This window comes from Pelosinus sp. sgz500959, from assembly GCF_042610375.1.
In the GTDB taxonomy this organism is placed as follows: domain Bacteria; phylum Bacillota; class Negativicutes; order DSM-13327; family DSM-13327; genus CTSoil-075.
The window spans coordinates 1-57,671 of sequence record NZ_JBGJZL010000006.1 but is presented as its reverse complement, the minus strand read 5'-3'; the positions used below and the strand labels follow the sequence as shown (position 1 = coordinate 57,671).

General features: G+C 35.8%; 51 protein-coding genes (1 of these 51 running past the window's edge). 43 read left to right on the top strand and 8 right to left on the bottom strand.

Translation table 11 applies throughout. From position 1 onward, the window contains the following. The 4 genes from ACAN52_RS10865 to ACAN52_RS10850 all read left to right on the top strand — a co-directional run. Positions 1–309 carry the 3' portion of a sigma 54-interacting transcriptional regulator gene (locus tag ACAN52_RS10865; protein WP_378954784.1) on the top strand. The gene continues 1,452 nt to the left of window position 1, outside the view, so only the last 309 of its 1,761 coding nucleotides appear in the window; the start codon falls outside the window, past its left edge; its stop codon occupies positions 307–309. A 323-nt stretch (positions 310–632) separates the two neighbouring features. Next, positions 633–1,373: an MIP/aquaporin family protein gene (locus tag ACAN52_RS10860; RefSeq protein WP_378954783.1), complete on the top strand. Its 741-nt coding sequence runs from the start codon at positions 633–635 to the stop codon at positions 1,371–1,373. 266 nt (positions 1,374–1,639) lie between these two features. Then, positions 1,640–2,389, top strand: coding sequence for a sulfite exporter TauE/SafE family protein (locus ACAN52_RS10855; protein WP_378954782.1), 750 nt, complete (start codon positions 1,640–1,642; stop codon positions 2,387–2,389). Between the two features lie 183 nt (positions 2,390–2,572). Next, positions 2,573–3,718: an aldo/keto reductase gene (locus ACAN52_RS10850; protein ID WP_378955051.1), complete on the top strand. Its 1,146-nt coding sequence runs from the start codon at positions 2,573–2,575 to the stop codon at positions 3,716–3,718. A gap of 92 nt (positions 3,719–3,810) precedes the next feature. On the opposite strand, the gene ACAN52_RS10845 is transcribed toward ACAN52_RS10850, so the two are convergent. Then, positions 3,811–4,710: a LysR family transcriptional regulator gene (locus ACAN52_RS10845; RefSeq protein WP_378954781.1), complete on the bottom strand. Its 900-nt coding sequence runs from the start codon at positions 4,708–4,710 to the stop codon at positions 3,811–3,813. 165 nt (positions 4,711–4,875) lie between these two features. Between ACAN52_RS10845 and ACAN52_RS10840 the strand changes: the two genes are divergently transcribed. The 9 genes from ACAN52_RS10840 to ACAN52_RS10800 all read left to right on the top strand — a co-directional run bounded on the left by ACAN52_RS10840 (position 4,876) and on the right by ACAN52_RS10800 (position 17,926). Next, a complete protein-coding gene (locus ACAN52_RS10840; RefSeq protein WP_378954780.1) occupies positions 4,876–5,034 on the top strand; it encodes a hypothetical protein in 159 nt (52 codons plus the stop codon). Positions 5,035–5,368: 334 nt separating this feature from the next. Continuing rightward, positions 5,369–7,276 (top strand): putative bifunctional diguanylate cyclase/phosphodiesterase, encoded by a 1,908-nt coding sequence (locus ACAN52_RS10835; protein WP_378954779.1) that lies wholly within the window; start codon positions 5,369–5,371, stop codon positions 7,274–7,276. Positions 7,277–7,342: 66 nt separating this feature from the next. Then, the gene (locus tag ACAN52_RS10830) at positions 7,343–7,648 is read left to right on the top strand and encodes an STAS domain-containing protein (RefSeq protein ID WP_378954778.1); all 306 of its coding nucleotides are present in this window, start codon (positions 7,343–7,345) and stop codon (positions 7,646–7,648) included. Positions 7,649–7,712: 64 nt separating this feature from the next. After that, positions 7,713–10,607, top strand: coding sequence for a PAS domain S-box protein (locus ACAN52_RS10825; RefSeq protein WP_378954776.1), 2,895 nt, complete (start codon positions 7,713–7,715; stop codon positions 10,605–10,607). A gap of 341 nt (positions 10,608–10,948) precedes the next feature. Next, complete coding sequence (locus tag ACAN52_RS10820) at positions 10,949–12,076, top strand: efflux RND transporter periplasmic adaptor subunit (RefSeq protein WP_378954774.1); 1,128 nt, start codon at positions 10,949–10,951, stop codon at positions 12,074–12,076. Continuing rightward, positions 12,073–15,207 (top strand): efflux RND transporter permease subunit, encoded by a 3,135-nt coding sequence (locus ACAN52_RS10815; RefSeq protein ID WP_378954773.1) that lies wholly within the window; start codon positions 12,073–12,075, stop codon positions 15,205–15,207. The genes ACAN52_RS10820 and ACAN52_RS10815 overlap by 4 nt, the downstream gene beginning before the upstream one ends. A gap of 61 nt (positions 15,208–15,268) precedes the next feature. Then, positions 15,269–15,904, top strand: a complete 636-nt coding sequence (locus ACAN52_RS10810) for a hypothetical protein (protein ID WP_378954772.1) — start codon at positions 15,269–15,271, stop codon at positions 15,902–15,904. A 347-nt stretch (positions 15,905–16,251) separates the two neighbouring features. Beyond that, positions 16,252–17,169: a chemotaxis protein gene (locus ACAN52_RS10805; RefSeq protein ID WP_378954771.1), complete on the top strand. Its 918-nt coding sequence runs from the start codon at positions 16,252–16,254 to the stop codon at positions 17,167–17,169. Between the two features lie 355 nt (positions 17,170–17,524). Then, the gene (locus tag ACAN52_RS10800) at positions 17,525–17,926 is read left to right on the top strand and encodes a bacteriohemerythrin (protein ID WP_378954770.1); all 402 of its coding nucleotides are present in this window, start codon (positions 17,525–17,527) and stop codon (positions 17,924–17,926) included. Between the two features lie 193 nt (positions 17,927–18,119). Here ACAN52_RS10800 and ACAN52_RS10795 read toward each other — a convergent pair whose 3' ends face one another. Further along, positions 18,120–18,656, bottom strand: coding sequence for a manganese catalase family protein (locus ACAN52_RS10795; protein ID WP_378954769.1), 537 nt, complete (start codon positions 18,654–18,656; stop codon positions 18,120–18,122). A 159-nt stretch (positions 18,657–18,815) separates the two neighbouring features. Here ACAN52_RS10795 and ACAN52_RS10790 point away from each other — a divergent pair, with 159 nt between their 5' ends. The 3 genes from ACAN52_RS10790 to ACAN52_RS10780 all read left to right on the top strand — a co-directional run bounded on the left by ACAN52_RS10790 (position 18,816) and on the right by ACAN52_RS10780 (position 21,255). Then, on the top strand, positions 18,816–19,517 hold the full coding sequence (locus ACAN52_RS10790; RefSeq protein WP_378954768.1) for a helix-turn-helix domain-containing protein: 702 nt from the start codon (positions 18,816–18,818) through the stop codon (positions 19,515–19,517). A 177-nt stretch (positions 19,518–19,694) separates the two neighbouring features. Beyond that, positions 19,695–20,462 carry an epoxyqueuosine reductase gene (locus tag ACAN52_RS10785; RefSeq protein WP_378954767.1) on the top strand — a complete coding sequence of 256 codons (768 nt, stop codon included), beginning with the start codon at positions 19,695–19,697 and terminating at the stop codon, positions 20,460–20,462. Positions 20,463–20,622: 160 nt separating this feature from the next. Continuing rightward, positions 20,623–21,255 (top strand): hypothetical protein, encoded by a 633-nt coding sequence (locus ACAN52_RS10780; protein ID WP_378954766.1) that lies wholly within the window; start codon positions 20,623–20,625, stop codon positions 21,253–21,255. 127 nt (positions 21,256–21,382) lie between these two features. Here the strand turns inward: ACAN52_RS10780 and ACAN52_RS10775 are convergent, their stop codons facing one another. Continuing rightward, complete coding sequence (locus ACAN52_RS10775) at positions 21,383–22,951, bottom strand: L-lactate permease (RefSeq protein WP_378954765.1); 1,569 nt, start codon at positions 22,949–22,951, stop codon at positions 21,383–21,385. A 924-nt stretch (positions 22,952–23,875) separates the two neighbouring features. Here ACAN52_RS10775 and ACAN52_RS10770 point away from each other — a divergent pair. Continuing rightward, positions 23,876–26,422, top strand: coding sequence for a glycyl radical protein (locus ACAN52_RS10770; RefSeq protein ID WP_378954764.1), 2,547 nt, complete (start codon positions 23,876–23,878; stop codon positions 26,420–26,422). Between the two features lie 186 nt (positions 26,423–26,608). Next, complete coding sequence (locus ACAN52_RS10765; protein ID WP_378954763.1) at positions 26,609–27,529, top strand: glycyl-radical enzyme activating protein; 921 nt, start codon at positions 26,609–26,611, stop codon at positions 27,527–27,529. A 63-nt stretch (positions 27,530–27,592) separates the two neighbouring features. Here the strand turns inward: ACAN52_RS10765 and ACAN52_RS10760 are convergent, their stop codons facing one another. Next, positions 27,593–28,375, bottom strand: a complete 783-nt coding sequence (locus ACAN52_RS10760) for a response regulator (RefSeq protein WP_378954762.1) — start codon at positions 28,373–28,375, stop codon at positions 27,593–27,595. Beyond that, complete coding sequence (locus tag ACAN52_RS10755) at positions 28,363–29,613, bottom strand: PocR ligand-binding domain-containing protein (RefSeq protein WP_378954761.1); 1,251 nt, start codon at positions 29,611–29,613, stop codon at positions 28,363–28,365. The genes ACAN52_RS10760 and ACAN52_RS10755 overlap by 13 nt, the downstream gene beginning before the upstream one ends. A 270-nt stretch (positions 29,614–29,883) precedes the next feature. Here ACAN52_RS10755 and pduA point away from each other — a divergent pair, with 270 nt between their 5' ends. The 16 genes from pduA to ACAN52_RS10675 all read left to right on the top strand — a co-directional run bounded on the left by pduA (position 29,884) and on the right by ACAN52_RS10675 (position 46,642). Then, entirely contained in the window at positions 29,884–30,180 is a 297-nt protein-coding gene (pduA, locus tag ACAN52_RS10750) for a propanediol utilization microcompartment protein PduA (RefSeq protein ID WP_378954760.1), read from the top strand. Beyond that, positions 30,180–30,983 carry a propanediol utilization microcompartment protein PduB gene (gene pduB / locus ACAN52_RS10745; RefSeq protein WP_378955050.1) on the top strand — a complete coding sequence of 268 codons (804 nt, stop codon included), beginning with the start codon at positions 30,180–30,182 and terminating at the stop codon, positions 30,981–30,983. The genes pduA and pduB overlap by 1 nt, the downstream gene beginning before the upstream one ends. Before the next feature lie 132 nt (positions 30,984–31,115). Beyond that, positions 31,116–31,919 (top strand): BMC domain-containing protein, encoded by an 804-nt coding sequence (locus ACAN52_RS10740; protein WP_378954759.1) that lies wholly within the window; start codon positions 31,116–31,118, stop codon positions 31,917–31,919. Positions 31,920–31,945: 26 nt separating this feature from the next. Continuing rightward, complete coding sequence (locus tag ACAN52_RS10735; RefSeq protein WP_378954758.1) at positions 31,946–32,599, top strand: phosphate propanoyltransferase; 654 nt, start codon at positions 31,946–31,948, stop codon at positions 32,597–32,599. A gap of 23 nt (positions 32,600–32,622) precedes the next feature. Continuing rightward, positions 32,623–33,366, top strand: coding sequence for a flavoprotein (locus tag ACAN52_RS10730; RefSeq protein ID WP_378954757.1), 744 nt, complete (start codon positions 32,623–32,625; stop codon positions 33,364–33,366). A 29-nt stretch (positions 33,367–33,395) separates the two neighbouring features. Further along, complete coding sequence (locus ACAN52_RS10725) at positions 33,396–34,928, top strand: acetaldehyde dehydrogenase (acetylating) (RefSeq protein ID WP_378954756.1); 1,533 nt, start codon at positions 33,396–33,398, stop codon at positions 34,926–34,928. Positions 34,929–34,943: 15 nt separating this feature from the next. Then, positions 34,944–35,204 carry a EutN/CcmL family microcompartment protein gene (locus ACAN52_RS10720; protein WP_378954755.1) on the top strand — a complete coding sequence of 87 codons (261 nt, stop codon included), beginning with the start codon at positions 34,944–34,946 and terminating at the stop codon, positions 35,202–35,204. A gap of 34 nt (positions 35,205–35,238) precedes the next feature. Beyond that, the gene (locus ACAN52_RS10715) at positions 35,239–36,213 is read left to right on the top strand and encodes a hypothetical protein (protein WP_378954754.1); all 975 of its coding nucleotides are present in this window, start codon (positions 35,239–35,241) and stop codon (positions 36,211–36,213) included. Positions 36,214–36,281: 68 nt separating this feature from the next. Beyond that, positions 36,282–37,613: an SLBB domain-containing protein gene (locus tag ACAN52_RS10710; RefSeq protein WP_378954752.1), complete on the top strand. Its 1,332-nt coding sequence runs from the start codon at positions 36,282–36,284 to the stop codon at positions 37,611–37,613. A 19-nt stretch (positions 37,614–37,632) separates the two neighbouring features. Further along, entirely contained in the window at positions 37,633–38,184 is a 552-nt protein-coding gene (locus tag ACAN52_RS10705) for a BMC domain-containing protein (protein ID WP_378954751.1), read from the top strand. Between the two features lie 77 nt (positions 38,185–38,261). After that, the gene (locus tag ACAN52_RS10700) at positions 38,262–38,936 is read left to right on the top strand and encodes a superoxide dismutase (RefSeq protein WP_378954750.1); all 675 of its coding nucleotides are present in this window, start codon (positions 38,262–38,264) and stop codon (positions 38,934–38,936) included. A gap of 406 nt (positions 38,937–39,342) precedes the next feature. Continuing rightward, a complete protein-coding gene (locus ACAN52_RS10695; RefSeq protein WP_378954749.1) occupies positions 39,343–40,212 on the top strand; it encodes a LysR family transcriptional regulator in 870 nt (289 codons plus the stop codon). Positions 40,213–40,303: 91 nt separating this feature from the next. After that, a complete protein-coding gene (locus ACAN52_RS10690; protein WP_378954748.1) occupies positions 40,304–40,996 on the top strand; it encodes a 4Fe-4S double cluster binding domain-containing protein in 693 nt (230 codons plus the stop codon). 219 nt (positions 40,997–41,215) lie between these two features. Then, the gene (locus tag ACAN52_RS10685; RefSeq protein ID WP_378954747.1) at positions 41,216–43,948 is read left to right on the top strand and encodes a PAS domain S-box protein; all 2,733 of its coding nucleotides are present in this window, start codon (positions 41,216–41,218) and stop codon (positions 43,946–43,948) included. A gap of 210 nt (positions 43,949–44,158) precedes the next feature. Continuing rightward, positions 44,159–45,058 (top strand): VirK/YbjX family protein, encoded by a 900-nt coding sequence (locus tag ACAN52_RS10680; RefSeq protein WP_378954746.1) that lies wholly within the window; start codon positions 44,159–44,161, stop codon positions 45,056–45,058. 414 nt (positions 45,059–45,472) lie between these two features. Then, positions 45,473–46,642, top strand: coding sequence for a pentapeptide repeat-containing protein (locus ACAN52_RS10675; RefSeq protein ID WP_378954745.1), 1,170 nt, complete (start codon positions 45,473–45,475; stop codon positions 46,640–46,642). Between the two features lie 144 nt (positions 46,643–46,786). On the opposite strand, the gene ACAN52_RS10670 is transcribed toward ACAN52_RS10675, so the two are convergent. Then, on the bottom strand, positions 46,787–47,440 hold the full coding sequence (locus tag ACAN52_RS10670; protein ID WP_378954744.1) for a hypothetical protein: 654 nt from the start codon (positions 47,438–47,440) through the stop codon (positions 46,787–46,789). Positions 47,441–47,585: 145 nt separating this feature from the next. Here ACAN52_RS10670 and ACAN52_RS10665 point away from each other — a divergent pair, with 145 nt between their 5' ends. From ACAN52_RS10665 to ACAN52_RS10650, 4 genes are all read left to right on the top strand, one after another. After that, the gene (locus ACAN52_RS10665; RefSeq protein WP_378954743.1) at positions 47,586–47,945 is read left to right on the top strand and encodes a cupin domain-containing protein; all 360 of its coding nucleotides are present in this window, start codon (positions 47,586–47,588) and stop codon (positions 47,943–47,945) included. 111 nt (positions 47,946–48,056) lie between these two features. Beyond that, positions 48,057–48,968 (top strand): helix-turn-helix transcriptional regulator, encoded by a 912-nt coding sequence (locus ACAN52_RS10660; RefSeq protein WP_378954742.1) that lies wholly within the window; start codon positions 48,057–48,059, stop codon positions 48,966–48,968. A 107-nt stretch (positions 48,969–49,075) separates the two neighbouring features. Further along, positions 49,076–49,528 (top strand): N-acetyltransferase, encoded by a 453-nt coding sequence (locus tag ACAN52_RS10655; protein ID WP_378954741.1) that lies wholly within the window; start codon positions 49,076–49,078, stop codon positions 49,526–49,528. 337 nt (positions 49,529–49,865) lie between these two features. After that, complete coding sequence (locus ACAN52_RS10650) at positions 49,866–51,911, top strand: OPT family oligopeptide transporter (protein WP_378954740.1); 2,046 nt, start codon at positions 49,866–49,868, stop codon at positions 51,909–51,911. 217 nt (positions 51,912–52,128) lie between these two features. Here ACAN52_RS10650 and ACAN52_RS10645 read toward each other — a convergent pair whose 3' ends face one another. Then, positions 52,129–52,299, bottom strand: coding sequence for a hypothetical protein (locus tag ACAN52_RS10645; RefSeq protein WP_378954739.1), 171 nt, complete (start codon positions 52,297–52,299; stop codon positions 52,129–52,131). 358 nt (positions 52,300–52,657) lie between these two features. Between ACAN52_RS10645 and ACAN52_RS10640 the strand changes: the two genes are divergently transcribed. Both ACAN52_RS10640 and ACAN52_RS10635 read left to right on the top strand, forming a co-directional pair. Then, on the top strand, positions 52,658–53,470 hold the full coding sequence (locus ACAN52_RS10640) for an amidohydrolase family protein (RefSeq protein WP_378954738.1): 813 nt from the start codon (positions 52,658–52,660) through the stop codon (positions 53,468–53,470). 442 nt (positions 53,471–53,912) lie between these two features. Beyond that, positions 53,913–54,773: an epoxyqueuosine reductase gene (locus ACAN52_RS10635; RefSeq protein ID WP_378954737.1), complete on the top strand. Its 861-nt coding sequence runs from the start codon at positions 53,913–53,915 to the stop codon at positions 54,771–54,773. A 624-nt stretch (positions 54,774–55,397) separates the two neighbouring features. Here ACAN52_RS10635 and ACAN52_RS10630 read toward each other — a convergent pair. Beyond that, on the bottom strand, positions 55,398–55,946 hold the full coding sequence (locus ACAN52_RS10630) for a site-specific integrase (RefSeq protein ID WP_378955049.1): 549 nt from the start codon (positions 55,944–55,946) through the stop codon (positions 55,398–55,400). A 188-nt stretch (positions 55,947–56,134) separates the two neighbouring features. On the opposite strand from ACAN52_RS10630, the gene ACAN52_RS10625 reads away from it, so the two are divergent. The 3 genes from ACAN52_RS10625 (at position 56,135) to ACAN52_RS10615 (ending at position 57,412) form a co-directional block, all read left to right on the top strand. Continuing rightward, positions 56,135–56,737: an HD-GYP domain-containing protein gene (locus ACAN52_RS10625; protein ID WP_378954736.1), complete on the top strand. Its 603-nt coding sequence runs from the start codon at positions 56,135–56,137 to the stop codon at positions 56,735–56,737. 3 nt (positions 56,738–56,740) lie between these two features. Continuing rightward, positions 56,741–56,896 carry a hypothetical protein gene (locus ACAN52_RS10620; protein WP_378954735.1) on the top strand — a complete coding sequence of 52 codons (156 nt, stop codon included), beginning with the start codon at positions 56,741–56,743 and terminating at the stop codon, positions 56,894–56,896. A gap of 138 nt (positions 56,897–57,034) precedes the next feature. After that, positions 57,035–57,412, top strand: coding sequence for an ATP-binding protein (locus tag ACAN52_RS10615; RefSeq protein ID WP_378954734.1), 378 nt, complete (start codon positions 57,035–57,037; stop codon positions 57,410–57,412). The last annotated feature ends 259 nt before the right edge of the window (positions 57,413–57,671 follow it).

Sequence of the window (57,671 nt, the reverse complement as noted above, 5' to 3'; positions counted from 1 at the left end):
GAACTTAGAAATATTATTGAAAGATTTGTTGCTCTTGCAGATGGGAGCTATATCGAATTAAGTGATTTACCTTTGTCTATTCATCAAAATACAAGTGAAAATCCAGAGAATCATTTAGAAACTATTTCCACTTCAATTATTCAAGGCGAAGTTTTTCTTTTAGAAGAATATGAAAAGCAAATTATAAGGGCTGCTTTAGATAAATATGGAAGCTATACTGCAGCAGGTAAAGTTCTTGGAATAACCCATAAAACAGTGGCCGCTAAGGCACAAAAGTATGGAATTGATAAAAAAATTGGTAATGGATAATTAATATATAGGTTACATGAAGAAGAAGTTTTCATCAGTGGAGAATTATTCCCCGAAACAGGGAATAATTCTCCACAATTTTTTTATGGAAAATAAGGTTTGCCATGCTCAATGAGCAGTAAAGTGCGTGAAATCTTATATCATGAGAAATTCATTCTAAATTAAAATGTTGGCATAAAAATTGCATTATATAGTTAGTAATTATAAGTGATAAAATCTTGTATAAAATGAGAAGGAGGTGAACATGGTATAAGGGTGTGCAAGATATAGAAAAATGGAAATATTCAAAATCTATATAACACGAATATAAGGAGGGATTAGTAATGTCAATCGTAGTAGCTGAATTTGTGGGTACAACGGTTCTCATGACTTTTGGATGTGGGGTTTGTGCAAATGTTAATTTGAATAAATCAAGAGCAAATGTAAGTGTATTAGGTGGCGGCTGGATTACAATCACAGCAGGATGGGCATTTGCCGTCATGCTGGGCGCTTTTGTTAGTAATGCTCTCGGTGGTGCAGGAGAGTTAAATCCAGCTCTTGTTTTATTCAAAGTACTTGCAGGTGCCTATACGCTTCCAGTAGCGATTCCCATCATGGTTGCTGAACTCGCTGGTGCTATGCTTGGTGCAGCGATGACTTGGTTGGCTTATCTTCCTCACTGGGAAGTTACAGAAGATAAAGGCGCTATTTTAGGGACCTTCGCGACTGGTGCAATGATCAAAAATGACATGGCTGCTTTCATTTGTGAAATTATCTCCACGACATTCTTATTTATTTGTCTTACTGCTTTTGGTAGTAAATTAGTAACAGGTGCTGGTATGTCACCAGGTTTCGGCAATTATTTAGCGGCCATGTGTATCTGGGCAGTGGGTTTGAGCTTGGGTGGACCAAGTGGATACGCCTTAAATCCAGCTCGTGATCTCGGTCCTCGTATTATGCATGCAATCCTGCCGATTTCTACTAAAGGTAGTTCGAATTGGGAATATGTTTGGGTACCTATTCTTGGTCCGTTTGTTGCAGCATTTGTTGCCTATGGAATTTGTACAACAATTGGGCTTTTATAATCGAAATATAGAGCAGTATCAAACAAGGGATAGGAACTTCGTTTCTCAGGATGGATATTCTGTATGAAATGAAGTTCCTATTCTCATTTTTCCTAAAAAAGGTATTGATTAATGCTTAATTATTCCAAATATGTTACACTTTATGTACAACTGTGGTCTGACGAAAGGAAAAATAGCTGATTAGTTTATGATCATACTTGCCTCGTAAGAATGCTGAGGTAAGAAGTGTTGAAAAATAAGTAGTAAATGAGGTGCTGTTTTAAATTATGATTACCTTTGTTATTCTTTTTGTTGCAGCATTTTGCGCAGGTGTCCAAAATGCATTAGCTGGTGGAGGATCATTTCTTACTTTTCCAGCGTTAATGTTGACGGGATTAGATGCACGGGCAGCGAATATCACGTCAACGGTTGCACTTTTCCCTGGGCAGATTACAACAGGTCTTGCTGGGAGAAAAAATGTTTCAGATTTACCTCAATTATCGTTTAAAGCTCTGTTTGTCATTAGTCTAATTGGTGGGGTTTTGGGTGCTATTCTTTTATTAGTGACGCCTGTTTCTGTTTTTGAATTTTTGATACCGTGGTTGGTTTTATTTGCGACCTTTGTTTTTTTGTGGGGAAGTTTCTTCAGAAAAGTTAAGGAAAATTCTAAGCCTTTAGGGCCTATAGGAGCTAGTTTTGCCCAATTGGGTATTTCAATTTATGGGGGTTATTTTGGTGGCGGAATTGGCATCTTAATGTTAGCAGCATTGACGATTGCAGGTTTGGATGTACGTAAGGCAGGAGCGACTAAAAATGTATTAGCTGGCGTGATGAATGCTTCTGCCGTTTTGATCTTTCTTTTTTCGAAAGATGTTGCGTGGACGCAAGTGATGATCGCTTCGATTGCCTCTATCGCCGGTGGGCAGCTAGGAGCTTTTGCACTCAAGCGGGTGAATGAAAAAATATTACGTGTTTGCATCATTATCCTTGGTTTTGGATTAGCCATTGGACTTTTTATGAAAGCACACGGAGCATAAAAATATGAAATTCATGTGAGTATCTTGTCGATGAGAAGGAAAAGTACATGAATTTATTGTAAAATCGATCTTGACATGGAAAAGTAGAATGAGTTATTATTAATTCGAAAGTTATCGAAATATGAATAACAAGGGATATTCTAGAGTTTACGAAAGTATTTAAAAAAGGGTGGGATTATTTTGTTGTATAGAAAGTTTGGAAAGACAAATGAAATGGTTTCAGTTTTAGGATTTGGCTGTATGAGATTGCCTATTATCGGTAACGATCCTACCAATATTGATGAATATAAGGCCATAGAGATGATTCGGTGTGCCATTGATGCTGGGGTCAACTATGTGGATACTGCATATCCTTATCACGGTACTGGTTTTACTAGTGGCGGAGCAAGTGAGCCTTTTGTTGCTAAAGCCTTAAAAGATGGATACCGAGAACGAGTTAAGTTAGCGACGAAACTTCCTAGCTGGTTAATTAAAACACGAGAAGATATGGACAAGTACTTAAATGAACAATTAGAACGTCTTGAAACGGATACAATTGATTTCTATTTAGTACATTCACTGAATGCCAATGTTTGGCCTGTATTAAAAGAAGCTGGCATTTCTGAGTTTTTAGATCAAGCAATCAAAGATGGAAGAATTAAATATGCCGGATTTTCTTTCCATGATCAAGCTGGATTATTCAATGAAATCGTAGATTATTATGATTGGTCATTCTGCCAAATTCAATATAATTATTTGGATGAAGAATATCAAGCCGGCAAGCAAGGCTTAGAATATGCTGGGAAAAAGGGTCTGGGCATTGTCATTATGGAACCTCTTCGAGGTGGTAATATTGTTCGGCTTCCACAAGAAGCAAAAGATGTCATTGCTCAAGCTGATGTAAAAAGAACACCAGCAGAATGGGGTTTACGATGGGTATGGAATCACCCAGAAGTATCTGTTGTATTAAGTGGTATGACGACTATGGATCAGGTTACAGAAAATATCAAAGTGGCTCAAGAAGCACATGAGAATTCATTAACTATAAAAGAAATAGAATTAATTGATGACGTAAAGACGATTTTTACAGAAAGAATAAAAGTAAATTGTACAGCTTGTGGGTATTGTATGCCTTGTCCTGTCAGTATAAATATTCCTGGATGTTTTTCAGCCTACAATGACTATTGGGTTTTTGATTCAACTCCTGCAGCAAAACAGAGGTATGGGATTTGGTCAAAACTTGCGGCACCCGCATCTAAGTGCGTAGAATGTGGAAAATGTGAGAGTCATTGCCCTCAAGGGATTGAAATTCGTAAAGAATTGAAAAACGTCAAAGAGTTATTTGAGTGAATTTTAAGAAGTCGTTTACCATATCAATAAAAACCTTCTCCTTTTAAAAAATAAGGAGAAGGTTTTTAGTTAGTGTGAAGGTTTAATAAATTTCATCGCGTACTCTCATTAGCGGTAAAATAATTTTCGGCAAACTGTAGCCATAAGCGAGCGGCATGAGATAGAAAACGCCCCTTTTTCCATATAATAGACATATTGTGTATGATTTGCGGTTGGGTTAAGGGAACGGAGGCAATACGATTTGCATCTAATTCTTTGCATACTGCACTTGGTAAAAAAGCAATCCCCAAATTAGCGGCTACGATTTGGGTCATAAGCTCCCGTTGGGAGGTTTCAAAAATAACATTAGGAGAAAAACCTACATTTTTACACTGATTGATTATTTCATCGTGTAGGCTAAAATCTTCACTATATAAAACAAAAGATTCATTTGCTAATGATGCTAGATCAATTGAAGGTAGCTGACTTAGAGGATTTTGCGAGGAAACAATGACCCAAAGGGGGTCTTTAGAAAAAGAAAGGGAATCAAACTGTTGATTATCTGGTGCTACGCAAATAATGCCAGTATCTAGTGTTCCGTCTTGAATTGCAAGTGCTACTTTTTTTGATCCATATTCGGATAGGCTAATTTCGATTTGGGGATATTTCTTTTTAAATTCTCCTAATAGCTCAGCAAAGATGGTGGAGCTAGTGATCGGAGGTAATCCAATAAAAATTTTCCCTTTTTCCAGTTTAATTTTATTTTCAAATTCAGTGGTAAGATTATGAAACATGATTACGACCTGTTGTGCTTGATCTAAAAAAATAATACCTGCATCTGTCAATTGGACATACTTGGAAGTGCGATTAAATAAGGAAGTTCCGAGTTCTGTTTCTAAATCTTTTATCATTTTACTAATTGCTGATTGTGATACGTGAGTTATACTAGCAGCTTTACTAAAACTTTTTTGACGAGCTACTTCAACAAAATATTCTAAATGTCGAATCTCCATGATAAACACCTCCCTTATAGTTTACTATCTCTTTTTCTCATAGTAAAGATGACAATTATATATTTTACTTATGAAGCAATTCGATTTAGAATAAAGACAGAGAAACAGAGATGAGAGATATAACGATAGAAAATCATAGATACGAAATTAAAGGAGATGTTTAAAATGCTTAAACAACAAGTAAGTGCAAAAAATTACGTCGAAGGACTGGGTATGATGAGAGAAGATAAAACTCTTGTAGTAAAAGTTGATGTAAAGAAAGCTGTATATAAAGATCTTACGCAAACTAAAGAATTCTGGTCTAATTTAGCAGTACTCAGCTAATAAAAAACAACTTTTATTAGCTTGTGGTATAAGGTGTTTCCTAGTATATGAAAAAGTTCTACTTCTCGATCGGTGTGAGAAGTAGAACTTTTTCATATATTAGTTTAAAATACAAATGGTAAAAAATGTTAAATTTACATGAAAATAATATGAATCTTTAAAGGATTCTGTCATAGCATGTCGAATGAATTTCTATAAATACATTCACGTTTTAGCAATTAAAATAACAAATATTAACAGGAGGTTCATTCTGCTGTAAGGAGTCGGAGTACCTAGCTATTTTTAATATTTTGGTGTTATAACGAAAAGTCTGACCAATGGTGGTGTAAACAATATGAATAGTAATCAAGGCAATAAGGATCAATTGAGAAGGTCTGAACTTATTATTGATCTTAGTACAACAAGCCAAGATAGTATAAAAAACAATTCTAAAATCAGTCAGACGAATCAAGCTATCTTAGAAAGTATAGCTACAGGTATTAGTAGTTTAGTCTATATTATAGATACGGATACATATGAATTAATATACAGAAGCAAAGCAATCGATGAATTATGGGGGGAAAGAGCAGTTAGTCAAAAATGTTATGAACTTTTTGGGAAATTTGCTCCATGTCCTAATTGCCCTAGCAGAGAAGTTAGTCTTGAAAATGAATGCTTAACATGGGAACGATATGATAAAGTGCATGACCGTTACTATTTTGCTGAAGCTAAAGTGATTAGTTGGCCGGATGGACGCAAGATAAATGTTGCTTTCGTAACAGATATTTCTAGGGTAAAAAAAGCCGAGAATTTATGTGATCAGAATTTGGTGGAAACGGTAAATGAACTACAAAAGCTTAGTACTTCATTACAAGATGAAATCATAGAACGTCAGATATCACAACAAGAATTAATTGAAAAAAGCCTGGACATTCAGCGGATTGCTTATTTCGATTCTTTGACAGGACTTCCTAATCGTGCATATATCAATGAACGAATGCGAACAGAAATAGAGAAAGCGCGAATCAATAATCTCTCAGGTGCTGTATTATTTATCGATTTAGATGATTTAAAAATGGTTAATGATTCTTTCGGACACTCTAAAGGCGATGCTGTCATTATTCTTGCAGGGGCTTATATTTTATCAGAAGTGGGTGAAAATGCTTGTGTTGCTCGCATTGGAGGAGACGAGTTTATCGTTATACTCTATGACGAAGGTAACCGCAAACGTTTAGCTACAATCGCCGATCAACTTATAAAAGTTTTGTATAAAGAATCTGAAACTCTTGGAGTACGCTTTCAGTTGTCAGCTAGTATTGGAGTTGCTGTTTATCCCGATGATGGAAATACGGCTGAAGATATATTTAAAAATGCAGATATGGCAATGTATGCAGCCAAGAAAGCTGGTAAAAATTGTTGGCGCTTTTATGAAGCCGCTATGCACAAAGATACTTATGAAAGTATGATGTTAACCAATAGTTTGCGTCATGCAATTGAACGTAAAGAATTATTACTAAACTACCAACCACAGGTTAATACAAGTGATCTTTCGATTGTTGGATTTGAAGCCTTATTACGTTGGAATAGCTTGGAGCATGGATCAATATCTCCTGGAAAATTTATTCCCTTAGCAGAAAAAAGCAGATTGATTCTTACGATCGGTAAATGGGTTTTGGAAGGAGCATGCCGATTTGCTCGACGTTTAGTGGACTCTGGCTGGGGAAATCTTTATGTTGCAGTGAATGTATCGCCTCATCAATTGCGAGATCGACAATTTGTACAGTTTGTACGTGAAGCATTAAAAAATGCTAATATTGAGCCCAGTCAGCTTGAACTTGAAATTACTGAGAATGCTTTGATCGATTCCATGGAAGAGACGATTGACATTCTTAATGAACTCAAAACGATTGGTGTTCGTTTATCACTCGATGATTTTGGTACTGGTTATTCATCATTAACTTATCTTCAACGTTTGCCAGTTAATATTTTGAAAATAGATAAATCTTTCATTGATATGCTACGAAGTGATAAGGAACCGAAAGCCATTATTAGAACGATTGTAGATATGGCTCATGTCATGAATATGACAGTTGTGGCTGAGGGTGTAGAGACGCAGGAACAAATTGATTATTTGGTTCAGTGTAATTGTGAGCGGATTCAAGGATATATCGTTAGTAGACCAGTCCCAGAAGAGGATATCATTAAGTTTTTATATGATGATCGAGTCGCTCTGAGACTTTTAACTTCCACACGTAAGAATTAAAAGTTCATCTGAATCTAGTTTTCTTTATCTGAGGGAGCACGAGATTATGAATAAGGGGAATATTCAATGAAAAAACAGATTTTTTTTGAAGAAAATCGAGTATTGGTCTTTCTGGTGGGAGCGATACATACTGAAGATGCTGATCGGTTGAGACCAGAGCTGATGGATTGTATTGCCAAAGGTCATAAAAACTTTTTAATTGATATGGAAAATGTTGATTACATTGATAGTGCTGGTATTGCCATGTTCTTGGCAGTGCAAAAAGTAGTTACCAAATTAGATGGGAAAGTTACATTGCAACGATTAAAAGGGGGGGTAAAAGACTTATTTGAGATCACTCAACTAGGGACAGTCTTTGGCATAGAAGAATAGAAAACCCACCCAATAATGACACTATTTAACTTTAGTAACTGTCAAACAAAAAGGAGAGAACTTGATGATATGGAATCGAGCAAGAACTCCAAGGTGGAAAAGAGTAGCCTTTGCCATACTTTGCATTGGTATAGCGATCGGTATTCGAATCGTCTTCATGCAGATACTTGGTAAAGATTTGGCTTATGTTACTTTTTCTCCTGCTGTTGCACTAGCAGCACTTTATGGCGGATTTTTTTCTGGTTTAATTGCTACGATTGGTTCGGCACTTTTCACATCCTACTTTTTTATAGAACCTCTAGGAGGCCCTTTGGTTATTAATTCTACCAAAGATTTATTTGGTATGTTCTTATTTATTGTTAGTTCGTTAATCGTATCTGGCATTTGCGAAGTGATGCATCAAGCCCGAGAAAAATTACGAGAGCAAACAGCAGACTTAGCTGTAATTGATGGGCAAAGAAATGAAATATTAGAGAGTATTTCTGATGGATTTTTTGCACTGGATAATGATCTGATCTTTATTTATCTTAATAAGGAAGCAGAAAAAATATTTAGCATACCATCGGAGCAACTTCTTGGAAAGAATATTTTAGAATTTTATGCGATGAGAGATATGGATGAACAGCAACTTGCATATTTTCAGGCGATACAAGAAAAACATTCTTTTCATGGTGAGATCAGAGGAGTACTCCACAATGAATGTTGGTATGACGTGCATGTTTATCCAGGGAAAAATGGATTGTCCGTCTATTTGCACGATATAACGCAACAACGTAACGCACAGAGACGGATTCAAGAGCAAGCTGAGTTGTTAGATTTGGCGTATGACTATATTATGGTACGTGATTTAGATAGTAGAATTATTTACTGGAACCATGGGGCGGAAATTGGTTACGGCTGGACTGTTGCTGAGGCTCTTGGAAAGGTAACACATGATTTGCTCCAAACAATTTTTGTAGACTCGCTTGAGCAAATAATGGATGAGCTGATGAATAAAGGGAATTGGGAAGGCGAACTTACTCATACTCTTAAAAATGGTCAGCAAATAGTTGTAAAGAGCTATCAAACACTAAGACGAAATGCAGAAGGGCAACCAATATCAATACTGGAAATTAATCATAATATTACTGTACAAAAACAAGCCGAAGAAAAACTTTTAGCTTGGAGCGTTAGTCTTGAGAACAAAGTGATGGAGCGCACCTTGGAATTACAGGATATAAACTCGATTCTAGAAGAAGAAATTATGGAACGGCAGGCTGCCCAAGATTCATTGCAAGATTTGAATGACAGTCTAGAAGCTATGATCGCTGAACGTACTATAAACTTGCAAGATATGAATGCCAAAATGGAAGAAGAGATTGTAGAGCGGCAGGCAACACAAGAATCTCTTAGCTTATTAACGAATGAGTTAGAGAATAAAGTGATTGATCGTACAAAAAAACTTCAGGATATGAATCAGAAACTAGAAGAAGAAATTATGGAGCGGCAAGCAATTCAAGAAGCACTCGAAGAGGAAAAAGAACGTTATGAAGCATTACTTCAGCAGTCATCTGAAGCTGTTGTCATTGTTGAATTTGATTCAAAAAAAATTGTAGAGACAAATGAATCGTTTGATAGAATGTTCGGTTATCCCGCAGAGCAACTTGCAAATCATTCAATTATTGAGATTGGATTGCTCGATAGTAGCGAATTAGAAGCACTTAATTCATCAGAGATGGATAGTGGAATCTTAGAGTCTAGTATCAGGCGTTATCAATCCATTGCTCAAGAAACGATTCATGCCGAACGGACAGGTTCTTTTATTCGTTATCGAGGCAAAAATTTATTAATGCTCTCTTATCATGATGTGACTGCTGAGCGTAAATTACAAGCAACCATTCAAGAGCAACTAGTCCTGGCTGCTGACGTACAAAAATCAATGTTACCAGAAGATTATCAAGATGAGAAAATAATTGTGCGTGGTATTTTTAATCCTCTCATGATGGTTAGTGGTGATTTTTATGGTTATCACTGGTCTGCTGATGGTAATCGTCTTAATGGTTATTTGATTGACGTTACGGGACACGGTATCGCTACGGCATTGTACAGTACAGCAGTAAACAGTTTATTAAATGAAGCCATAAGTGATGGAAAAGTGTGGACTCAAGATAAAGTCGCAAAAATTAATCAACGGTTGATAGAGTACCTGAATGATACAACTTTTGTTGCGATTATGGCCTTCACCTTTGATTTTAAAGAAAAGCAGCTTACTTGTATAACTGGTGGAATCAATTATATGTTGACCTCATCAGAAAAACACTCTGGTCTTGTTGCGATACCTGGCATCTATTTTGGTGTAACTCCACATCCTAATTTTGGTATGGTGACAATTCCAATTCAAAATGGTGATACTTTTTATTTCATGACAGATGGTATTTATGAAAGATTATCTGAGGAAGTCGTTGATTACTCTCATGACTTTGAAAGTATTAGTCATGCCCTTACAAGAATTGCTGAAAATAAGAGTGATGATGATTGTTCAGCCCTATGCGTGCAGATAACAGGACTAAAATCGTTTCCCATATTTTTAAACTTTTCAAGTAAGAATGATACAAGACAAATTCGTTCACGAATTAATTATTTATTAAATGAGATTACTGGACAAAAAAGACCTAAAGTTGAAGTTGCTTTGGGGGAAGCCATCGCCAACGCTTTAAGGGTGAGTGCTGAAGTACGTGTGAAAATCAATAAGATTGGGCGCATATTAGTCATGCGGGTCAAGGATAGTGGTAGCGGTTTTGATGGGAATGGCGCAGTGAAGAAAAATATTGCCATTGGACTTGAACAAGTATTTTTAAATTTGATTGATCAAGATCGGGGACGTGGAATTCCAATCATGATAGTAGGAACAGATCAGGTTATTTATAATCAGCAAGGTAACGAAGTGATGCTGATGAAATATTTGGATGTTGCAGAATGATAGAACGATAAGTTTTAGTATGAGTGTAATGAATCGTACATTATATGAAAATTTAATTAGATTAAAAATGGCCTATCGATAAAAAAACGATAGGCTATTTGTTATTGCAATCAGAAAATACTGCATTGATTTTAAGTAAAAGAAAAACTAAGAGTTTGATTTGGCATACTACAATTAAAAAAATGTTTGATATAAATGGAATTATAGAAAGGGATACAGGAAATTTCTTCTTTTAATAGAATAAAGTATACTTAGTTGCAATTTGAAAAAAAGTTCTTTCAGTCGGCAGAAAATTAGGTACTCAATGCAAGAAGACTTATTAGAAGAAAGGGAGACTATTAATGAAACGAAAAAAGGTTATTTATGTTACCACTATTACAATTGTGTTCATTCTAGGATTCATTGGTTTTCGCATTTTTACTAACATGAACGACGCAAAAAACAAAGCGGCAGCAATGACGCGCGGCAGAGTTTTAACAGTTGAGGTAATGCCAGCCTTTAATAAAAACATTATACCATTGCTTACTTTTACAGCTTCATTAGAACCTGTATGGCATTCTGATCTCAGTCCTAAAGTGGATGGTCGTATTGAAACGTTGTATACTGATGAAGCACAAAAAGTAGCGGCAGGTCAAATCGTAGGCAAACTAGAGAACATGGAATTTGCCGCGCAAGTGTCCCAGGCTCAAGGGACGCTATATTCTGTTGGGGCGGACCTAGCCCAAGCCAAGTCTGATCTAGCTAGAAATAAAATGCTGGTAGAGCAAGGGGCTTTATCCCAGCAACAATATGAAGCTGCTATGGCTAAAGTTGCTAGCTTAGAGGGGCAAATGCGTGCGAGTCAAGGTAACTTAGGATATCAACAATCTAGGCTCGGATTCACTGATATTGTGACACCACACGCAGGTACGGTTATGACACGTTATCTACAGGCTGGAGATTATGCTAAAGCTGGTACTCCAATCTTTACTGTTGCTGATACAAGCGTGATGTTAGCAAAAACAACAGTTGGGGAAGGTCAGATCACCCAAGTTAAATTAGGTGATCCTGCTCAAGTATTAGTTGAATCTTTATCTGACCAACCTTTTAATGGAAAAATTACCAAAATTGTACCAGCAGCAGCGGTGCCTGCTCGTACTTTCACTTTAGAAGTTAGTATTGATAATAGTCAAGATACGTTGCTCTCAGGTCTTACTGCGAAAGTAATGGCTAATGGTAAAGAACATATGAATGCTTTAGTCGTCCCTGAATCAGCATTGGTTTTATTTGAAGATCAAAAAACCGTATTTGTTTTATCCAACGATCAAGTCGTACAACGTAAGCTCCGGGTTGGTTATATTGGCAATGGTTGGGCAGAAGTTTTATCGGGTTTAAATCCTGGAGATCTAATTGTTGTAAAAGGTCAAAACACGATACGTGATGGATCTAAAGTACAAGTAACAGCCACCCGGGAGGCTGGTCAACTATGAGCTTTCTAAAGGTCTTTATCAAACGACCGGTTTTTACAACAATGCTAGTATTTGTACTAGTGGTTTTTGGTCTATCCTCACTTCCACGCTTAGGTGTTGATTTGATGCCAGACGTAGATTTCCCTTTAGTTTCTGTACAAGTGTCTTGGAGTGGGGCATCACCAGAAGAGATGGAGAGTCTAGTGACTAAACCCATTGAGGATGCAGCCAGTGCTGTTGCCGGTATTAAAGCAATTACTTCAATTTCAAGGGCCGGTATGAGTCAAATTACCATTGAATTTGTCCTCGGTACTGATCCGCGTATGGCAGCTGCTGACGTACGGGAAAAAGTAGGCGGTATCCGTAAAAATCTACCAGATCAGATTGATGAACCAGTAACCCAACGTTATGATGTAACGGCATCGCCAGTTGTATACTATAGTCTTTCTTCAAAAGAACGGCCACGTGGTGAAATTCGCAAAATGGCCAATGATATCGTAAAACAGCGTATACAACAGATAGATGGTGTCGGTGATGTAGCGATTGCTGGGGGAAGTGACCGGGAGATTCAAGTTAAAATAGACCCTCGCAAATTGGATGCTTATGGTCTGACAATGGATCAGATCATCGCTACTGTCAATAGTGCGAACGCCAATACACCAGGAGGCTATTTAAAAGAAAAAGGTTATGAAATTGTTGTACGAACCCTAGGACAGTTTCAAACCGTCGAGGAAGTCGGTAGCATTGCCGTTTCCACACAAAAAAATCAAGTGGTATTATTACGGGATGTGGCTGATGTGCGAGATTCTTTTGAGGAAGAACGTACATATGCTCGGACTGGTGGAATACCATCCGTAGTTGTATCAGTGCAGAAACAATCAGGAACAAATACTGTTGCTGTATCAGATGCTGTTAAAAGTGAAATGGAAAAAATTGAACAAGAATTGCCTAGCGATGTTAAAGTCGTCATTGTTCGTGATGGTTCCTTATACATTAAGAGTAATGTGGAAGATGTAGAAAACTCTCTAGTCATAGGTGGACTTTTAGCAGTATTCATTGTTTTCTTATTTCTACGTGATACCAGAGCGACTCTTATTGGTGCACTTGCAATTCCTTGTTCCGTTATCGCTACATTCTCTCTGATGAAAGTCTGTGGGTTCACGCTAAATAATATGTCATTAATGGGCCTTAGTTTGGCTGTTGGTATTCTCATTGATGATGCGATTGTAGTTGTAGAGAATATTCACCGTCATATTGAAAAAGGAGTATCGCCAGCAGAAGGAGCGCTTTCAGGGACTGCTGAAATTTCCTTAGCTGTTTTAGCAACCACCTTATCTATTTTAGCGGTGTTTGTACCAGTTGGTTCCATGGGGGAAGTCATTGGTATGTTCTTCCGCCAATTTGGACTAACAGTAGCCTTCGCTGTAGCATTTTCTCTCTTTGTAGCATTTTCATTAACTCCTATGCTAGCAGCACGTTGGTTACGCCCACCAGGAGAAGTGGCTCCCCTTCGAACTGGAGCGTGGGGAAAAATAAATGATATTGTAGAAAAGTGGTTAGACAAGTGGGAAAATAGTTTTAATTTTATTCGTGATAATTATCGTGAATTTTTACATTGGTCATTAAAGCATCCTCTATTAATTGTTGGTATAGCGGTTGCATCTTTAGTTGTCAATTTTATGTTTATTCCTTTTTTAGGATTTGAATTTCAACCGACTTATGATTCAGGTGAATTTAATATTTATCTGACAGCTCCGCCGGGTACATCCATTGAAAAAATGCAAGAAATGGCCCAGCCAATTGAACAGGAAGTATTGTCCTTATCAGAAACAAGAACGGCTTTCTTGAATATTGGGTATGGTCGTAATCCTGTTAATAAAGCTTTAGTTGGGGTTAAATTGAAGGATTCCAGTGAACGCAACAGAAATATGATGGAAATCATGGATGGATTGCGTATGAAATTCCGTAATTATACTGGTATGAAAATTGCAGTTATACCTTCCTCAACCAGTGGTAGCCGAGGCGATAATCGTCCAGTTCAAGTTGGTATTCAAGGCGATGATATGCATGTCTTATTGCAGTTGTCACAAGAACTTGCTGAACGATTGCGTCATGTAGAAGGCGCATCGGATGTGGATACTTCCGCCAGTGATTATGAACCTGAAGTTCAAGTTATTTTAGATCGTGCTAAGGCTGGTCAAGCTGGTGTTAGTGCTGATACTGTCGGGTATGTTGTACAAACGGCATTTGCAGGTAATGTTACCGTCAATCGGTATCGGGTAGGTGATAAGGATTATAATATAAAAATCCGACTGAAAGATGAACTTCGGTCCCGCCCTGAAGATGTTGGGAATCTACGAGTCACTACAAAGTTTGGCAATCAGGTACGGATTGGAGATATTGCTCAAATTAAATTTTCCTCTGGACCTACGGAAATTGACCGTGAGGATCGCCAACGGGAAATCATTGTATATGCTAATAATATAGGTGTTTCTGCAGGTGACATTATTAATGCGACCAAAAAAGAACTATCGGAAATGAATATTCCTTTTGGTTATCACTATAAATTTGTTGGTTCAACTCGTACAATGAACGATTCTTTTAAAGAAATTTCTAGGGCATTAGTCATTGCTATTGTTTTGATTTACATGGTACTAGCAGCACAATTTGAGAGTTTTATTCATCCTTTAACAATCATGTTATCGCTGCCATTTGCAATGATCGGTGCAATTTTAGGTTTGTTGGTTACTGGTAAGACCATTAATATCATGAGTGCGATTGGTATCATTATGTTGATGGGATTGGTAGCGAAAAATGCCATCTTGTTAGTTGACTATACCAATACCCTAAGAGAGCGTGAGGGCTTGTCGCGTGAAGAAGCATTGCTAGAAGCAGGTACTGTACGGCTACGGCCTATCCTTATGACGACTGCTGCCATGATTCTTGGTATGTTGCCTGTAGCATTTGGTTGGGGAACTGGTGCAGAATTACGTTCTTCGATGGGCGTTGTTGTAGTTGGCGGTCTGATCACCTCAACGATCCTTACCTTAATCGTTGTACCGCAAATGTACATATTCATGGATAAACTTCAAATATTTTGGCATAAATTTCAAAATGGGACACCAAAACAATCAAATGATAAGGTGATGTAAAAATATGTTGTCTATCACTTTGACATTTTTGTGATAAATCTGATGAAAGGGAGGGGATAGCATGGAGATCAAGCACCCTGAATGGTTGGAAATTGCAACAGATACCTCGAAATTATATGGGTATAATCAAGATTGGTATAAGACTTCTTTTCAGAAAACGAGAGGGTGCGGTCCAACAGCTGCTACTATGTTGCTTACATATTTAAATACACGAGAGGCAGAACCTTTGCCATATCAGAAACACGATGTTGCTTCTATCACAAAAATTCTCGAAGATGTATGGAGTTTTGTTACTCCGGGATGGTTATTGGGACTCAATAGTACAGAAAAATTCTGCAAGGGTATGGATGAGCTTTTTAGACATTATGGACTGAACTGGCGATGTAATGAATTGAGTCTTGCGGCATTATCCCAGAGGCCATCACTTTCTCAAGTAGTAAAATTTTTAGAGGATGGTATAGCTTCTGATTGTCCCATTGCATTTTTAAATCTGCACAAAGGACGAGTGACAGTTCTAGAGAGTTGGCACTGGATTGTGCTCGTATCCTTGTCTTATGATGGAGTTCACAACCGTTATCTAGCGACCTGTTATGATGCAGGTCGTTCCATTACATTTGATTTAGGTCTTTGGCTGGAAAGCAGCAGACTAGGCGGCGGATTTGTATATGTAACAGTTGGAAAGGAATCAGTATTTTAATCATAATTCAACTAGATAACAAAGTTCTCTAAAATGGCATCAGCCAGGTCATTCCTTTGGCGGAATAGGCTTGGATGATGCCATTTTCTAGCTAACGACACTCCCATTAGCAGTTGCATGTGTTATTATCCTTACGAATCTTTATTTAGTGGGTTATATTTGATTTATGTTAAACTTTAGTAAAATAATAATTTAATTCAAAGGAAATTCCAATATTATGTCGAAAAAATCTAGTAGTTTAATGATTTTGAGAAGTAGAACGCAACTCCATTAAAGATTTTTTATTTAGTGAGCGTGCAAATATTAATTCAAAATAATTCAAGTAAATAGAAGATGGAGGCGTTTATATGAATGAATTTACGAATGATAAAAAAGGAATTTTATTAGAGACGGGCACAAACGAATTTGAAATTGTAGAATTTACAGTTGGCAAAGTACATTATGGGATTAATGTTGCTAAAGTAAGAGAAGTGATCAATTTGGTTCCTATTACGCAAATGCCTAAGTCTCATCCTTATGTTGATGGTATATTTACATTGCGTGGGCGGGTGATGCCACTCGTTAACTTATTGCGTTGCTTAGGAAGTGAAGAGCAAGAAGTAGATAGTAAAAATATCATTATAAGTGAATTAAATACTCATTTTGTAGGTTTTCTCGTCAATGAAGTTTCTCGTATACATAGGGTATCATGGTCTGCTATGGAACCACCTCCTAGTGTTGCTGATTCTGAGATGGCTGTTGGTATTATCAAAATGGAAGAAAAAATAATTATTTTATTAGATTTTGAAAAGATAATTGCTGAAATTAACCCTCAGATTAATGATAAACTGACAAATGTTTCTCAAAGCGGTATGGAATTACAAGAAATTCGGAAGACTAAAAAAATAATAGTCGTGGAAGATTCCAAAATGTTGAGAGATATATTGATAGAATCACTGCATAAGGCTGGTTATCTGAATGTAACTTCATACCAAAATGGTAAAGAGGCATGGGATGCATTAGCGACACTGGCAAATACAGGAGTAGCGATTGAAGAAAATATACATATGCTGATTACTGATATTGAAATGCCACAAATGGATGGACATCATTTATTAAAACGTATTCGCGATGATCGAGCATTAAATAAACTACCTGTAGTCATTTTCTCTTCCTTGATTAATGAAGAAATGCGCCGTAAAGGCGAGGCCATTGGTGCAGATGGTCAAGTATCTAAGCCGGAAATTAATAAGTTGATTGATTTATTGGATGCGAAGAGTTTATAACATGTACAATATTCAGCGTGTCAGTCATGTGAAACCTTTAAGAAGAGTACCGAGGGAAAAAAGAGATATGCTGAAAATGAAAGAAGAGCTTAAGACTGGTAAATCCAGTAACTTAAGCTCTTCTTTTAATTAGTAAACCTATACCATGCTGAAATTACTGACACTACTCTGTATGAGTGATTTTTACTGACGATTAAAAATTGAAGAATTAAGATGACATAAAATTCATTTTATTTAAAGGAATCGTAAGGATATTTATCGAATGAGATAAATATAAGAAGATATTTGACTACAATGAGTTCTGTGAAAGATACTGGAAACTAGTATGAGGAAAAAATATCCAGGGGGGATGGGTATGGCATTGATTAAATGGGATGCAAAGCTCAACGTAAATGTGCCTGAATTTGATGAAGAACACAAAAAATTAGTTCAAATGATTAATTCTTTGCATGACGCCATGAAATCTGGAAAAGGTAAAGAATTGTTGACAAAAATTCTTGATGAAGCAACTGACTACACTCTTAAACATTTCGTCCATGAAGAAAAAATAATGGTTCAGTATAAGTATCCAGAGTATAAAGAACATAAGGCAACACATGATGAATTTGCTAAGAAGATCGTAGAATTAAGAAATTTACATGATCAGCAACGTCTTCCGTCAAATCAAATGCTAAATACCTTGAATGCATGGCTAATCAATCATATTAATGATGTTGATAAAAAGTATAGTCCATTTTTAATAAAAGTGATGAAATAGACATCTTGATTCGTAGGTATTAAAAATTTAACTAACTAAAAAAGTTTTATAACATGGCATTATCGCAGCAATTTCTTGAAAGAAGATGCTTTTGATAATGCTATTTTCTTTCAAAATGACAAACTTCTGGCTCTTTATGTTTAGAAAGATGATCTATTAATATGTTAGCTAATAGCAAATTATAGTTTTTATATTATGGCAGAAGTCTATCTTGGAATTCGCTGAATAAGTGTAAATGGTATTCTTCGTCGTAAATAATTCGTTCTAACAAATTTTTGATATATGGATCATCAATACATTGTTGATGTTCTTTATAATTTTGAATGGCCTCCTTTTCGTGGTTGATATCGGCGTATAATTTATCATAGACTCCTTCCCCATAGTAGATAAATTGAGAATTCCAAAAACGCATTGTGTTGTAGCCAGCACATCCTATGATTGGCTCTTCGCCAAGCAATTGGATGGTCTTTCCTAATAATTCTAAGTGATACATTTCTGTTATTGCGATCTGCTTAGCAAGGGTTGCGATATCAGGATAGTTATTTTGAAGTGTAATGTACTGATAGATGTATTGAGTGATAGCTGTTAATTCACCTTTCATTCCAGCATAATCCTCTGCTAGAAGGGATGCATAATAATAATTTTGTTTTACTACTTTAGGAATTGGATATGGATCGGGGAGCATGAATTGACGATTTCTGGATGAGTTATCTCCAGTATGAAAATTCATATGAATCCTCCTAGTACGCTATTTTATAAACGTTATGTAGGATAGATGATAAATATACACATTGAAATGAATTAGAAACAAAGTGTTTCTAATTCATTGTCAATCTGTTATTATAGAATGAAATAAAAAACAAGCTAATGTGAAAGGAGAGTGAGGACTGTGGATGCAATTCTATGTGAACGTCGGACATATGTTGATAAACCCTTTACTCACGCTCATCTTTATGGACAATTAATTATCCCTATTTATGGTAGCTTGAATATCTCTGTACATCAAGCGACATCTGGAGAAGGGGAAAAAGTGATCTTTATTCCTCCTGGATGTTCTCATTCTTTTTATGCGAAGACTTCAAATCAATTTTTTGTATTTGATATTCCAGTATTTTATTTACCAAAAGGAATAGGAGAAGTTGCACAGTTTTATCAATTCAATGGACACTGGCAGGCTGTAAGATCTCTCTTGTTTGAAGAAGTTGGTCATATACCTACAACAAGTCAACGATTGGCAGACTTGTTTCGTTATATTTCAGGATTGTTGAATGAAGATAAACCTTCTACTTCTTTTGACTACATTAGAAAAAATTTCGATAAACCGATCACAGTACAGCAACTTTCCGAAATTGAGCACTTTAATCCTACTTATTATGTGGAATGGTTCAAAGAGCGATTTGGTGATTCACCAATTGCTTATATGCGTAGCTTGCGTCTTGATAAAGCAAAAGAGTTGCTTGCTAATACAAACTATACTGTTATGCAGATTGCTCAACAAATAGGATATGAAAATCAAGGGACATTGACCCGATTATTCCAAAAAGAAATCGGTATGACACCAGGGGCTTATCGTAAAAAGTACCGAAAGTGAGTTAAATTAAATCAGAATATAAGTCAAAATAGTAAGTAATCCTTCTGCTATAATGAAATTAAACATTATGCAGAAGGATTACTTACTATAATAGAGATGTTCTTATACTGTATGTCGTAAAATAGGGATGTAGTGATAACGAGTCTATAGTTATTTGAGAAAGTGAGGAGAGTTGTTATGCAAAATTTGATATGCAAATTAATAAAAGAATATGTAAAAAATTATCCACAACTGGTTAATAGCTTGAGTCGGTGGCAAGAACCCTTAATTGGTTTCGCTGATGCTGCTGATGAAAGATTTCTGACTCTGCGGGGGCAAGTAAGCCCGAATCACGCGATACCAACAGATTTTTTAGAGGATGCACGTACTGTTATTGCTTACTTTATTCCATTTGCAGAAGAGATAATAAAAAGCAACTATGCAGGTACCCAATGCTCCAAGGAATGGGTTATTGCTTATATTGAGACAAATAAGCTTATTTTGGATTTGAATACTTATTTGCGAGATCAACTATGCGCTATGGGATATGAGAGTACAGTTATTCCAGCTACACATAATTTTAATACGCAAACCCTTCTTAGTGATTGGTCTCATCGGCACATTGCTTATATTGCCGGACTAGGAAGCTTTGGTCTCAATAATATGTTAATCACAGAAAAAGGTTGCTGTGGCAGATTAGGCAGTCTTGTAACTAATTTAGTCATTGAGCCTAGTAAAGCTTCAGGAAAAGAGAATTGCTTATACAAACATGGCGGTAGATGCAAAAAATGTGTTAATAGCTGTGTGAATCAAGCGCTTACCCTAGACGAATTTGATCGGCATAGATGCTATACGAAATGCTTAGAAAATGCAGAAATTTATAATGAATTTGGTTTGGGTGATGTTTGTGGAAAATGTTTAGTCAATATGCCTTGTTCTACTACAAACCCAGCCCGACTGCTGTAATGCTATATTACAGCAGTTTCTTGATATTTTGATAAAATCTAAATTACTTTTTGCGAGAAAAGTCTATAGAATATAGTTCGATTTTATTTAAAGTTTCACAGAATATAACGATATATATAATAAGAAGAGGTGCTAAAAAAAATAGGGGGAGGGCTTTTAGATGGCTATTAATCCAAGTTCAATATCAACACAAAATGGAATTAAGAATGTATCCAATATCCCTAAATCCATTGTTTCTAGTGTGAATCTCTCTGATATGATGTCGATATCTTCAGATGGCGAAGCTGCCGTTTATGAAAAATCAGATCAAACGACTGCGAGTTCTAAGAATACATATACTAAAGATACAGTTACACTAAGTGAAATTAACAAACAAATTGAGATGAAACTAGGTTCTTTGCGCTCGACAGTAGAAAATCTTTTCAATGTCCAGAGTGTGAAAACCGGTGAGGCGCAGGGGCTGAGCTATGAACAGATTATGGAGAAATATGATGGGAAACTAAAAGAGTTTTATCAGAATCTAAAAGTGGATGATTCAACTCGCCTAACTGCGCAGCAGGAAATTTCAGCGGATGGTTTTTGGGGTGTTAAACAGACATCAGAGAGGACTATCGAATTTGCTAAAGCTCTTTCAGGTGGTGATCCATCTAAGATTGCCTTGCTAAGAAACAGTATTGAAGAAGGCTATAAAGCCGCGGAAAAAGCCTGGGGCGGTGAATTGCCAGAAATTTGTAAGCAAACACAAGAAGCGACACTGAAAGGACTTGATGACTGGGCGAATGAAAGGAATTAAATAAACTAGAAAATAGATTCTAAAATACAAAGAACGACTATTCTTTATCGGATGAATAGTCGTTCTTTGTGTTGAAGTTAACTACAATCGATAATCAAACTGAATCGTTACCCATTATAATTTGTAATTAAGCATTTACGAAGACCAATGTGCCAAGAATAATGCAAAAGAGAATGCAATATTTAAAAGTAACTCCCATAAGGTCTCCTTCTCTACCGGTTAAACCAGTTGAGGAAGCTGCAATTGCAATACTTTGTGGTGAGATCATTTTTCCGGCTGTTGCGCCTGCCATATTAGAAGCAGTAATCCAGGTTGAATTAGCGCCAATTTCAATTGCGGTTTGCTTTTGCAACGCGCCAAAGAGTATATTAGAGCTCGTATCACTACCAGTAACGAAAGTTCCAAGAGCTCCAATCGCTGGAGCAATAGCAGGATAAGAATTACCTGTTGCATTGGCAAGCCCTAGTGCGATAGCAGACACCATACCGCTATAGCCCATAATTTTAGCCATACTTATGATACAAATAACAGTAACAATCGTCTTTGGTAGAAGAGCGATTGTTTTAAATAAGGTAGTTGACATCTCGGCAAAAGATGCCCCTTGAATTCGACCTCCGATGATCGCTGCAATCATAATGAGAGTACCAGGTGTAATAAACCAATTCACTTCTAATTGATGACCGCCAGGGCCAGTATAAATATTATAAATGCTCATCAGTGTATTGAGTGGTTCATTAAGAATCGGTACAAGACTGCTAGTGCCTAAGATTAAAACTAATAATAAGATATATGGTAACCAAGCTGTTAGTCGACCAACACTTTCGGTAGATCCTTCAACTGAAGTTTCTGTTGTGACGTCCTGTTCAGAGGGGAATTTCCATACTGTTTTAGGTGGGAAAAGTTTTACCCAGATTGTAGTTAATACCATAGAGGTAACTGACCCAAGTACGGCTGTTAACTGAGGGCCAAGATATTTTGCGACTAATAATTGGACGGCAGCAAAGCTTCCTCCGGCAATGAGTGTAGCACCTATGACTCCTTTGAGTCCGGATAATTTTTTAGTCATTATGATGACAAGAATAAAAGGAATTAAAATAACTAAAGGTGTTAATTGTAAAGCTACATCAAATGTTAGTGGCAGTAGAGGAACATTAGCCACTCCAGAAAGAGTCGTTACGGGAATTCCTATCGCTCCAAATGCCGTCGGTGCAGTATTGGAAATCAAACAAAATGCAGCAGCAAAAAATGGATCAAAGCCTAAGCCAATGAGAATCGCGGCAGGAATAGCCACTGCTGTACCAAAACCAGCCATGGCTTCAAGAAATCCGCCAAAGCCCCAAACAATAAGAAGTGCTTGAATTCTCCGATCTGTGGAAAGATTAGCAATTTGATGCTTAATATTATCCATTGCCCCAGTCTTAACAGAAAGATTGTAAGTGAAAAGTGCAGCAATAATTACCCAAATAATTGGGAAAAATGCATATACGCTTCCTTCTAAACCTGCGCGTAATGTGAGAGCTCCTGGCATATTCCAAGAGAACATAGCGAGTGTAATCGTAATAATTAATCCGATAAAGCATGCTTTAGGAGCGGCTATTTTAAGCCATCCTAAACTAATTAATAACCAAAATAATGGTATAAATCCGACAAGTGAAGAAGCTAATACTCCGTAAGGAGATACGATGATTTGCCACATAATCTTTCACCTCATAATTATTTATACTTTTGTGGAAACCCAAAAGACTATATTTATCCAGATATTAAATTTACAGTTTTTATTGATTAAAACGGATTGCCTTTTGAGAATTTGCTAAATTACTACTTCAGTTGGAGAGAAGATTTGGATAATAGTGGATTGCAAATCTGTGACTCTATGCTCCAATAAATAGAAATATAACGGAGAATATGTTTTGTAAAAATTAAAAAAGAAAATAGCATGATTGGAATTTATTGTAGTTTGTCCTATGAAATAACCTCCTTATCATGTAATAACATCTTTATAATTAAGGGATTTTTCAGACAAATAGAAAATTTTGTAAAAAAAGGTCCCGAAAACAGTTTTTATTCTATAATAGGTTACATTGGTTGTCAATAATTTGATAAAGGGATTACGTATTGTAAAGTTCCTACAAAAATTTTCAGCGAGAATTTTTGTAGGAACTTTACAATTTAAAATGTATGATTTATGACTTTTCCTATAAAATTTTTAATAACAATCGATTAAATATATTGTAATAGTTAATGAAAATGAGATTTTACATCATAAAAGGTATGGTGAACTAATCAAAATGATTCCTTAAAAAGTTATTGCGTTTATTTTGCATGTAAGGTTTTAAAAAAAGAAATGTAAGTATTAAACTTTCACTTCGTAGGAAGGTTAGTTGGAAAAAAAAATATATAAAATTTAGATCTATTTAGCCTGCGGAAGTATACTAAGCAATATAATTTCTAAAATTTTGAAATTATATTGCTTAGTATTGAGGTTGTAAAATCAAAATAATACAATTCTGATTCTCTATAGAATACAAATTTTAGTCGAAATAGTAAAAAAATTAGAGATGGTATTTTATTAAAATTGGTAGTAAGGAAAAACTCCAATTTGAGAAAGGGGATTATTATAGTGGAAGAAGTCATTGGTCAAAATTATACTTCATTGCCAAGTAACAGAATTCAAGAGTTAATGGATGATTTATTATCAGTAACTCCGGCAATTGAGGCTGAGAGGGCAGTTCTGCTAACCGAGTCTTATAAAAACACGGAATCATATCCTACTATTATTCGTAAAGCAAAAGCCTTAGAAAATATTCTAAGTAAAATGACTATAGTTATTCGGAATAATGAGCTTATAGTTGGTAATCTAACCGTCCAGCCACGTGCCTCGCAAATTTTTCCCGAGTATTCAAATAAATGGGTAGCGGATGAATTTGAGCGTCTGGCAAAAAGAACAGGTGATGTATTTCTCATTGCAGAGGATGTTAAAGATCAGCTTCGTAATGTGTTCGGTTACTGGGATGGAAAAACCGTAAATGAGTTAGCGACTCAATATATGTTTAAAGAAACAAAAGACGCTATGGATGCGGGCGTTTTTACTGTAGGAAACTACTATTTTAATGGTGTTGGTCACATTTCTGTTGATTATGCAAAAGTATTGGCTAAAGGTTTTAATGGTATTATCGCGGAAGCTGAAGAAGCCATGGCCAAAGCAGAAAAATCTGACCCTGACTATATTAAGAAGAATCAATTTTTAACTGCCGTTATTATTTCGGCAAAGGCTGCCATTCAATATGCTAGTCGATTTTCTGAATTAGCCAAGAAATTAGCATCGCAGACTGTAGATCAACAACGAAAAAAAGAACTCTTGATCATCGCTGCAAATTGTCAACAAGTACCGGCAGAACCGGCACAGAATTTTTACGAAGCTTTACAATCTTTCTGGTTTATGCAGGCTATTATCCAAATTGAGTCGAACGGTCATTCTATTTCTCCAATGCGTTTTGATCAGTATATGTATCCTTATTTCCAAAAAGATATTGCTACAGGTAGCATGACTTACCAAGTAGCCCAAGAGTTACTTGATTGCTTGTGGGTGAAATTTAATGACGTAAATAAGGTTCGTGATGAAGGATCAACCAAGGCATTTGGCGGATATCCCATGTTCCAAAATCTGATCGTAGGCGGTCAGACGGCTGAGGGAAGCGATGCAACGAACGAATTATCCTTTATGTGTCTGGAAGCTACAGCACATACAAAACTTCCTCAACCTTCAATCTCCATAAGAGCATGGTCCCAGACTCCTGACGATTTACTTATTAAAGCATCAGAGGTAAGTCGACTAGGTTTAGGAATGCCTGCTTACTATAATGATGAGGTTATTATTACTTCTTTGACAAGCCGTGGAGTTACGTTGAAGGATGCTAGAGATTATGGGATCATTGGATGTGTTGAGCCGCAAAAAGGCGGTAAGACTGAGGGGTGGCATGATGCAGCTTTCTTTAACATGGCTAAAGTACTGGAGATTACCATTAATAATGGCGTCATTGATGGTAAAGAAATTGGTTTAAAAACGGGTAATTTTATCTCATTTACTTCTTTTGAAGAATTCGTAGATGCTTATCGAAAACAGATGGAATATTTCGTTAGCAAGCTAATCAATGCAGATAACTGTGTGGATCTTGCTCATGGAGAGCGTGCGCCTTTACCATTTTTATCATGCATGGTAGATGATTGCATTTCCAAAGGAAAATCGCTCCAAGAAGGTGGAGCACACTATAACTTTACTGGACCACAAGGGGTTGGGGTTGCCAACGTGGCAGATTCTTTGATGGCTATTAAAAAATTAGTGTTTGAAGAAAAAAGAATTACCTTACAAGAGTTAAAAGAAGCACTTGATAGTAATTTTGGTGCTGATGAGAAACAAAGCAAGCAATCCCTAATCAGTGGACTCGATCTCCAAAATCTCACTCAGGAAAATCTTGTAGAAGTTCTTAAAAAACTTGTAGAAGAGGTTAACAGTAGTAAAAAAGATTCCATTAGCTCCACGACCTCATCAAAATCAAAAGAAGATATGGAATATCTAAGACAAATGCTTGAGAACAGAGCTCCTAAATTTGGAAATGATATTCAAGAGGTCGATGATCTCGCTCGTGAAGCTGCCTTAATATATTGCCGAGAAGTTGAGAAATATGCTAATGTTCGTGGAGGACGTTTCCAACCAGGACTGTATCCTGTATCAGCAAATGTCCCAATGGGTGCTGGCACTGGTGCAACTCCTGATGGTAGAAAAGCGGGCGAAGCTTTAGCTGATGGAGTATCACCGTCATCAGGACGAGATAAAAATGGTCCAACTGCAGCCGCTAACTCTGTTGCAAAACTTGACCACTATGTAGCTTCTAATGGCACATTATTTAATCAGAAATTCCATCCTTCAGCCTTGGAGGGACAAAACGGTCTAGAGAACTTAGCATCATTAGTACGGTCTTTCTTTGATCAAAAAGGTTTGCATGTGCAATTTAATATTGTCAGTAGAGAAGTGCTTCTTGCAGCACAAAAAAATCCAGATCAATATAAAAATCTTGTAGTTCGTGTTGCTGGTTATAGTGCCCACTTTACGTCTCTCGATAAGTCTATCCAAAATGATATTATCCAGAGAACAGAACACGCTTTTTAATAACTAAGTAAAACAAAAATTGAGTTGAGGAGTAGTTTCTTCCAGGAAATACTCCTCAACTGTTTGATTACTCTCGTGAACGTAGAAAATTATATCTGATATTATGGCCAAAGTATTCAATTAATCATTTTGAGGAGCCCAGGAGAGATCTTATATTCCTTATTTTTGCGTTATCAGGAGGGTGAAATGAGAAAACAAGAATTAGAAACTAAAGGAATTATTTTTGACATCCAAAGATTTTCGGTACATGATGGCCCTGGAATAAGGACGTTAGTATTTTTAAAAGGTTGTCCCTTATCTTGTCGCTGGTGTAGTAATCCAGAATCTCAAGAGCAAGAACCACAGATCATGTTTGTTGAGCGTAATTGTTTACGGTGCAAACGCTGTGCTGAAGTTTGTCCATTAGGAGCAATCGAATTTACACCTATCTTTAAAAGGAATAGTGAGAAGTGTGTGCAATGTGAGAGTTGCATTGATGTTTGTTGCAGCAATGCACTCATTATGTCTGGTCGGTTGCAAAGTGTTGATCAAGTAATCAATGAGTTGGCTAAGGATAACATTCACTATAGACGTTCTGGAGGGGGAATAACCCTCTCAGGGGGAGAACCTCTATTCCAAGCTGAGTTTTCTCATCAAATACTTAAGGCATGCAAGGCTAAAGGATGGCATACGGCGATGGAGACAACAGGTTTTGCAAATGAAAGGGCATTAGAATTAGTTCTTCCCTGGCTAGATCTTGTATTGCTAGATATTAAACATTTGGATGACCAGAAGCATCAAAGTTATGTGGGACAATCGAATCAACTCATATTAAAAAATGCGGAGACAATTGGAAATTACCGAGTTCCAATTGTTGTGAGAGTTCCCGTAATTCCGGGTTTTAATGACAATCGGAAGGCTATCCAAGAGATCGCTGAGTTTGCTCGTAGTATTAAGCAAGTGACAGAGCTGCATCTTTTACCATATCATCGTCTTGGAGAACAGAAGTATCAATATCTGGAGAGAAAATATGAGATGGAAATGGTAAAACCTCTTACCAAGGATCAACTGAGTGAATTAAGAGATGTCGCAGTAGCAGCAGGACTACCGTGTAAAATTGGTGGATAAAGTAATGACAAAAATAGCTACTACCCTATGAGTTGTTTAGGGGAGTAGCTATTTATTGTCATACTAGATTTCGTTATAGTTGTTAGTGACAGATAAAAAATGATCATCTTTTCGTATCATCTGTTTGTATTTATTTGGAGGCTGATTTTCAAATTTTATAAATACTTTATTAAAATAGGCAGAATCAGAAAAACCAAGTTCGGTTGCGATTCGATGGATCGGATAATCTGTTTCGCTGAGGAGTCGCTTAGCTTTATCGATTTTGAGTTTTGCAACATACTCTGTAAAAGTGACTCCTACTTCTTTTTTAAAAAAACGACTAAAATATTGGGGGTTAAAATGGGCATATTCAGCAACAGTATTAAGATTCAATTGGGTACAGTAGTTATTTTGTATGTAATTTAAGACATTTTTTAAAATGTTTTCTCCACCTACAGTTAAAGGTTTATGATAGGAGTCCATTGTTTTATCTTTGGTTAATAACTCGATCGCATTATTGATTGAATTTTTGAGATCATCTGGTCTAACAGGCTTTAATAGATAATCGACGACTCCATATTTAATTGATTCTTGCGCATAACTAAAATCGCTGTACGCCGTTAGAATGATTGTCTTGATATGAGGAAAAATTCTAGCTATATTACGTTGCGCCTCAAGTCCTGTTGTTCCAGGCATCTTTATGTCCATAAGGATAATATCTGGCAGATAGAGTCGCACTTTTTCGATGGCATCCTTTCCATTTTTCGCATCTTCTACAAAGTCAATATTAAAGAAAGTTCTTTGAATAATTTTTCGTAAACCCCGTCTTTCTAAGGGTTCATCATCAACAATCATTAATTTATACATAGAAGTTTGCCACCTTCTTGTGAAAAATGTTTAATGCGGGGAATGCGGATGGTAACGCAAGTGCCAATATCAAGTGAACTTTCAATTGTCAAAGCAAAACGATCTCCGAAACAGCTTTTGAGTCGGTTGTACGTATTGAGTGTTCCAATCCCTATATTCGGATTTGATGTTTCTCCCATTTGTTGAATTGCTTTAAGTACATCTGGTTTAATTCCTTTTCCATTATCCGTAACTTTGATTTCTAATTCTTTTTTGGATACGAAATAGCCATCTATTCTAATTGTTCCACCTTCTGGTTTTGTTTCTAAGCCGTGGACCATACAGTTTTCCACGATAGGCTGAATAATCATAGAGGGGATACGATAATCCATAAGTGCTTCATCGATATTTAATTCATAGCTGATTCGATCACTGAATCGAAGACTTTGAATAAATAGGTAACGTTCAATATTACCAATATCAGCCCTGATCTTGGGGAAGTCTTCAATACTCTTTAGACTATATCGTAGTAGATCAGAGAGATGATAAATCAACTCTTCTGTCTGGGGCGCATCCTCAATGACAGCCATTCTAGCAATGGAGTTTAATGTATTAAAAAGAAAATGGGGGTTAATTTGAGCCTGAATTGTTTTTAGTTCCATTTTTTTTGCCGTTTGTTCAAGCAAATGTTTTTCTTTACTCTTTTGCAGTAACTGTTCTTGGATGAGTCGGTTAATTCCCATTTGAGCAATGTAATTAGCGAGAAAGGAATAACATTCAACTGTGTTTTCAAGATGTTCCCGTGAAACTAAAGGAATAAATTCAACGGCTACTTGTAAGGCTTCACGAGAAATGTGAAATTTTTCTGACAATTTCTCCACATCAATCGAGTCAATGGTTGACTCTCCTTTAATTAAGACCTGCCCGCCTAAGACAGAACCAATAAAATAATCGTTAACAATGATTGGTGCAGCACAATCTATTAAACCCGTATGGCATTGATAGATTCGTCGCTGCCTTTCTTCCATAGCGAGAAGGCCAGCTTGGCGGTCACATTCGATACATTGTTGCAGGCCCTTGGGGGAAGAACGAATCAGTCTACAAAAAGAGATAAAATTACTAGCTTTGCCGACGGGGACTCCATTGACGTCCGTTGTGATCTGAGGAATATCAACTAGTTTACCTAGTTTTTCCTGAAGATTATAGAGGGTATTAATGTCAATAATATCTGTTAATGTAATATTATTTGATAACTTCATATATAAACCTCCCATCCACAAATCAAATGATCTTTGCAAAATTCATTATTATAATAGCATCTTTTGTAAAAAAATTCAAAATATTTTGTTGGTTTTTATAAATATTTTGCGCTAAATAGTTGTAATTAAAAAAGACTAAGAAAGATATCAAAATAATACAAAAAATAAGATGGATATATTCCAATATTAAGTCAAAATAGTCAAAAAAGATGTTTAGATATAATACTACAATAAGATTAAGCATAGACCTAAAAAATATGGAGGTGCCTTATGGGACAAGAAGCATTAGGAATGATTGAAACGAAAGGGTTAGTGGGAGCAATCGAGGCTGCAGATTCAATGGTTAAAGCAGCAAATGTCACTTTAATTGGATATGACAAAATTGGATCAGGTCTTATCACTGTCATGGTCAGGGGTGATGTAGGCGCTGTCAAAGCTGCTACTGATGCTGGTGTCGTTGCAGCTAAACGAGTCGGTGAAGTGATTGCTGTACACGTAATTCCTAGACCACATACAGATGTAGAAAAAATGTTGCCAAAATTAACTGAGCAGTCAGCGGTGAAATGATGGATCAAGATCTTCTAAGTAAAATAGCTGAAGAAATAAAGAAAATGGTTGATGTAAAAAAAAATAGCTCTACGAATGAAAATAGAGAGAGGGTTGATGACGTAATGGCAGGTATGTCTTCTATAACTGAATATGTAGGTGTTGCGATTGGTGATACTGTTGGGCTCGTGATTGCCAATTTAGATCTTCATCTCCATGAAAAAATGGGTCTGGATCCTAAGTATCGTTCCATCGGTATTATTAGCGCACGAACTGGCGCAGGTCCGCAGATCTATGCGGCTGATGAAGCGGTTAAAGCTACAAACACTGAAATTGTTTCAATAGAACTTGCCAGAGATACTAAGGGTGGCGCTGGTCATGGGTGTATCATTATTTTTGCAGCTGAAGATGTTTCAGATGCAAGGAGAGCCGTTGAAGTTACGTTAAAAGAACTGGATAGAACCTTTGGTGATGTATATGCCTGTGATGCAGGACACATAGAACTTCAATATACTGCAAGAGCGAGTTTAGCATTGGAAAAAGCATTTAACGCTCCACTCGGAAAAGCTTTTGGTATTATTGTGGGGGCTCCAGCTGCAGTTGGACTTCTAATGGCAGATACTGCGATGAAGACCGCTAATGTTGATATCGTTACCTATTCTAGCCCTGATAAGGGGACTGCCCATTCAAATGAAATTATTATATCAATAACGGGAGATTCAGGGGCGGTCCGGCAATCAGTTATTTCAGCTCGTGAAATTGGTTTGGCAGTTCTCAAATCCATGGGGCAAAATCCAATATCTGTAACAAAACCGCAAATTTAGAAAAATTACCATAATGACTTAGCCCCTGATGATTGTATGTATTGTTAAAACACACTTCATCAGGGCAATTCATTTAATTTATATAGTAACAAGCTAGTTAGCAGTATAACACCATATAGGAGTGTTTATGTTATGAGGAGCCTACAAACACTTGGTTTAATTGAAGTCATAGGAATGGTAGCCGCTATCCAAGCAGCAGATATTTGTGCTAAAGCGGCTGATATCGAAATTATTGGATATGAAAAGATAAATAAGGGTTTAGTCACAGTAAAAATTCAAGGACATGTAGGAGCCGTAAAGGCCGCAATTGAGGCGGCTCGCATAGGCATCTTTCAAATGAACAAAGTTATTTCGACACTGATGATTCCAAGACCTGATGAAACGATCATTTCGATGATTATGTCGAGAGACACTATCGGAATACATAATCAGCCTCTAGAATCCAGTGAAACGGTCATTATTCCTGATCAGAATGAGAAAACTGTAGAGTGCAGTGCGATAGAAATTGAACAACAGCTGAGCAACTTCACTAGCTGCTTGGACGATGTAAAGTCAGAGACTTATCAGGCAGAATTTGATTCTGTAGTAGTAGAAGGAAAGAATCAGTGCGAGCGTCAAGAGACGCAGCCTAAGCAAGATATCGAAGCAAATAAAGATGACGAGCAAGAGCGTAACCAAGAGTTGTCCGTAAATCAAAAGCAGTCCATCCCTATTATTACAAAGAAAGATGATGATTATAGTAGCCAACAAGTAGAGCAAAAAAATAGTAGCTTGCCTGAGACGGATACTAGTAATGTGCTGAAAAATCATGCTACATCGAATAGTACTGGGGATGGAAAAATGAAAGATAAAAAATGTAATTTATGCCATGACCCTAAATGTCCCCGAGAAAAAGGACAACCCAATAAATTATGCCTGTATTATGAGAAGAAATAAATCAGATCGAGGGAATGGTTTTTACTATGAAAATTGACGAAATGCTTATTAATGAACTTGCTGTGGAAATCGCCATGAGAGCCGCGATAAAAGATAGAAGTTATTGTATACCAATCGGTGTTTCCAATCGGCATATCCATCTTACGCAAGATGATTTGGAAGTATTATTTGGCATAGGATACGAACTTAAGGTGAAAAAATCCTTGAAGCAGATAGGGCAATTTGCTGCAGAGGAAACGGTGTGTATAACCGGACCTAAAGGCTGTTTCAATAACGTAAGAATTCTCGGACCTGTTAGAAAATATAGTCAAATTGAAATATCAAAAACCGATGCTTTTACATTAGGGATTAAAAGTCCAGTTCGAAATTCAGGCGATACAAAAGGTTCTGGAAACCTGTGTGTGATGGGGACAAAAGGCTCCTTGCTACTCAATGAAAAAGTTATTTGTGCAAAGAGGCATCTTCATATGCCAGAAAATGAAGCAGTCAGATTTGGAGTCCAAGATGGTGATTTGGTTAGCATAGAGACAAGTGGGGAAAACAAGGTGACATTTCACGATGTTTTGATCAGAATCAGCAATGATGCCACTCTAGAATTTCATATCGATACTGATGAGGCAAATGCTGGCGGAATCAAAAATAATGATTGTGCTAGCATCACCAGAAAAAATACGCGGTAATCAGTTACAATGGAGGCTAGAATTTGAGTGTTGAAGACTTAATAAAAGAATTGCTTCGCGAACTGCTGCCACTGGTGAAAAAACGCATTTTAGTCATGTTCAGTGGTGGAACTGTTAATTTAGAATTACTATTAGACATTTTAATCGAGGTAAATTTGAATGATTATGATCTTGTAATCTCTGAGAATGCACAGCAGATCATCAATCAAGATTTACTCAAGACATTAAAAGGTAATACGGTTACTTCTATGGTTGATTTGGAGGTAGCGATAAAAAAAGCAGATTTTGTTTTGATACCAGTATTATCTCGGAATACCTTAAGTAAAATCGCACTTGGCATATCTGATAATTTATTAACAACGGGGATATCTAGAGCGTTAATGATGAACAAAGAAATTGTTATAGTGAGAGATAGCTACGATCCGCAGAATTCAGTGAATATTGCTAAGGGGTTATCAAAGAATGTAGCATATAACGCTATGATCATGAATTATGAGAAGCAATTAGAAAGTATGGATGTTAAATTTATTGATACAGGGGAATTTAGAATGGCTGTTGAGGGAAATAGCCTTAAAAAAGTACCAGTGGTACAAAGTGTAGAAGGAGGGGGTTTCTGTAATCACTCAATTTTAACGTTGAGTGATATCAATGGAAACGATAGTAATAGTGTTTTAAAAATACGGGAAAGCACAATCATTACACCCCTTGCCAGAGATTACATTCAAAGCAAAGGAATAAAGCTGGAATTTCAATCAATTAGTTCGTAAGGATCATATATAAATAGGAGGCTATCATCATGGACATGGCATTAGTAGATCAAGATCTCAGATCGATCCAGGAAACTCGTCAGATTGTTGCTAAGGCTCATCAAGCACAGAATATCTATAAAAGTTTTTCGCAAAGCCAGATTGATATAATTATTGAAAAAATGGCCATTGCCGCTGAGAAAGAAGCAACAAGACTTGCCAAATTAGCTAAAGAAGAAACTGGTTATGGTCGATGGCAAGACAAAGTCATTAAAAATCAGTTTGCTAGCAAAGTTGTATATAACAATATAAAAGATTTAAAAACGGTTGGTATCATTAAAGAAGATACAGCTAATAAGGTGATGGATATTGCAGTACCCGTCGGGGTTATTGCCGGTTTAATTCCATCGACAAATCCGACTTCGACTACAATCTATAAAGCACTTATTGCACTAAAGGCTGGTAATGGGATCGTATTTTCTCCCCATCCGTCGGCGCGAAAATGCATTATGGAGACTGTCAATATTTTGAGTAAAGCCGCCACTGAAGCTGGCGCTCCTGAAGGAATCATCGGCTGTTTGACGGTGCTTTCATTAGAAGGAACAAACACCTTGATGCGACATAAGGATATTGCCTTGATTTTAGCAACAGGCGGGGAAGCAATGGTAAAGGCAGCTTACAGTTCTGGTAATCCAGCCATTGGCGTTGGACCGGGGAATGGACCTGCTTTTATTGAAAAAACGGCAGATATTAAGATGGCTGTCAAGAGAATTATCGATAGCAAGACTTTTGATAACGGTGTCATTTGTGCATCGGAGCAATCTATCGTTATTGAAAGCATCATTAAAGAACAGGTCGTCTTAGAACTCCAAAAACAAGGTGGACATTTTTTAAATCCCAGTGAATCAGAGAAATTAGGCAAATATTTATTAAGAGCCAATGGTACTATTAATCCGCAAATTGTAGGAAAAAGCGCCGAAGAACTAGCAGCGATTGTAGGAATTACGATTCCTGTTGGTACGAAAATTTTAATGTCAGCACAAACGACTGTAAGTAAAGAAAATCCTTATTCAAGAGAGAAGTTAGCTCCAATCTTAGCATTTTATATTGAACAAGATTGGGAAAGTGCATGTGAAAGATGTATTGAATTATTGCAAAATGAGGGTCAAGGTCATACTTTAATCATTCATTCAAGTAATAATGAAGTGATCAGAGAGTTTGCTCTGAGAAAACCCGTTTCAAGATTACTGGTCAACACTCCTGGTGCACTGGGAGGTATTGGTGGGACTACCAATCTCTTTCCAGCTTTAACTCTTGGGTGCGGCGCTGTGGGCGGTAGCTCGACTTCTGATAATGTTGGGCCAATGAATTTATTAAATATTAAACGATTGGCTTATGGTATAAAAGAGCTAGATGACCTTAAAGATCATGGAACGTCTAGTGAATCTCAGTCTTTACCCGAAGAAGAAGTGATCCGATTATTACTGCAAAAAACGAATTGTGATGGGCGGCTTACAGGTGAAGAATTAGAAGAAATGCTTAAAAATATTCTCCAAAAATTAAGTGATCGTTCTATTTCATAAAGGAGTCGAAAAAAGATGTTTGTAGCAAAAGTAGTCGGTAAGGTGATTTCAACCCAAAAGAGCGAACACTTATTAGGAGCAAAATTACTCATTATCAAACCCGTAGATGATAACTACAATACAATTGAAGATGATGCCGTCGTTGCTGTAGATACAGTAGGGGCGGGGTATGGAGAATATGTTCTGATTGCATGGGGGCACTCCTTTTGCTCTGAAAAACAAATATCTGCTGACTTGTGTATCGTAGGTATTGTAGACGAAATACAGCGAGAATAAATGCTACTATTATTATCTAAAAGGAGCAGTAGATATGAAAGGTACAATTGCTAACTATTCTGACCATTATTCTGGATCTGCATGGAAAGAAAAACCTGAAGGAAAAAGAAAAAAAACTGCTTACAGGAGCGAGAATACCATATCAGCAAAAGGTTTCTTTAATAGGACTCAAAAAGGATTAGTTGATTTACTTAAATTTGAGCAAGAATTAGATTTTTTACCAACTCTCAATTCACCACTGCAAAGGATGCACCTGTGTGTAGAAGAAGTATCGCAAGATTCTGTTGAACGCTTAGTATCTCTAGGAGAATGTGCTGCAAAATCTCTCGATCATATTAGGCAACTTAAAACTAAGATATCTGGTACAAAGGCTAAAGAACAAATTAAGACGGTTGTATTAGAAAGTACGACTTCTCTCAATATTGGATATGTGGGCTACTCAGTAACTAATAGTCAGGAAATACTAGCATCCTTAGCTCAACACTATAGTCAAGGCAGGCTTGCAGGGCTGATTTATCTAGGTGGTTTTGGATGGTCTGCTGATACTTCCAGTGACGAATATATAACGATAGCAAAGAAACTTGTTGAGCGGGGATATCTTGTAATATCAGCAGGCTGTGTTAGCGCAGCATTGATTGCTTCAGGATTATGTCATCCCAATTATAATAATGGATATTTTCCTTTGAGAGATGTACTTCCAGTAGGTACTCCACCTATTCTTCATATTGGAACATCTCATGATGCTGGTGAATTTGTTTGTATCGCACAAGCTGCAGGTGAATTGCCAGTATTCGCGATACTAACTGGAAATGAATATAATAGAAAGCTAGTGACTGCAGTTGCATTTGCTACTATGGGAATAAACACCTGGATTGATCAAAAAAATCTTTTTGATAATCATGTGATATCCAGCTGGTTAAGTCATGGACTTGCTGATAATTGTGGAACGCAGCTATTGCCGTTTATAAGTGTAGAAGATTTTCTTCATCATTTGGATGATGCTAATTAAATACTAGTGCATTCCTTGTGCTTTGAGTACACGGTAAATCATATGAAACCACGAAGGAGTAGGTCGCCATGCGGGAAAACATTATTGCTGCAGTAAAAGCGGCAGGAGTAGTCGGAGCCGGCGGTGCTGGCTTCCCTACTTATGTTAAAATTAATGCTGACGTTGATACCGTAATTGTTAATGGAGCTGAATGTGAACCATTGCTTAGAGCACATCAACTCATTATGGCTAGTGAAAGTGATAAACTAATTACTGGCCTAAAGATAATTATGCAGGCTACTGGCGCGCAACGTGGAGTTATTGGACTAAAACGCAAATATGAAGATGCAGTACGTAAGCTTGAAGAAGAGTTAAAAAAAACAAATGAGCAAAATATTGAACTGTTCTTTTTACCTGATATTTATCCAGCGGGTGACGAGCAGGTACTTGTTTTTGAAGTGACTGGCCGAATTGTTCCAGAGGGAGGCATTCCATTACATGTTGGTGTTGTCGTTGCTAATGTTGAGACATTGATAAATGTAGCACAAGCGGTTTCAGGCCAGCCGGTAATTGAAAAGTATGTTACTGTAACGGGCGCAGTGAATAAACCGGGAACTTTTAAAGTACCAATTGGTATGATCATACGTGAATTGATTGAGTTGGCTGGAGGGACATCAATGCCCAATTATGCAGTTGTGGATGGCGGTCCTATGATGGGAAAAATGACTACTGCCGATCGAGCCGTTACTAAAACAACTGGTGGCATTATCGTGTTACCTCAAGACCATTCATTAGTAACTCAAAAAAATATGCCTTGGTCGGTTATCGTCAACCGAGCTAAAGCTGTTTGCTGTAATTGTCGGGCGTGTACTGATAGTTGTCCTCGTAATTTACTGGGTCATAGTCTGGAGCCGCATCGGGTCATGCAGGCTGTTGGGAAAGGACAATATAACATGGCAGATGTTCTTACCAAAGCTTTTTTGTGCTCAGAATGCGGTTTATGCGACACCTTTGGCTGCACTATGGGATTATCACCCCGCCGTGTTAATGCTGAATTAAAACGGCAATTTGGTCAGTCACGTATTAAAAATCCCCACAATGCCGCACCTGAAAAGTCTCGTATAAATCGAGAATATCGTCTTATTCCTACTAAACGATTGCTTTATCGTTTAGGTCTAGATGGATATGATGTCAAAGCACCCTTGAACACTGAGGCGGTTATAACAAAAGATGTAAGGATACAACTTTCGCAACACATTGGAGCTCCAGCGCAACCGATTGTTCATACGGGTGATTTTGTCAATAAAGGTGATCTAATTGCCGTAATACCAGAAGGAGCAGCGGTAGGTATGAATCTACACGCTAGTATTTCAGGACAAGTGTATGCTATCGACGGTTGGATTGGCATTCAAAGTGTGTAATGCAGTAGGGGGAGAGTAAATGAGACGTGCTATCGGACTATTAGAAGTTAAAAATATAACCAAGGGGATTTTAGTGGCCGATGCCATGTTAAAAGCGGCCAATGTTGATTTAATTCTATCTCAACCTATGTGTCCAGGTAAGTATATTGTTATGGTGGGCGGAGACGTAGGCGCAGTGAAGAGTTCAGTTCAAAGTGGTAAGAACGTTGGTGGAACAGAGAATATAGTAGATGAATTCGTACTTCCTAATATTCATGGCGATGTATTTCGAGCATTGTCAGGTTGTACAGAAGTAACGCAGATAAACTCTTTAGGCATAATTGAGAGCTATTCGGTGGCGTCAGCAATTGTAGCTGCTGATGCAGCTGCAAAAACAGCTGTTGTCCAGTTACTTGAAGTTCGTTTAGCTCGTGGTATGGGAGGAAAAGCCCTGGTATCTCTAACTGGTGAGGTAGGTGCAGTAAAGGCTGCTATTCGTGCAGGCTGCCAAATTATACAAGACAGTGGTTTCCTGGTTGATCAACTTGTCATTGCAGCACCACACCATAGTCTTCATCAATCATTATTTTAAAAAACATCACCTACCTCCCGCAGGGTCAATATAATATAAGAAAACGATAAGTAAATATTTTAGGGAGGGGTAAAATTTTGGACAACAAAGTCTCAGGTGAGTATATACCAGCGGGTAAACATAAATTACCACCATTGCCTTATTCATATGATGCACTTGAACCAATTATTAGCCATACTACGCTTAAGTATCATCACGACCATCATCACAAATCTTATGTAGATGGTTTAAATAAAGCTGAATTGGCTCTTGTCGAAGCACGGCGAAAAAATGATCTTACATTCATAAAATACTGGGAAAATGAATTAGCATTTAATGGTTCGGGGCACATTTTGCATAGTATTTATTGGACAGTGATGGCACCAGTACGATTTCAAAGTGAGCCTGGTCGACGTACAATAAAAGAGATCAATAAATATTTTGGGAATTTTGATGCATTTATCGACCAATTTGCCACTGCAACCACTAAGGTAGAGGCCTCTGGATGGGGAATACTTGTGTGGAATCCAGCCTGGAACCACCTTGAAATTCTTACTGCGGAAAAACATCAGAACCTTACGCAATGGGGGGCAATCCCCATCATGGTAACCGATGTATGGGAACATGCTTATTATCTCGATTATCAATATGATCGTGAGAAATATGTCAGAGAATGGCTAAAATTAATAAATTGGTTTGAGGTTGAAAAACGTCTTAGATTAGCAATGCAAGGGCAACTACCTTTATTGCTGGCAGACTATGAGTGTGAATAATAAGGATTGCTAGCTAATACTGCCTTTGTGCAGGATTAGCTTTTATTTATTTGCTTCAAATTTTAAATAAGATTGAACTGTATGATTTTTTAAATCTTATTGTCCCTTGCTTTATTTGATCATTTACATGTATGCTTAGCATAAATAATGAGTGAAGTTTGATTAAATGGTGATGATTTCATAGCCGTTCCTTTTGAAGTAAATGAGGAAATTCATATCGGAACGATAACACATAAAAACATAACGTTGAGTCGATTAGGAGAAATTTATTTAGAGGCATTAAAGAAAATTGTAGATAAATAGAAAAACTTATTATAGGATGATATATAAATCAAAATGATATTAAAAAACGAGAATCATATAGCGGTATACTGTTTGAAAAAAGAATACTTATTCGAGGTGCTTTGTGGACATTCGCTTATTAAAAACATTTTGTGCAGTTGCAAAACTTGAAAACATTACGCAAGCTGCAGAATTACTTAATTTTACCCAACCAACTGTTTCGGCTCAAATTCGCACTTTAGAAGAACATTTTGGGGTGCAATTATTTGAACGTATTGGTAAAAAAATTTACATTACCAATGCTGGTAAGTCTCTCATTGATCCTTCGGAAAAAATCCTCAAAATTTATAGTGAAACTGTTACCCAATTTAATTGTTTTTCAGAAGTTCAATATACAAGAATTGGTATATCAACTAGCTATATCAATTCCTTACTTTCTCCTGCATTGCTACAATTACAAACAAATAGCACTACAGGGAAAATTAACGTAGAAATCTGCTTAAATTCCAGTTGTGTCCTTGATGGAATTAATAATAATAAATATGATATCGGGATTGTCCATGACTTTATTTCTGAGAAATACTTAAATACGGTTATGATTAATTCTGAAGAACTAGTTTGGGTTGGACATGAAAATGTTATTAAAGATAGGGATTGTCCTCAAATTGATGATTGTGCAGTCATTAATTTTCGGCAGGGATGTACTTTCCGTATCTTGTGTGATCAATTCTTGCAAAAGCGTGGGTTGAATTCGACTTTTGAATATAGTGATTTTGAGGCTGTAAAAAATGCAATGGCTGAAGGTTTGGGGATCGCGCTACTTCCAAGAAGCGTTGTAGAGAATCTTATTAAAGAAAATGATAAGTTTTATATATTTGAAGAAGTAAGCCATTTAGAAATTCCACTTTTTACGATTACTCGTAAGGATAAATATCGATCAACCACAGTACAAACTTTACTGAAATTACTTCAAGATAATAAGGTGACTATATAAAATTATTTTATTTTACTCATCATGTTTTTCAATTTCAAAAAATAGCCGCTCTTCAGTATAATATGAGTAAGAAGTGGTGGAGGGTACAAATATGAAAACAACTGATTTAGAAACACAAAATTATCTCACAGATAGAGTAAGAACATTTGGTGACGTATTATATGGATTTGCTTACGTAGGTGATATCGCTCCAAGTAAAATTAGACATCTTCCATATGCAATAACAATTGGGATACCTATTTCTCCACCGATTGTTAACAATATTGTGACTGGGCCTAACCAAGCCTATTATGATGAATATCTTAGCCTAAATGATAGGCTTGATGTGATAACGGAGCAGCTAAAAACTGACATAGAAGAAAGAGGATACCGAGCCTATGCGATATCTTCTTCCCAAAGAACTGATTTTGTTAATATTAGCGGTGAATTTCCTCATAAATCGGCTGCTGTAAGGGGCGGGTTAGGATGGATCGGAAAAAGCTCTCTTTTAATAACAAAAAAATATGGTCCAAGAGTTAGATTATCAACCATATTTACTGATATTCCATTTCAAACTAATGCTTTACTCGAAAAAAACTATTGTGGTAAATGTAGAAAATGTGTTGATGGATGCCCCGCAAATGCCATTGTGGGAAATCTTTGGAGTGATGGAGTGCCAAGGGAATCCTTAGTTAATGTACAAAGATGTGATGTATGGAAAATAAATAACTACCCACAATTTAATGGGCATGTCTGTGGTATCTGTGTTGCTGTTTGTCCTCATGGAAGTAAAGAAAGAATATAAAAAATGTTTACTATAGGTAATAAAAAAAGTATTAGCGTAATGCTGATACTTTTTTTACGTATATTAATTGTTAATATACTATTGATGTTATGTTTATGAAGACCATTTTTACATACTCCAAAAAGATCCTATGCAAAATTGATAGCTTTGCAGGATTTTTTTCATTATATACTAAATATAGACATTATACGCAATAATTATCATAAGTGAGGTGTATCTATGAATGGCGCTAATCATATAAATTCTCAAGATACTAAGATAAACAATGAAACTCAATTCATTAATCTTTGCTATAGTCATTTATTTGACAATAAACACATTATCATGCTACTCATCGATCCTGAAACTATGAAAATTATTGATGCAAGCTCCGCCGCGTGTTTATTTTATGGCTTTAGTCATGAAGAAATGCTAAACCTATCAATAAAAGATATTAATATTTTAACCAGTGAAGAAATTATAACAGAGATTCAATTAGCAAAAAGTGAACAAAGAAATCACTTTTTCTTTCAGCATCGTCTAGCAAATGGTAACATTCGTTTTGTAGAAGTTCACAGTAGCCCTATAAAGCTTAAAGATAAGGAACTCATATACTCTATCATTAATGACATTACAGAACAGAAAAAAATTGAAGAGGAAATGAGTAAATGTAATGTTGAACTAGACAAAATAGTAAAAGAACGAACTGCTGCTCTTGAGGAAACAAATGCACTGCTCGAAGAGGAAATTTCTGAGCATCTCAATACTGAGGAGATGCTTAGAAAAACTCTTGAAGAAGTTGAAGATATTTATAACCATGCACCTTGTGGATATCATTCCCTTGACAAAGATGGTTTTTTTGTGCGTATTAATGATACATTACTGAAATGGTTAGGTTATAGCCGAGACGAATTAATCGGTCATAAAACTGTTATGGAAATTATGAGCCCAGATAGTGTGAAGATTTTCTTAAACAACTTTACTGAATTTAAAAAAGTCGGCTATATAAAAGATTTGGAATTTGATTTGATTCGCAGTGATGGAACTGTTTTTACAGTAATTCTTAGTGCGACGGCAGTCGTGGATAGTAATGGTAATTATATGATGAGTCGTTCCTCTTGTTATGATATTACGGAGCATAAAAAGGCTAAAGATGAATTACGTCATCTGAATTCTAAGCTTGAAAGTATGGTGATTGAGCGGACTGGCCAATTACAAGATATGAATGCTGAGCTTGAAGAAAGCAATGCAATGCTTGAGGAAGAAATTTCTGAACGAGAAAATGTTGAAAGAGCATTAAAATGCAGTGAAGAGCTTTACCGAAATATATATGAAAATTCTCCCCTTGCTTTTGGAATTTGGGATACGGAATTTAGGTTTGTCGACTGGAATAAAAGAGCGGAAGAGTCTTTTGGGTGGTCTAAGGACGAAGTGATTGGAAAGCGATTTGTAGACTTTTTAGTGCCGCCAGAAATTAAAGATACTATTAGTGATGTTGCTATGAATATTATGGTAACAGGAGTAGAGCGCATTACCTTTAATGAAAATATAACAAAGAGAGGGGAAATATTATTATATGAATGGCATAACTCTTTACTTCATGACGGAGTGGGCAATCTAATTGGTGTTATTTCAGTAGGGTTAGATAAAACTGAAACATTTAAGGCTGAAAAAACAATAAGGGAGACTCAGAAACAGGTTGAGGTAGCTAATAAAGAACTTTCTAAAATTAATAATTCTCTTAAAGACGAAATAGCGAGAAGGATAAAAATTGAAGATACTCTAATAAAAGCCAGATTTCAAGCTGAACAAGCCAATATGGCTAAAAGTCAATTTCTTGCTAATATGAGTCATGAAATTAGAACTCCTATGAACGGAATTATAGGTATGACAGATTTGACACTGATGACGGAGTTACAAGAAGAGCAAAGAGATTATCTTACGATTGTAAAATCATCGACCTCATTACTCTTAAGGGTGTTAAATGATATTCTTGATTATTCAAAAATTGAGTCAGGTAAAATGGATTTAGAAAGTGAACCTTTTAATATTAGGGCAACAAGCAATGAGGTTGTTGACTTATTTACAGTTGCTGCACAGCAAAAGAAGTTATATATAAAACTAAACATTGATGATAATATTCCCCAAAAACTAATTGGTGATTCGATAAGATTAAGACAAATACTTTCTAATTTAGTTGGAAATAGTGTGAAATTCACCTACCATGGCGGAGTGATGATCAATATATCACTGATCATGAGACTGGAAGGAAAGATTGTATTAAAATTTGTTGTATCTGATACAGGTATTGGTATTCCAAAAGATAAAGTGAATAAATTATTTAAAAGATTTAGTCAAGTGGATGATTCAAATAGTAGAAAATTTGGTGGAACGGGTCTAGGGCTTGCTATTTCCAAAAAGCTTATTGAAATGATGGATGGACAAATTGGTATGGAAAGTAAGGAAGAGGTGGGCAGTAAGTTCTTTTTCACAGCATCTTTTGGTATAGAAGATGATTCTGCTGAAAAAGTTTCAAATGATAACCAATCTCTTAATGATGTAGATATAAATAAAGAAAATAAACCGAAGATACTACTTGCTGAAGATGATGAAGTAAGTAGAACTTTAGCTAATCTATTTCTGACGAAAAAAAACGCGCAGGTATCCTTGGCTAAAGATGGACAAGAAGCAGCCGCTATTTTAGAAAATAAAAGATTTGATTTAATATTAATGGATATTAATATGCCATACTTAGATGGATACTCTGTAACAAGATTAATTAGAGCGAAAGAAAAAAATATGAATATCCATACACCGATTATAGCAATGACGGCTTATGCATTAAGTGGAGATAGAGAAAAATGTATTGCAGCAGGCATGGATGATTATATTTCAAAACCAATTAATTTTAACGAACTTTTCAAGTTGATCGATAAGTGGCTTGAATATAAAGGTGATACAGTTAGTTGTTAAAGATGTGTTCTATACGTCACTTATGGCTCGTCATACGACATGCATGTTTTTTGATGGTGTTTATTGTGATTAGATTTTGTAGCTAAGCAATTTTATTAAGATAATACTTCTTATTAAGCAATTTTTTCATCAAATTTTCATTATAATCGATTATAGTGAAATAATGAAAAATATGTAATTATTAAATTTGCAAAATAAGAGGTATGATCTATGAAAGCTTATGTTCAATTGGGTACAAAGATTTATAATAATAATAGGTTTAGTGATTATCGCCGGATGGTACCTTTCATCATTCGATCTTTGACGAATCATAAAAAAATGCAGGAATTAATAGGATTTTTTCAATTAAATTCTTTGCGATGTGATATTATTAATGCTTATCCATCTGTTTTTGAACAAGTAACACGCTGTATTTTTTATCGTAATTCTACTTTTACTGAAAGAATGATCCTAATTCAGGAACATTTTTTATTTTTTGAAGCAAAGTTTACTCAAGAGGCATTACAGATTATGTATCTTAGAGAGGGTATTAGATTATGGAATAGGGATTATCAGGGGGAAAACCTATCTTTAGATATGCACTTTTGCGAAAATCATAAAAAAGAAGGATTAATGGGAATTGCACTTCAACTTGGAGAAAAAATGATTTATCAGATCATTTTTTGGGTTGCACCAAATAAAAGTGGTGAAATGGCAATACACATTGGTACTCTCCAGGGATCTCCGGGAGGGTTGGATATCGCACGAGATTTGACAAGATTTTTCTTGGGGTATCGGCCGAAAAACTTGATTCTTCAAGCTTTGCGAGTGCTTGCCGAGCAAATGGGGATTCATCGAATTTATGCCGTATCTAATTATGGTTTTTATGCTAATAATCATATCCGCCTTGATCGAAAACTGAAAACATCTCTTGATGAGTTTTGGCAAGAAACGAGCGGAAAAGATTGCGGAGATCCGCGTTTTTTTGAATTACCTGTAGTTGAATCACGAAAAAGCTTAGATGAAGTTCAATCTAAGAAACGGAATCTTTACAGGAAAAGGTTTGCTGCAATTGATGAGATTGATGTAGAGATAAAACAATCACTAGAATTGTATATGAAAAAAATATAATTTTGAAAGTCATTTTTTATCTTTTATATCATAGTTAAAGAAAGTAATATAGAATTAAAATCCTACTAGTTGAGTATTTAAACTAGTAGGATTTTAATTCTATTAGAAGCATTTCGTTACAATTATGTAATCAATGACTATTTTATGTCATCCTTATAGAAGACGATACTAATAAACAAGAGGCGGAATTTTATCCTTTAATAACTAATTATAATGTGGTTTTTTGCAAGGATATTACCGTGAAATCGCGAATATAAATAAGTAAGCTATAATTCCTCCTGACACTGATTATATTTCCTAGTATGAACATTATAGCAGATGCGTAAACAAGGATCTTTTTCATTGTTTTATATAGTGTCGCACTGAGATTTTAAACTTGTTTAATCAATAATAAATAGGTAAGGAGGGATATAGATGATACGGCGAAAAAATTTAAAAAAAATGACACAGGCGGATGTTAATCAAGTCTTCGCAGGACAGCAAGCGGGAGCACAAATTAATTTTAAAAATTGTGATTTAACTGGACTTGATTTATCAGGTCGAACATTTGAAAGTGTTAATTTTGAAGATTGTAATTTGAGTGGTGTTAATTTTAGTGGGATCATTATTAAGCAAGGTAATTTTAAAAATGGTCTTTTAGTTGGAGTCAATTTTGAAAAAGCAGATTTGTCAGGGGTAGATTTTACTGGGTGTGCCATGCAGAAAATAAATTTGTCTCAAGTTAGAATTGAAGGTGTCGGGATCACAGAAAGTAATCTTGCAAATGCTAATTTCAAGAGCGCGAATATTGAATTTAGTGATTCAAATATATTTAAAGATGTCAATCTGAGTTGTGCTGATTTAAGTGAATCAAAAATTAGCTGGTTTTATGGCGAGAATGTTAATTTTAGGAATGCAGATTTTAGTGATGCTTCTATTCAGGAGAGTCAAGTTAAAGATTGTAATTTTACCAATGCTTCCTTAGAGAATGCGAATTTGTATTCGGTGGTTTTTAAAGATTGTGAAATGAAAGAGTCTGTCTTAGAGAAAGCACAAATAACTAATGTTGCTTTCGAAAAGAGTACTTTAGAAAATGCAGATTTTAAAGAAGCGGAAATTGAGTATGCAAGTTTTGTTGATAGTAATTTAGATGGTGTTGATTTTAAAGGGGTTACTTTACATAGTGCTAATGAATTTAGAAATGTAAGCTTAGTTGCTGCTGATTTTTCTGGGGCAAAACTTAGTGATGAATCAAAACTACATAATGTTAATTTAGCAGAAGTAAAAGGATTTGATAGCTCTCATCAGCAGCATCTTGTTAAAGAACAAGGGAATGAAGTTCAATATTTGCACGAGGATCAAGAAAGTCTAGCAATAAAAGAATATCAATATCAGCTTAATCTCTTTACCGCAAATTATTTAGGGAGTGAAGTAAACGCCGAAGTTGATTGTAAAATAGCGCAGGATATGATAGTACAAGGGTATTCTATTCAAGCTATAGAGTCTGCTATTGCCCTACATTCACCCAATGCTTCTAGGGTAAGTAGTAACGTTCAGGTGTATGCCATGAATATCGTTAAAAAAGCGCAGAAAGAGAGTAAGTAGGAAAGAACAGAAACGATATAGAAAATCCTGCTAATTTAGTATTCAAATTAGCAGGATTTTAATTGTTTTAGAAGATTGATTGTTATCCTCAGATGATCGAGGTATATTCTGTAAGAGGCTTATATTTCTTTGGTATTCAGTCCCTTAATTAAAATTAACAATCAATTTATTATGGACATTTTTTATTTTAACGCCATCATTAAATAAAATTGGTTCATTGTTTTGATTTCCTATTTTACAAAAAATATTTTTAGTTTCAATTATCGGAAAAAACACATCGATTTTATTTTTGCCATGCATTACACCTAATAATACAATTTGATCATTTTGAATTGAAAAGACTAATTTGCCAATCTGTTCTTTTTTATTTAATATTTTTACATCGTGCAAAAGAGAGATGATACATAAAATAATTCCACCAATAATCTCGTCTTTAAAAGTAGATAATTTATATAGCGCCATAATATCATTAATATCGTGGCCTATTTCATCAAATGAATAAACGGGCTCGACCGCTAATGCTACTTTTTCTTTTACTGATTTATCTAACTTTGCTTTTACATCAAGTAAATAGGTATGGATGTATCCTCTATGTTTTTCTCTTTGTGCAATAAAATCGCCAAGTTCAAACATCGGGGTATTTTTTTTTGCGAATTTTTTGATTAAATTTAAAAAAGAATAAATATCTTTTTCGTCAAAAGCATTTTGCTCTATTTTATGATGAAAAGATTTTAATATCTGTAACTCTTTGGTATCCGTACTAACACTCCCTTTCTTAATTAATAGAATATTCGGCACAAATAGATGAAAACCTCTATCTATTTTTTGAAAATTCTCTACAAAGAAAGTAATTTAAAAACGGTTAACCATCATTAGAGGAATCTAATAGTAAATGTCGTATGTTTAAATTTAGATTGTATCAATATAATGGGGAGTGTAATCTATGGAAAAAATAGTTCTTTCGCAAAAGCTTAGTCTTTTTTCAGAACAATGGAGTCCTAAAATTGTCGGAGAATTAAACGATTCATATATAAAACTAGCTAAATTAAAAGGAGAATTTGTTTGGCATCATCATGATAATGAGGATGAATTGTTCTTTATTGTAAAAGGAAAACTACTAATAAAGTTCAGGGATAAAGATGTTTTCTTAGATGAAGGTGAATTTATTGTTATTCCAAAAGGCGTTGAACATCTTCCAGTTGCCGAACAAGAAGTACATGTGATGCTTATCGAGCCTAAAACAACTTTAAATACTGGTAATATAGTAAATGAGCGAACCGTTGAAAACTTAACTACAATATAGTCTGATCCTTCAAGTAGGTTACATACTGTTTCATGATTGTAGGGAATTATAGCATTAAATATGACGGATGATTGTCATATTTAATGCTATAATTAATTTGGGTGATAAAAAATGAAATTGAATCGTTTATTTGAAATAACAACAATTTTACTCAATAAAGGAACCGTTACTGCCCAAGAACTTGCTAATCGTTTTGGTGTCTCGACAAGGACAATTTATCGAGATGTTGATGTACTTTCATCGGCGGGTGTGCCTGTGTATATGAACAAAGGCAATGGTGGTGGCATACATTTGCTTGAAAATTATGCAATAGATAGAACACTTATCTCTGAGCAGGAAAGTGAAAACTTATTGCTGGCAATTAAAACTTTGGAGGCAACTCATTATCCGGAATTAGATAAGGTTCTTGAAAAACTAGGGGCAACATATAAAAATATAATGAATCATGATTGGGTAGAAGTTGACTTTTCTCCTTGGGGAAGTTCTCCAAATGAAAAAAATAAGTTTAATGATATTAAGCGGGCTATGTTACAAAGAAATATCATTTCTTTTGACTATGTAAACGGAGAAGGACAGAAAAGTAATCGGTTGGCAGAACCAGAAAAATTGATTTTTAAGAGCAATGCTTGGTATTTGCTGGCCTACTGTCGGAGACGGCAGGAGCAGCGAATTTTTCGGATTTCGCGGTTGAAAAATTTAGAAGTAATGGCGGAAAAGTTTGAGCAAAAAAGTTTACCTAAACAAGAACCAAAAGAATCAAAGGATGCCTCACAACTGCTTATTTTCTTAAAACTTCGCTTTCAAACCAAGGTTATAAATCGACTTTATGACTATTTTGATGATTCTTTTCTTAAAAAAAATGATGACGGAAGTATGACGTTAGAGGTATGGCTGCCTGAGGGAGAATGGCTTTATAGTTATATTCTGTCTTTTGGCAGTTTCGTTGAGGTACTAGAACCGGAACATGTCAGAGGAACAATTATCAAACGAATAAGGCAAACGTTAGAAATTTACGAAACATGATTTTAATATGACATTTGTTAATTAAAAAGACACTCAGCAAGTTAAAGTGATTGTATAAGTATTTTTATTAATATATAATCTATAATTATACAAGAGGGGTGATCTAAGTGATTTATCGTAAAGCTACATTTAAAGATGTAGAAATCATGTACAAATTAATTAACGCTTATGCTGAACAGGGGTTGATGTTAGGGCGTTCGAGGAATATGTTGTATGAATGCTTGCGTGATTTTGTTTTGGCAGAAGATAATGGTGAGGTTGTTGGCATGGGGGCATTGCATTTAGTTTGGGATGAACTAGCAGAAATCAGAGCAATGGCAATTGCACCCCACGTTGTAAAATCAGGTATTGGTCGTAATATTGTGCAGGCGCTAATTGAAGAAGCAAAAGTTCTAGAGATAAGAAATATATTTACCTTAACATATCAGCCAGGATTTTTTATGAAACAGGGTTTTAAGGAGTTATCGAAGGATCAATTACCTCATAAGGTATGGAAAGAATGCATTAACTGTACCAAATTTCCGAACTGTGATGAAATTGCTCTAAATATAGAAATATAAAAAATAGAGAGTATAATCTATCAAAAAAATAGCTTATAAATTAATCAATTTCAAAAGAAATAATGTAATAAGTATTAGCGTGATGCTGATACTTTTTTTGTGTATTTTTATATTAAGATGTATGTCTGCACGAGATAATAAAGGATTTGGCGTAAAAATATAGAACATTGTAAAAATAATCCTTATGAGAATATGATACAGTTTACTGCAATCATTAAAAAGAGACTTATATAATTATGCAGTAATCGAGAATGGAGGAATTGCCCTTGAAATTTTTGTAGAAAAGTATGACCAGTTCAGATTGGTAAAAATTTATTAAATAATGAGGAGTATAGGTATGAAACAAGTAGATTATATGAGCCATGAAGTGAACGTGCCTGAACTTACACTTCGTGGAATATTGTTGGGAATGATAATTACGGTCATTTTTACGGCATCCAATGTTTATTTGGGCTTAAAAGTGGGACTCACGTTTTCATCGTCTATTCCAGCAGCGGTTATTTCTATGGCAATTTTAAAGATGTTTAAAGATTCCAATGTCTTGGAAAATAATATGGTTCAGACCCAAGCATCAGCAGCAGGTACTCTTTCGGCAGTTATATTTATTATTCCTGGTTTACTGATGATGGGCTATTGGCAGGGATTTGCTTTCTGGCAAACTTTGATGATTTGTGCTTGCGGCGGCAGCCTTGGCGTGTTGTTCACGATACCCTTACGCCGTGCTATGATTGTTGATAGTGATTTGCCTTATCCAGAGGGGCTCGCAGCTGCAGAAATTTTAAAAGTAGGCAGTGGTAATACGGTGGGAGCCAAAGAAAATGGTATAAAAGATATTATGTATGGTGGTATTGTTTCATCTATTGTCAGTTTATGCGCAGACGGTTTTCAAGTTATTTCATCGGGAGTGCACTATTGGTTTAGCTTTGGTAAAGTCACTTCTCAACTGCCTCTTGGCTTCTCTTCCGCTTTATTGGGAGCTGGCTATTTAATTGGTATTGCCAGTGGTATGGCAATGTTAGCAGGAACTATTTTGTCATGGGGCGTATTTGTACCCTATCTTACATCTGTACTATCACCGGCAGCTGGACAGAGTGCCAGTGCATTTGCATCTGCTGTATGGGCACAAAAGGTGCGCCTTATCGGTGCTGGTGCAATAGGGATTGCTGCGATATGGACACTGCTTACTCTAGTAAAACCAATCATAGATGGTATGCGCATCTCGATAGAAGCTATGAGTCGTACAGAAACCGGAAAAAGTTTGCATCGTATGGATACAGATTTGTCTCCTAAAACGACAGCGATGATTTTGAGTGTGATTGTTATCGGGTTGCTGGGAACCTTTTATTCCTTTATTGCAGATGCGAATCTATCAGCAAGTACCACAGGGATTTTTGTTGTCGCAGGTGTTGCTATCTCTATTTGTATGGGATTTTTTGTAGCTGCTGCGTGCGGTTACATGGCCGGACTCATTGGTACATCAGCTAGCCCGATTTCTGGGATTGGTATTTTAGGAATTATTGTATCTTCTCTTGTAGTACTCGGAATTGGTACTGTAGTCGGCCTTTTTGACACAGAAATAGGAAGTAAATTCGCCATTGCTTTAGCTATTTTCATGACGAGCGTGATTGTCAGTATTGCCGCTATCTCCAACGATAATATGCAAGATCTAAAAACAGGTTATCTGGTCGGTGCTACGCCATGGAAGCAGCAAGTGGCCTTATTACTGGGCTGCATTGTCGGAGCATTTGCCATTGCACCAGTATTGAATTTATTATATGAGGCATATGGTTTTGTCGGAGCTATGCCACGCGTTGGAATGGACGAAAGTCAAGTCCTGTCTGCACCGCAGGCGACTTTGATGACTACGATTGCCAAAGGGATTTTCAGTAATAATTTGGATTGGAATTATATCTTTTTTGGCGTGGGAGTAGGGATTACAATCATTATTGTAGATTTACTATTGAAAAAGAATTCAGCAAAATATTGTCTGCCACCTTTAGCTGTAGGTATGGGTATTTATTTGCCGCCTACTTTGGAGATGCCCCTTGTTATAGGTGCTGTCATGGGTTATTTTGTGAATCGTTATCTGCACAATAGAGCGATGCAACGGAGTCCAAAAAACATAGAAGAAGATGTCGAGGTTTGTAACCGTCATGGTGTACTGTTTGCATCTGGTCTGATTGTTGGCGAAAGTTTAATGGGGGTTATCATTGCCATTATTATTGTACTTTCAGTAACAGGTGGTGGCAGCGATTCACCGTTGTCAATGGTAGGTAAAGAATTTGGTCCCACAGCGGATTGGCTCGGCTTACTCGTATTTATTGCGATGATTGTCATATTTGTTTATCGTGTTGTTAGTGTAAAGTTTAAAACCAATTCGTGATGATTTTTTCCGTAATCATGTACATATGATGACGGGAGAAAATGATATTCATGTTCATTAAAGTAATGTTTTCCTTTAAGATAAGTAGAGGAAGATCCTATCGCTGATAATAACGAAAACCCCTGCAAAAATTCTAATATGAATTCTTGCAGGTTTTTTTTGTAAATTAATGGTAAAATTAATGGGTGTATATCTTCACTCTCTCTATGGCTTATAGTCAGGTGGAAGATGGAGCCATCCTCGTTTGTCCATAAGCTTTTTTAAGCCAGCTCGGAAAATCGTGTATTTCTTTTGCAATTGGTTGATGAATACTAAGCTTTACATCCTTTAGCTTTTCTGTAAGATCCTTATCCTGAGCTAGATTGTAGGCTATTTCCTCATTGCGCATTGTCAGGTCACTTATAGCAAGAAAAAGCCAAGTCAATTAATAGATGAAGAATTTCCTTACTCATGGGAAGAAATAGGGATGATGTTTTGTATATAATCTCAAATTGATCAGGATAATGTAGTATCTATTACCACTCTTCATGAAGAAAAAGATTATGAATGGTGAATTAGTATATAAATGCAGTATAAGACCAGAAGAGGAAAAATCAATGTACCGGTAAAAAATGCTGTTAAGTAACAAAGATCATGCTGTTTGATATTACTTCTCATTAGCAGTATAAGGTGGTATGATAAAGATAATAGATAATGTAGGATAAGACTACACGCATAAGAAAACATTTGAGGAAGGACTAATGCTAATGAAGATTATTGATGCTCATATCCACTTCTGCCAAGAGCCTTACTTTGACCAGATTGCAGAATTGGCGGGTCATAAAAATACGAGTGCCCATCTGAAAGACCAATATACTGAACATAACATTGTCCATGGTGTGGTCATGGGCAACCGGAGTCTGGAGCTCAGCGACCACGATTACCCTGACAATCTTAGTTATTGTATCGGGCTGGATAGCACCTGCTTTAAAGTGGAAGAGGTAGTACAGCAAGCTTATTTGGTAGAAAAACATTTGCAAAGAAAGAATTGTGTAGGCATTAAGCTATATCCGGGCTACAATCATTTTTATATTTACGATTCGGTGGTTGACCCATTTTATCAACTAGCAATGCAATATAAAAAACCAGTGGCCGTTCATACCGGTTTGACAGCCACTAGTAATGCTTTGCTCAAATACAGTCATCCTATGATCTTAGATGAGGTAGCGGTACGCTATCCTCATGTTCAATTTATTATGTGTCATATTGGTAATCCTTGGTTGGTAGATGCGATTGCGGTCATTGAGAAAAATGAAAATGTAGCTGCTGACCTTTCGGGAATTTTGGAAGGCCGGATTGATAATATGACGGATTTTTTTGAGAAAAAGCACGGTTATATTAACTTCTTAAAAATATGGCTAGAATACCTAGACAACTATGATCGCCTGCTATATGGGACAGATTGGCCTCTGGCTAATATCTCCAATTATATTGAGTTTGTTGCGCATCTTATTCCAGCAAAACATCATGACAAAGTATTTTTTGACAACGCCAATAGGATTTATGATCTTGGTCTTTGACAGATCTTAAAGGTGATAAAAAACAAATTTTAGATGAGAGTATTAGCGTGGTGCTAATACTCTTTTTATATATATTAAATAAGAATGTGCCATGTCCTGGACTGGTAATATCATGGATAATTTATATATTTAAGTATACAAGTAGGTACTATGCTACTTATAAGTACCTACTTGTTATTTGTAACATTACATTCTATTATTATAGTGTAAATATCATGATGTTATGAGTACGAGAGAGGGATTAGTGGAAAATTTTAAAACAATAGGTGTATATGCACTTGGTAAAAATGTTTTTTACTGCGTGTGCAGCTCATCGAACTAGAATAGGAGGCCAGTAGCGGATGCTAGGCTGATAATCATTTTGGAGGGAGTACTCGGAAAGATGGATTACAAAGATAAATGGTAGTCTATAGTCGCGAATGAAATTAATGGAGGTATTACAATGAAAGATTTTATAAAAAGTGAAATTAAAAAGTATGTATTAGAAAGTAAAAATAATTGGTATGAGGAAATTAATGACCGCTGGTTTGATGAACCTATTGTAAAATTTGCATCTGCAGAGGATCCTTTATTTGAAGAATATAAAAAAATAATTGGTAGCTATCATTTAACTCCAAGGGAAATTTTTGAGTTGGCTTTTGGAAAAGGTAGTTATCATGGAGGAACAGTTATAAGTGTTGTATTACCGATCAATAAGAAGATTAGAAAAAGTAACGGAGTGCAAACAGAATGGCCATCAAAAGAATGGGCACTGCTTCGTACTTACCAAGTCATGTATTTCAGGGAGATTACTAAGCATATAGAGAATATTTTAAATGAAAGGGGATATAAAACGATATCCCCGTATCATTCTGAATGGTTTAAAAAAATTGATGAACCAGCTTCAGGTCAAGCGTTAGGACCAACGTCTAATTGGTCGGAACGTCACATAGCTTATGCAGCTGGGCTTGGTACTTTTTCGATAAATGATGCTTTTATTACAGAAAAAGGAATTGCGATAAAGTTGGTTTCAGTTGTAACGGAATTAAAACTTACTCCAGATATTAGAAAAGCTAAAAATCACACAGAAAATTGCCTACTATGTAGTAAGGGGATTTGTGGAGCTTGCATTAAGCGGTGTCCTGTTAATGCTATATCTAAAGAAGGGCATGATAAGATAAAATGTTATAAATACGCTTATGGAGAAGAAGCAAAAAAATTGGCTGAATCTTATGGAGGAAATCCAGCGGTAGGGGCAGGCTGTGGTTTATGTCAAACTAATGTACCTTGCGAAGATAGAAATCCAATAAAAATGAATAACTAGGTTAGCTTCTATCAGTGGTTTTAGGGAGGATCTGACCCTTATATAGTAAGAATGATAACAAAAGATAGCTTTATCGAAGAATGTAGACAGTGGAAAAATTAAAATCTTTGACACCAATCAATTAATTATGGTTGGTGTTATTTTTTATGCTATTGTACGTAAGTATGACCCGTAGTCGTATAAGACATAATATGAGTAGAGAGAGAGAATAAAAGTACTGCATTGCAAGGATACAACGGTCTGAGATATGCAAATGAGTAGGGGATACTGTACATTCATCTTACTTGGTATTGGACTTGGATTAGTCTAATGCTCATTTTCTGTGCCGTATAAAATATTTTTAGACATGGAGAAAAATGTAACAGGGAGTTTCTTGGAAAAGCACTTGTAGCATAAGGTAGTAGCGAGAATGAAAAACTAGTAAAAAAATCAGACGCACTAGCTGACTTTAATGACAGCTAGTGCGTCCTCGTGTGCGCTTAGCAATAAATGTATTAGTTACCGAGGAATATTTATTAGTAGTAGGTAACATAATATACTTATGTTACCTACTGCTAATAAATATCCATAATAAAAGATATTACGCCAAGTTTTTCAATTATCCTTTTATAAAATAATTTTATTTTACAAATTTAGATTTATATATATATCATCAAGTTCATCTTTAGTGATTCCTATATAGGCTAAAGTTACACTAGGAGCTGAATGATTAAGTAACTTTTGAATTCTAGTTATATCTACTCCTTTTTTGTAAGCCCAATACCCAAAAGTTTTGCGCAATGTATGGGTTCCAATTGCATCATTAATCCCTATTATTCGCGCTGCGTTGTTAATGATTCTATAAGCTTGTATTCGAGTAATGGGTTGATCGCCTTTTTTACTTTTAAATAAACAACCGCTGTTAATTTTAATAGTTTCCAGATACTCTTTGATTGCCTTTTTACATGTATCAGAAAGGGGAAAATCTTTACTTTTACCTGTTTTCTTCTCTCTGAGTATGATTCTATCTCTTTCTTTTACATCATTTACAGTCAATAGCAATAAATCGGATATTCGCAGACCACTATTAATACCTAAGACAAAAAGCAAGTAATCACGTAGGTTCTTATTTTTTAAATAAATTTTAATGTTATCGATTTGAACTTTACTTCGTATTGGTTCTACATATTCTATTTAAATCACGCCCCATAATATGTTTCTTATCATTGTATAGTATATAATATGTTACTTTAGAATTCAAAGAAATTAGCCAATGAAGTGAAATGCGCTAAAAAATTGATTACATTCAGCAGCATTAGCTAATGTAACATAAGTATATTATGTTACATTAGCTAATGCTGCTATTTTGAGGAGAATTTTATATGCTTCAATATTTAGTAATAGATGACGAAATCATATTTCGGTATCCTTCTAAGACAAAATCAGAAATAACTAATCATTTACTCAACTTAATAAGTCAATATGACATTGGTACGGCTAGGCATTCTTACAAAGTAGCGAAAATGGCAGTTTCTTTCGCAATAAAACTTAATCTTTCACTTCAGACTGTTGAAGATACATTAAGTGCAGCATTACTTCATGACATTGGTAAGATAAAAATCCCTAAACATATTTTAAATAAGCCAGGGATATTAACTCAAAAAGAATTTCAAATTATAAAAAAACATTCTCAATATGGGTTTGAGATTTTAAATAATACAAATCAATTAAAGCATCTAGCAGAAGTCGTTCTTTGCCATCATGAAAAATTTAATGGAAAAGGCTATCCAAATGGGAAGGCAGGCAAAGAGATACCATTAATTGCGCAAATATTAAGTATCATCGATGTCTATGAAGCCATCACTTCAGATCGGATTTACCGCAAAGCTATGACACGAAAAGAAGCTTTTCAAGTCATATATGACGGAATGGAAACCCACTTTAATTCGACATTAGTAAAAAAATTTTTATTAGAGAGGTACTAATGCGTGGAATTTCACGAAGAAATAGAGTATCTTATAGAAATTTTAAAAAAACCTACTAGTAATATTAGTGATATAGATGCGCTAGAACGGTTAGAGAAAATTTTAGAAGAATATGCAAAGAAAAATCAACAACAAAAAGTGCAACGAAATTACTTTTAAATATGACCTGTCGAGGATGACAGGTATCAGGAATATCGAGAGGAACGGGCGTTTGAGGAGAGTAAGATTAAACATCATATATAAAACTGGATATTTATAACAAATATCTCTTTATTATAAATTATGGAGGTAGGATGAATGTATTGTTTTTCTACTTTGGATGAATTTTCTAAAATGCGAGAATCTATTAAGGACAAGCTGGTGCGACTTTCTGAAAAAGAGGCTCTGCGCGTATTCGTTGCCATTAATGAAGGCGTTAATAATGCAATTTTTCATGGTAATAAAGCAGATAATAGCAAAAAAGTATATCTAACAATGGAAGAATTTGCAGATAAAATTAAAATTGTCATTCGCGATGAGGGGAATGGTTTTATCAATCAGGAGATACTTGCTAAAAATTCTTGGTTTGAGGAACATGGACGAGGGCTTCAACTTATACAGCATTATGTGGACTCTTATGAACTCAATGGGGTGGGAAATGAGCTAATACTTATCAAAAAAATTAACATTGCTTAATTACAAAGGTAAAAATTTTCAATATTAATGGAGGGTTTATAATCACTTCTGGAGGACTTTTTGCTGAGATTAACATGTCATTTCATAAGATAATAAAGTACCCTAGTTCAACTATAACTACATAAATAAACCCTAGTCAAATTTATTGACTAGGGTTTGCTAGTTTTTTTTGTTATGTTGATTAGTGAAAGTATCATGTTATGGAAGTAAATTAGTACATAGAAGAAAATAAGTTACCGTCAATCATATGAAACGTAAA

What these genes read in the sequence shown, in the direction of transcription:
- ACAN52_RS10645 (WP_378954739.1), bottom strand. Translation starts at nt 52,299, where the DNA reads ATGCGCAATGAGGAAATAGCCTACAATCTAGCTCAGGATAAGGATCTT.
- ACAN52_RS10715 (WP_378954754.1), top strand. Translation starts at nt 35,239, where the DNA reads ATGAAAGGTACAATTGCTAACTATTCTGACCATTATTCTGGATCTGCA.
- ACAN52_RS10685 (WP_378954747.1), top strand. Translation starts at nt 41,216, where the DNA reads ATGAATGGCGCTAATCATATAAATTCTCAAGATACTAAGATAAACAAT.
- ACAN52_RS10775 (WP_378954765.1), bottom strand. Translation starts at nt 22,951, where the DNA reads ATGTGGCAAATCATCGTATCTCCTTACGGAGTATTAGCTTCTTCACTT.
- ACAN52_RS10755 (WP_378954761.1), bottom strand. Translation starts at nt 29,613, where the DNA reads ATGAAGTTATCAAATAATATTACATTAACAGATATTATTGACATTAAT.
- ACAN52_RS10615 (WP_378954734.1), top strand. Translation starts at nt 57,035, where the DNA reads ATGTATTGTTTTTCTACTTTGGATGAATTTTCTAAAATGCGAGAATCT.
- ACAN52_RS10660 (WP_378954742.1), top strand. Translation starts at nt 48,057, where the DNA reads ATGAAATTGAATCGTTTATTTGAAATAACAACAATTTTACTCAATAAA.
- ACAN52_RS10825 (WP_378954776.1), top strand. Translation starts at nt 7,713, where the DNA reads ATGATATGGAATCGAGCAAGAACTCCAAGGTGGAAAAGAGTAGCCTTT.
- ACAN52_RS10650 (WP_378954740.1), top strand. Translation starts at nt 49,866, where the DNA reads ATGAAACAAGTAGATTATATGAGCCATGAAGTGAACGTGCCTGAACTT.
- ACAN52_RS10855 (WP_378954782.1), top strand. Translation starts at nt 1,640, where the DNA reads ATGATTACCTTTGTTATTCTTTTTGTTGCAGCATTTTGCGCAGGTGTC.
- pduA (WP_378954760.1), top strand. Translation starts at nt 29,884, where the DNA reads ATGGGACAAGAAGCATTAGGAATGATTGAAACGAAAGGGTTAGTGGGA.
- ACAN52_RS10840 (WP_378954780.1), top strand. Translation starts at nt 4,876, where the DNA reads ATGCTTAAACAACAAGTAAGTGCAAAAAATTACGTCGAAGGACTGGGT.
- ACAN52_RS10680 (WP_378954746.1), top strand. Translation starts at nt 44,159, where the DNA reads ATGAAAGCTTATGTTCAATTGGGTACAAAGATTTATAATAATAATAGG.
- ACAN52_RS10665 (WP_378954743.1), top strand. Translation starts at nt 47,586, where the DNA reads ATGGAAAAAATAGTTCTTTCGCAAAAGCTTAGTCTTTTTTCAGAACAA.
- ACAN52_RS10805 (WP_378954771.1), top strand. Translation starts at nt 16,252, where the DNA reads ATGAATGAATTTACGAATGATAAAAAAGGAATTTTATTAGAGACGGGC.
- ACAN52_RS10710 (WP_378954752.1), top strand. Translation starts at nt 36,282, where the DNA reads ATGCGGGAAAACATTATTGCTGCAGTAAAAGCGGCAGGAGTAGTCGGA.
- ACAN52_RS10795 (WP_378954769.1), bottom strand. Translation starts at nt 18,656, where the DNA reads ATGAATTTTCATACTGGAGATAACTCATCCAGAAATCGTCAATTCATG.
- pduB (WP_378955050.1), top strand. Translation starts at nt 30,180, where the DNA reads ATGGATCAAGATCTTCTAAGTAAAATAGCTGAAGAAATAAAGAAAATG.
- ACAN52_RS10785 (WP_378954767.1), top strand. Translation starts at nt 19,695, where the DNA reads ATGCAAAATTTGATATGCAAATTAATAAAAGAATATGTAAAAAATTAT.
- ACAN52_RS10845 (WP_378954781.1), bottom strand. Translation starts at nt 4,710, where the DNA reads ATGGAGATTCGACATTTAGAATATTTTGTTGAAGTAGCTCGTCAAAAA.
- ACAN52_RS10690 (WP_378954748.1), top strand. Translation starts at nt 40,304, where the DNA reads ATGAAAACAACTGATTTAGAAACACAAAATTATCTCACAGATAGAGTA.
- ACAN52_RS10725 (WP_378954756.1), top strand. Translation starts at nt 33,396, where the DNA reads ATGGACATGGCATTAGTAGATCAAGATCTCAGATCGATCCAGGAAACT.
- ACAN52_RS10640 (WP_378954738.1), top strand. Translation starts at nt 52,658, where the DNA reads ATGAAGATTATTGATGCTCATATCCACTTCTGCCAAGAGCCTTACTTT.
- ACAN52_RS10800 (WP_378954770.1), top strand. Translation starts at nt 17,525, where the DNA reads ATGGCATTGATTAAATGGGATGCAAAGCTCAACGTAAATGTGCCTGAA.
- ACAN52_RS10625 (WP_378954736.1), top strand. Translation starts at nt 56,135, where the DNA reads ATGCTTCAATATTTAGTAATAGATGACGAAATCATATTTCGGTATCCT.
- ACAN52_RS10765 (WP_378954763.1), top strand. Translation starts at nt 26,609, where the DNA reads ATGAGAAAACAAGAATTAGAAACTAAAGGAATTATTTTTGACATCCAA.
- ACAN52_RS10810 (WP_378954772.1), top strand. Translation starts at nt 15,269, where the DNA reads ATGGAGATCAAGCACCCTGAATGGTTGGAAATTGCAACAGATACCTCG.
- ACAN52_RS10675 (WP_378954745.1), top strand. Translation starts at nt 45,473, where the DNA reads ATGATACGGCGAAAAAATTTAAAAAAAATGACACAGGCGGATGTTAAT.
- ACAN52_RS10735 (WP_378954758.1), top strand. Translation starts at nt 31,946, where the DNA reads ATGAAAATTGACGAAATGCTTATTAATGAACTTGCTGTGGAAATCGCC.
- ACAN52_RS10740 (WP_378954759.1), top strand. Translation starts at nt 31,116, where the DNA reads ATGAGGAGCCTACAAACACTTGGTTTAATTGAAGTCATAGGAATGGTA.
- ACAN52_RS10635 (WP_378954737.1), top strand. Translation starts at nt 53,913, where the DNA reads ATGAAAGATTTTATAAAAAGTGAAATTAAAAAGTATGTATTAGAAAGT.
- ACAN52_RS10815 (WP_378954773.1), top strand. Translation starts at nt 12,073, where the DNA reads ATGAGCTTTCTAAAGGTCTTTATCAAACGACCGGTTTTTACAACAATG.
- ACAN52_RS10780 (WP_378954766.1), top strand. Translation starts at nt 20,623, where the DNA reads ATGGCTATTAATCCAAGTTCAATATCAACACAAAATGGAATTAAGAAT.
- ACAN52_RS10835 (WP_378954779.1), top strand. Translation starts at nt 5,369, where the DNA reads ATGAATAGTAATCAAGGCAATAAGGATCAATTGAGAAGGTCTGAACTT.
- ACAN52_RS10820 (WP_378954774.1), top strand. Translation starts at nt 10,949, where the DNA reads ATGAAACGAAAAAAGGTTATTTATGTTACCACTATTACAATTGTGTTC.
- ACAN52_RS10860 (WP_378954783.1), top strand. Translation starts at nt 633, where the DNA reads ATGTCAATCGTAGTAGCTGAATTTGTGGGTACAACGGTTCTCATGACT.
- ACAN52_RS10705 (WP_378954751.1), top strand. Translation starts at nt 37,633, where the DNA reads ATGAGACGTGCTATCGGACTATTAGAAGTTAAAAATATAACCAAGGGG.
- ACAN52_RS10760 (WP_378954762.1), bottom strand. Translation starts at nt 28,375, where the DNA reads ATGTATAAATTAATGATTGTTGATGATGAACCCTTAGAAAGACGGGGT.
- ACAN52_RS10720 (WP_378954755.1), top strand. Translation starts at nt 34,944, where the DNA reads ATGTTTGTAGCAAAAGTAGTCGGTAAGGTGATTTCAACCCAAAAGAGC.
- ACAN52_RS10830 (WP_378954778.1), top strand. Translation starts at nt 7,343, where the DNA reads ATGAAAAAACAGATTTTTTTTGAAGAAAATCGAGTATTGGTCTTTCTG.